This window comes from Deinococcus aetherius (assembly GCF_025997855.1).
Taxonomy (GTDB): Bacteria; Deinococcota; Deinococci; order Deinococcales; family Deinococcaceae; genus Deinococcus; species Deinococcus aetherius.
The window spans coordinates 297,501-350,250 of sequence record NZ_AP026560.1 but is presented as its reverse complement, the minus strand read 5'-3'; the positions used below and the strand labels follow the sequence as shown (position 1 = coordinate 350,250).

At 70.5% G+C, this 52,750-nt stretch carries 62 protein-coding genes and 1 tRNA gene (2 of these 63 only partly in view); 24 read left to right on the top strand and 39 right to left on the bottom strand.

Annotated elements, in window-relative coordinates; genetic code table 11:
* On the top strand, window positions 1–114 hold the 3' end of the coding sequence (locus DAETH_RS01770) for a hypothetical protein (RefSeq protein ID WP_264776237.1). The gene continues 243 nt to the left of window position 1, outside the view; the window shows 114 of its 357 coding nt (coding positions 244–357); its start codon lies off the left edge, out of view; its stop codon occupies window positions 112–114.
* Entirely contained in the window at window positions 105–656 is a 552-nt protein-coding gene (locus DAETH_RS01765; RefSeq protein WP_264776236.1) for a GNAT family N-acetyltransferase, read from the top strand. The genes DAETH_RS01770 and DAETH_RS01765 overlap by 10 nt, the downstream gene beginning before the upstream one ends.
* 28 nt (window positions 657–684) lie before the next feature.
* Here DAETH_RS01765 and DAETH_RS01760 read toward each other — a convergent pair whose 3' ends face one another.
* Window positions 685–1,041, bottom strand: coding sequence for a type II toxin-antitoxin system PemK/MazF family toxin (locus tag DAETH_RS01760; protein ID WP_264776235.1), 357 nt, complete (start codon window positions 1,039–1,041; stop codon window positions 685–687).
* A complete protein-coding gene (locus DAETH_RS01755; RefSeq protein WP_264776234.1) occupies window positions 1,038–1,253 on the bottom strand; it encodes a ribbon-helix-helix domain-containing protein in 216 nt (71 codons plus the stop codon). Before DAETH_RS01755 ends, DAETH_RS01760 begins: the two co-directional genes overlap by 4 nt.
* A 104-nt stretch (window positions 1,254–1,357) precedes the next feature.
* Between DAETH_RS01755 and DAETH_RS01750 the strand changes: the two genes are divergently transcribed.
* A complete protein-coding gene (locus tag DAETH_RS01750) occupies window positions 1,358–1,888 on the top strand; it encodes an AAA family ATPase (protein WP_264776233.1) in 531 nt (176 codons plus the stop codon).
* 57 nt (window positions 1,889–1,945) lie between these two features.
* Here the strand turns inward: DAETH_RS01750 and DAETH_RS01745 are convergent, their stop codons facing one another.
* The 4 genes from DAETH_RS01745 to trmH form a co-directional block, all read right to left on the bottom strand.
* On the bottom strand, window positions 1,946–3,190 hold the full coding sequence (locus DAETH_RS01745) for a 2,3-bisphosphoglycerate-independent phosphoglycerate mutase (RefSeq protein WP_264776232.1): 1,245 nt from the start codon (window positions 3,188–3,190) through the stop codon (window positions 1,946–1,948).
* A 97-nt stretch (window positions 3,191–3,287) separates the two neighbouring features.
* A complete protein-coding gene (locus tag DAETH_RS01740) occupies window positions 3,288–4,106 on the bottom strand; it encodes a TerC family protein (protein WP_264776231.1) in 819 nt (272 codons plus the stop codon).
* Between the two features lie 114 nt (window positions 4,107–4,220).
* A complete protein-coding gene (locus tag DAETH_RS01735; RefSeq protein ID WP_264776230.1) occupies window positions 4,221–5,015 on the bottom strand; it encodes a TerC family protein in 795 nt (264 codons plus the stop codon).
* 168 nt (window positions 5,016–5,183) lie between these two features.
* Window positions 5,184–5,834: a tRNA (guanosine(18)-2'-O)-methyltransferase TrmH gene (trmH, locus tag DAETH_RS01730; protein WP_264776229.1), complete on the bottom strand. Its 651-nt coding sequence runs from the start codon at window positions 5,832–5,834 to the stop codon at window positions 5,184–5,186.
* 87 nt (window positions 5,835–5,921) lie between these two features.
* Between trmH and DAETH_RS01725 the strand changes: the two genes are divergently transcribed.
* Window positions 5,922–6,809 (top strand): peptidoglycan-binding domain-containing protein, encoded by an 888-nt coding sequence (locus DAETH_RS01725; protein ID WP_264776228.1) that lies wholly within the window; start codon window positions 5,922–5,924, stop codon window positions 6,807–6,809.
* Between the two features lie 56 nt (window positions 6,810–6,865).
* Window positions 6,866–7,105, top strand: a complete 240-nt coding sequence (locus DAETH_RS01720; RefSeq protein ID WP_264776227.1) for a hypothetical protein — start codon at window positions 6,866–6,868, stop codon at window positions 7,103–7,105.
* A 62-nt stretch (window positions 7,106–7,167) separates the two neighbouring features.
* Here the strand turns inward: DAETH_RS01720 and DAETH_RS01715 are convergent, their stop codons facing one another.
* Entirely contained in the window at window positions 7,168–7,398 is a 231-nt protein-coding gene (locus tag DAETH_RS01715; RefSeq protein ID WP_264776226.1) for a hypothetical protein, read from the bottom strand.
* A 57-nt stretch (window positions 7,399–7,455) separates the two neighbouring features.
* Window positions 7,456–7,626 (bottom strand): hypothetical protein, encoded by a 171-nt coding sequence (locus tag DAETH_RS01710; protein ID WP_264776225.1) that lies wholly within the window; start codon window positions 7,624–7,626, stop codon window positions 7,456–7,458.
* A 165-nt stretch (window positions 7,627–7,791) separates the two neighbouring features.
* Here DAETH_RS01710 and DAETH_RS01705 point away from each other — a divergent pair, with 165 nt between their 5' ends.
* On the top strand, window positions 7,792–8,169 hold the full coding sequence (locus DAETH_RS01705) for a hypothetical protein (RefSeq protein WP_264776224.1): 378 nt from the start codon (window positions 7,792–7,794) through the stop codon (window positions 8,167–8,169).
* A gap of 86 nt (window positions 8,170–8,255) precedes the next feature.
* On the opposite strand, the gene DAETH_RS01700 is transcribed toward DAETH_RS01705, so the two are convergent.
* The 4 genes from DAETH_RS01700 to DAETH_RS01685 form a co-directional block, all read right to left on the bottom strand.
* Window positions 8,256–8,332: transfer RNA gene (locus tag DAETH_RS01700), tRNA-Arg, on the bottom strand.
* A gap of 84 nt (window positions 8,333–8,416) precedes the next feature.
* Window positions 8,417–9,820: a dihydrolipoyl dehydrogenase gene (gene lpdA, locus DAETH_RS01695; protein WP_264776223.1), complete on the bottom strand. Its 1,404-nt coding sequence runs from the start codon at window positions 9,818–9,820 to the stop codon at window positions 8,417–8,419.
* A gap of 62 nt (window positions 9,821–9,882) precedes the next feature.
* Window positions 9,883–11,043 (bottom strand): radical SAM family heme chaperone HemW, encoded by a 1,161-nt coding sequence (gene hemW, locus DAETH_RS01690; RefSeq protein ID WP_264776222.1) that lies wholly within the window; start codon window positions 11,041–11,043, stop codon window positions 9,883–9,885.
* 62 nt (window positions 11,044–11,105) lie between these two features.
* Window positions 11,106–11,594, bottom strand: a complete 489-nt coding sequence (locus tag DAETH_RS01685; RefSeq protein ID WP_264776221.1) for a hypothetical protein — start codon at window positions 11,592–11,594, stop codon at window positions 11,106–11,108.
* 40 nt (window positions 11,595–11,634) lie between these two features.
* Here DAETH_RS01685 and DAETH_RS01680 point away from each other — a divergent pair, with 40 nt between their 5' ends.
* Together DAETH_RS01680 and DAETH_RS01675 are read left to right on the top strand one after the other, a co-directional pair.
* Window positions 11,635–11,796 (top strand): hypothetical protein, encoded by a 162-nt coding sequence (locus DAETH_RS01680; RefSeq protein WP_264776220.1) that lies wholly within the window; start codon window positions 11,635–11,637, stop codon window positions 11,794–11,796.
* Window positions 11,793–12,107, top strand: coding sequence for a hypothetical protein (locus DAETH_RS01675; RefSeq protein WP_264776219.1), 315 nt, complete (start codon window positions 11,793–11,795; stop codon window positions 12,105–12,107). Before DAETH_RS01680 ends, DAETH_RS01675 begins: the two co-directional genes overlap by 4 nt.
* A gap of 84 nt (window positions 12,108–12,191) precedes the next feature.
* Here the strand turns inward: DAETH_RS01675 and DAETH_RS01670 are convergent, their stop codons facing one another.
* The 5 genes from DAETH_RS01670 to DAETH_RS01650 form a co-directional block, all read right to left on the bottom strand.
* On the bottom strand, window positions 12,192–12,989 hold the full coding sequence (locus tag DAETH_RS01670) for an AIM24 family protein (protein ID WP_264776218.1): 798 nt from the start codon (window positions 12,987–12,989) through the stop codon (window positions 12,192–12,194).
* 33 nt (window positions 12,990–13,022) lie between these two features.
* The gene (locus tag DAETH_RS01665) at window positions 13,023–14,183 is read right to left on the bottom strand and encodes a DUF418 domain-containing protein (RefSeq protein ID WP_264776217.1); all 1,161 of its coding nucleotides are present in this window, start codon (window positions 14,181–14,183) and stop codon (window positions 13,023–13,025) included.
* A 51-nt stretch (window positions 14,184–14,234) separates the two neighbouring features.
* Window positions 14,235–15,733 (bottom strand): ISNCY family transposase gene (locus DAETH_RS01660; protein ID WP_406585092.1). Its coding sequence is split into 2 segments (ribosomal slippage): window positions 14,235–14,876 and window positions 14,879–15,733, totalling 1,497 coding nucleotides; the frame shifts between segments, so codons are not numbered across the junction.
* Between the two features lie 508 nt (window positions 15,734–16,241).
* Window positions 16,242–16,601, bottom strand: coding sequence for an MliC family protein (locus DAETH_RS01655; protein ID WP_264776216.1), 360 nt, complete (start codon window positions 16,599–16,601; stop codon window positions 16,242–16,244).
* Between the two features lie 104 nt (window positions 16,602–16,705).
* Window positions 16,706–17,062, bottom strand: a complete 357-nt coding sequence (locus DAETH_RS01650; protein WP_264776215.1) for an MliC family protein — start codon at window positions 17,060–17,062, stop codon at window positions 16,706–16,708.
* Window positions 17,063–17,133: 71 nt separating this feature from the next.
* Here DAETH_RS01650 and DAETH_RS01645 point away from each other — a divergent pair, with 71 nt between their 5' ends.
* Together DAETH_RS01645 and DAETH_RS01640 are read left to right on the top strand one after the other, a co-directional pair.
* Complete coding sequence (locus tag DAETH_RS01645) at window positions 17,134–17,874, top strand: GNAT family N-acetyltransferase (protein WP_264776214.1); 741 nt, start codon at window positions 17,134–17,136, stop codon at window positions 17,872–17,874.
* A 58-nt stretch (window positions 17,875–17,932) separates the two neighbouring features.
* A complete protein-coding gene (locus DAETH_RS01640; protein ID WP_264776213.1) occupies window positions 17,933–18,820 on the top strand; it encodes a phosphotransferase enzyme family protein in 888 nt (295 codons plus the stop codon).
* Window positions 18,821–18,823: 3 nt separating this feature from the next.
* On the opposite strand, the gene DAETH_RS01635 is transcribed toward DAETH_RS01640, so the two are convergent.
* Complete coding sequence (locus DAETH_RS01635) at window positions 18,824–19,729, bottom strand: P1 family peptidase (RefSeq protein ID WP_264776212.1); 906 nt, start codon at window positions 19,727–19,729, stop codon at window positions 18,824–18,826.
* 115 nt (window positions 19,730–19,844) lie between these two features.
* A complete protein-coding gene (locus DAETH_RS01630; protein WP_102127617.1) occupies window positions 19,845–20,513 on the bottom strand; it encodes a response regulator transcription factor in 669 nt (222 codons plus the stop codon).
* 238 nt (window positions 20,514–20,751) lie between these two features.
* On the opposite strand from DAETH_RS01630, the gene DAETH_RS01625 reads away from it, so the two are divergent.
* Window positions 20,752–21,123, top strand: coding sequence for an MmcQ/YjbR family DNA-binding protein (locus DAETH_RS01625; RefSeq protein WP_264776211.1), 372 nt, complete (start codon window positions 20,752–20,754; stop codon window positions 21,121–21,123).
* A 120-nt stretch (window positions 21,124–21,243) separates the two neighbouring features.
* Here DAETH_RS01625 and alaS read toward each other — a convergent pair whose 3' ends face one another.
* The 3 genes from alaS to DAETH_RS01610 form a co-directional block, all read right to left on the bottom strand.
* Window positions 21,244–24,204 carry an alanine--tRNA ligase gene (gene alaS / locus DAETH_RS01620; RefSeq protein WP_264776210.1) on the bottom strand — a complete coding sequence of 987 codons (2,961 nt, stop codon included), beginning with the start codon at window positions 24,202–24,204 and terminating at the stop codon, window positions 21,244–21,246.
* A gap of 150 nt (window positions 24,205–24,354) precedes the next feature.
* Window positions 24,355–24,906 carry a hypothetical protein gene (locus DAETH_RS01615; protein WP_264776209.1) on the bottom strand — a complete coding sequence of 184 codons (552 nt, stop codon included), beginning with the start codon at window positions 24,904–24,906 and terminating at the stop codon, window positions 24,355–24,357.
* A 126-nt stretch (window positions 24,907–25,032) separates the two neighbouring features.
* Window positions 25,033–26,067: a response regulator gene (locus DAETH_RS01610; protein ID WP_264776208.1), complete on the bottom strand. Its 1,035-nt coding sequence runs from the start codon at window positions 26,065–26,067 to the stop codon at window positions 25,033–25,035.
* 98 nt (window positions 26,068–26,165) lie between these two features.
* Here DAETH_RS01610 and DAETH_RS01605 point away from each other — a divergent pair, with 98 nt between their 5' ends.
* Both DAETH_RS01605 and DAETH_RS01600 read left to right on the top strand, forming a co-directional pair.
* Window positions 26,166–27,692 (top strand): amidohydrolase, encoded by a 1,527-nt coding sequence (locus DAETH_RS01605; RefSeq protein WP_264776207.1) that lies wholly within the window; start codon window positions 26,166–26,168, stop codon window positions 27,690–27,692.
* The gene (locus DAETH_RS01600; protein WP_264776206.1) at window positions 27,689–28,207 is read left to right on the top strand and encodes a hypothetical protein; all 519 of its coding nucleotides are present in this window, start codon (window positions 27,689–27,691) and stop codon (window positions 28,205–28,207) included. Before DAETH_RS01605 ends, DAETH_RS01600 begins: the two co-directional genes overlap by 4 nt.
* Window positions 28,208–28,276: 69 nt before the next feature.
* Here the strand turns inward: DAETH_RS01600 and DAETH_RS01595 are convergent, their stop codons facing one another.
* From DAETH_RS01595 to DAETH_RS01585, 3 genes are all read right to left on the bottom strand, one after another.
* The gene (locus DAETH_RS01595; RefSeq protein WP_264776205.1) at window positions 28,277–29,011 is read right to left on the bottom strand and encodes a YebC/PmpR family DNA-binding transcriptional regulator; all 735 of its coding nucleotides are present in this window, start codon (window positions 29,009–29,011) and stop codon (window positions 28,277–28,279) included.
* A gap of 489 nt (window positions 29,012–29,500) precedes the next feature.
* Complete coding sequence (locus DAETH_RS01590) at window positions 29,501–29,692, bottom strand: hypothetical protein (RefSeq protein WP_264776204.1); 192 nt, start codon at window positions 29,690–29,692, stop codon at window positions 29,501–29,503.
* A gap of 71 nt (window positions 29,693–29,763) precedes the next feature.
* Window positions 29,764–30,681: an alpha/beta fold hydrolase gene (locus DAETH_RS01585; RefSeq protein ID WP_264776203.1), complete on the bottom strand. Its 918-nt coding sequence runs from the start codon at window positions 30,679–30,681 to the stop codon at window positions 29,764–29,766.
* 86 nt (window positions 30,682–30,767) lie between these two features.
* On the opposite strand from DAETH_RS01585, the gene DAETH_RS01580 reads away from it, so the two are divergent.
* Entirely contained in the window at window positions 30,768–31,046 is a 279-nt protein-coding gene (locus DAETH_RS01580) for a hypothetical protein (protein ID WP_264776202.1), read from the top strand.
* A gap of 8 nt (window positions 31,047–31,054) precedes the next feature.
* Here the strand turns inward: DAETH_RS01580 and DAETH_RS01575 are convergent, their stop codons facing one another.
* Window positions 31,055–31,324 (bottom strand): hypothetical protein, encoded by a 270-nt coding sequence (locus tag DAETH_RS01575; protein ID WP_264776201.1) that lies wholly within the window; start codon window positions 31,322–31,324, stop codon window positions 31,055–31,057.
* Between the two features lie 71 nt (window positions 31,325–31,395).
* Here DAETH_RS01575 and DAETH_RS01570 point away from each other — a divergent pair, with 71 nt between their 5' ends.
* Window positions 31,396–32,343 (top strand): metallophosphoesterase family protein, encoded by a 948-nt coding sequence (locus tag DAETH_RS01570; RefSeq protein ID WP_264776200.1) that lies wholly within the window; start codon window positions 31,396–31,398, stop codon window positions 32,341–32,343.
* A 56-nt stretch (window positions 32,344–32,399) separates the two neighbouring features.
* Here DAETH_RS01570 and DAETH_RS01565 read toward each other — a convergent pair whose 3' ends face one another.
* Complete coding sequence (locus DAETH_RS01565) at window positions 32,400–33,260, bottom strand: sulfurtransferase (protein ID WP_264776199.1); 861 nt, start codon at window positions 33,258–33,260, stop codon at window positions 32,400–32,402.
* A gap of 118 nt (window positions 33,261–33,378) precedes the next feature.
* Here DAETH_RS01565 and DAETH_RS01560 point away from each other — a divergent pair, with 118 nt between their 5' ends.
* Window positions 33,379–33,825, top strand: a complete 447-nt coding sequence (locus tag DAETH_RS01560) for a SufE family protein (protein ID WP_264776198.1) — start codon at window positions 33,379–33,381, stop codon at window positions 33,823–33,825.
* A 276-nt stretch (window positions 33,826–34,101) separates the two neighbouring features.
* On the opposite strand, the gene rdgB is transcribed toward DAETH_RS01560, so the two are convergent.
* The 9 genes from rdgB to DAETH_RS01515 form a co-directional block, all read right to left on the bottom strand.
* Window positions 34,102–34,680 (bottom strand): RdgB/HAM1 family non-canonical purine NTP pyrophosphatase, encoded by a 579-nt coding sequence (gene rdgB, locus DAETH_RS01555; RefSeq protein ID WP_264777365.1) that lies wholly within the window; start codon window positions 34,678–34,680, stop codon window positions 34,102–34,104.
* Window positions 34,681–34,720: 40 nt separating this feature from the next.
* On the bottom strand, window positions 34,721–35,422 hold the full coding sequence (locus DAETH_RS01550) for a hypothetical protein (protein ID WP_264776197.1): 702 nt from the start codon (window positions 35,420–35,422) through the stop codon (window positions 34,721–34,723).
* 54 nt (window positions 35,423–35,476) lie between these two features.
* On the bottom strand, window positions 35,477–36,409 hold the full coding sequence (locus tag DAETH_RS01545) for a magnesium transporter CorA family protein (protein ID WP_264776196.1): 933 nt from the start codon (window positions 36,407–36,409) through the stop codon (window positions 35,477–35,479).
* A 356-nt stretch (window positions 36,410–36,765) separates the two neighbouring features.
* A complete protein-coding gene (locus tag DAETH_RS01540) occupies window positions 36,766–37,002 on the bottom strand; it encodes a ferredoxin (RefSeq protein WP_264776195.1) in 237 nt (78 codons plus the stop codon).
* A 103-nt stretch (window positions 37,003–37,105) separates the two neighbouring features.
* Window positions 37,106–37,969, bottom strand: a complete 864-nt coding sequence (mobA, locus tag DAETH_RS01535) for a molybdenum cofactor guanylyltransferase (RefSeq protein WP_264776194.1) — start codon at window positions 37,967–37,969, stop codon at window positions 37,106–37,108.
* On the bottom strand, window positions 37,966–39,414 hold the full coding sequence (locus DAETH_RS01530) for a sensor histidine kinase (RefSeq protein WP_264776193.1): 1,449 nt from the start codon (window positions 39,412–39,414) through the stop codon (window positions 37,966–37,968). Before DAETH_RS01530 ends, mobA begins: the two co-directional genes overlap by 4 nt.
* The gene (locus tag DAETH_RS01525) at window positions 39,404–39,973 is read right to left on the bottom strand and encodes a GNAT family N-acetyltransferase (protein ID WP_264776192.1); all 570 of its coding nucleotides are present in this window, start codon (window positions 39,971–39,973) and stop codon (window positions 39,404–39,406) included. The genes DAETH_RS01530 and DAETH_RS01525 overlap by 11 nt, the downstream gene beginning before the upstream one ends.
* 1 nt (window position 39,974) lies before the next feature.
* Window positions 39,975–40,637: a response regulator transcription factor gene (locus DAETH_RS01520; protein ID WP_264776191.1), complete on the bottom strand. Its 663-nt coding sequence runs from the start codon at window positions 40,635–40,637 to the stop codon at window positions 39,975–39,977.
* A 34-nt stretch (window positions 40,638–40,671) separates the two neighbouring features.
* On the bottom strand, window positions 40,672–41,034 hold the full coding sequence (locus DAETH_RS01515; RefSeq protein ID WP_264776190.1) for a YkvA family protein: 363 nt from the start codon (window positions 41,032–41,034) through the stop codon (window positions 40,672–40,674).
* 522 nt (window positions 41,035–41,556) lie between these two features.
* Here DAETH_RS01515 and rplU point away from each other — a divergent pair.
* From rplU to obgE, 3 genes are all read left to right on the top strand, one after another.
* Window positions 41,557–41,859 carry a 50S ribosomal protein L21 gene (gene rplU / locus DAETH_RS01510; RefSeq protein ID WP_264776189.1) on the top strand — a complete coding sequence of 101 codons (303 nt, stop codon included), beginning with the start codon at window positions 41,557–41,559 and terminating at the stop codon, window positions 41,857–41,859.
* Between the two features lie 27 nt (window positions 41,860–41,886).
* Window positions 41,887–42,162: a 50S ribosomal protein L27 gene (gene rpmA / locus DAETH_RS01505; RefSeq protein WP_264776188.1), complete on the top strand. Its 276-nt coding sequence runs from the start codon at window positions 41,887–41,889 to the stop codon at window positions 42,160–42,162.
* 100 nt (window positions 42,163–42,262) lie between these two features.
* Complete coding sequence (obgE, locus tag DAETH_RS01500; protein WP_264776187.1) at window positions 42,263–43,561, top strand: GTPase ObgE; 1,299 nt, start codon at window positions 42,263–42,265, stop codon at window positions 43,559–43,561.
* 57 nt (window positions 43,562–43,618) lie between these two features.
* Here obgE and DAETH_RS01495 read toward each other — a convergent pair whose 3' ends face one another.
* The 3 genes from DAETH_RS01495 to DAETH_RS01485 all read right to left on the bottom strand — a co-directional run bounded on the left by DAETH_RS01495 (window position 43,619) and on the right by DAETH_RS01485 (window position 48,252).
* A complete protein-coding gene (locus DAETH_RS01495) occupies window positions 43,619–45,313 on the bottom strand; it encodes a copper amine oxidase N-terminal domain-containing protein (protein WP_264777364.1) in 1,695 nt (564 codons plus the stop codon).
* A gap of 270 nt (window positions 45,314–45,583) precedes the next feature.
* The gene (locus DAETH_RS01490) at window positions 45,584–47,686 is read right to left on the bottom strand and encodes a hypothetical protein (RefSeq protein ID WP_264776186.1); all 2,103 of its coding nucleotides are present in this window, start codon (window positions 47,684–47,686) and stop codon (window positions 45,584–45,586) included.
* Complete coding sequence (locus DAETH_RS01485; protein ID WP_264776185.1) at window positions 47,683–48,252, bottom strand: glycerol-3-phosphate acyltransferase; 570 nt, start codon at window positions 48,250–48,252, stop codon at window positions 47,683–47,685. The genes DAETH_RS01490 and DAETH_RS01485 overlap by 4 nt, the downstream gene beginning before the upstream one ends.
* 93 nt (window positions 48,253–48,345) lie before the next feature.
* Here DAETH_RS01485 and DAETH_RS01480 point away from each other — a divergent pair, with 93 nt between their 5' ends.
* The 5 genes from DAETH_RS01480 to DAETH_RS01460 all read left to right on the top strand — a co-directional run.
* Window positions 48,346–49,092, top strand: coding sequence for a HesA/MoeB/ThiF family protein (locus DAETH_RS01480; RefSeq protein WP_264776184.1), 747 nt, complete (start codon window positions 48,346–48,348; stop codon window positions 49,090–49,092).
* A gap of 375 nt (window positions 49,093–49,467) precedes the next feature.
* Complete coding sequence (locus tag DAETH_RS01475; protein WP_264776183.1) at window positions 49,468–49,821, top strand: HU family DNA-binding protein; 354 nt, start codon at window positions 49,468–49,470, stop codon at window positions 49,819–49,821.
* Between the two features lie 127 nt (window positions 49,822–49,948).
* Entirely contained in the window at window positions 49,949–50,851 is a 903-nt protein-coding gene (locus tag DAETH_RS01470) for an ABC transporter substrate-binding protein (RefSeq protein ID WP_264776182.1), read from the top strand.
* 186 nt (window positions 50,852–51,037) lie between these two features.
* Complete coding sequence (locus tag DAETH_RS01465) at window positions 51,038–52,252, top strand: ABC transporter permease (protein ID WP_319993726.1); 1,215 nt, start codon at window positions 51,038–51,040, stop codon at window positions 52,250–52,252.
* Window positions 52,249–52,750: the 5' portion of an ABC transporter ATP-binding protein gene (locus DAETH_RS01460; RefSeq protein WP_264776181.1), read on the top strand. It continues 428 nt past the right edge of the window; the window shows 502 of its 930 coding nt (coding positions 1–502); its start codon is at window positions 52,249–52,251; its stop codon lies beyond the right edge, outside the window. The genes DAETH_RS01465 and DAETH_RS01460 overlap by 4 nt, the downstream gene beginning before the upstream one ends.

Here is a 52,750-nt window from a genome sequence, read left to right as displayed (position 1 = left end):
CGGCTCGGCCGCGCGGCTCCGGGCATCCAGTGGCCGCTCGCTCCCATGCTGGTCGCCCTGATCGCGGCGGGTGTGTGCTTCGGGTTGGCTTGGGTGGGGAGGCTGTGGAGTTAACTGACGACTCTTCCAGGGATGGGCGGCCCATCGTCCTGAGCACTCCCCGGCTGACCGTGACCGCCTGGGAAGACGCCGACCTGGGCGACTTCTACCGCCTGCACGCGGACCCGCTCACCATGCGCTTCTTCGTGGGCGGGCCGTACACGCGCGAGCGGGCGCGGGAGCGGCTGGGGGACTTCCTGCGCGAACAGGCGGGGCGCGGCTGGACCAAGTGGCGGGTGCAGGACCACGAGGGGCGGACCGTCGGACGCGGCGGCTTCGGCCTCACCGACGAGGGCACGCACCGCGAATTGGGCTACCTCCTCGCTCCCGAGTGCTGGGGGCGGGGGCTGGCGACCGAACTCGCCCACGCCCTGGTGGAGTGGCACTTCGCCCACCCCGACCCGGGCCTGAGTCCCGACCTGATCGCCTTCGCGCATGTCGAGAACACGGCCAGTCGCCGGGTGCTGGAGAAGCTGGGCTTTGTACAGACGGGGGAGCGGGAGTGGAGGGGCCTCCCCCACGCCTTCTCCCGTCTGGCGGCGCGGGAGTGGCGTTGAAGCGACCGCTCACCCTCCCTCCCTGCTGTTACTCCAGGGTGAGGTGGAGCCTGAGGGCGGCGTCGAGTTGGTCCAGGCGTTCGGAAGGCAGGGCGCCGAGGTGCCGCCGGACCCGGCGACGGTCGAGACTTCTGACCTGCTCGGCCTGGGCCTTGCTGTCGTGGTCCAGCCCGCTCTCCTCCCGCGCGAGGTACACCTGAAAGGAGTAGACGTGCGCGGTGTTGCTGGTCACGGGAACGACCGTCACCACCGGCGAGGTGCGGTTGGCCCGGTCGTTACTCACCACGACGGCGGGCCGGGTCTTGTTCGCCTCGCTGCTCACCGCCGGATCGAGATCGACAAGGACGAGATCGCCCCGCCGCAAGGGCTCCTCGCCCGAACTCACAGGCCGTCCCCACTCACACGGTCCCACAGCACGGCGTCCTCGCTGCCCTGCCATTCCTCGCCCGCCGCGCGGTACTCCTCCTCCAGGGCACGCTCCTGAAGCAGCTTCAAGGCCATCTGCACCACCTCGCTGCGGCTGCCGAGACGGTGGCGGCGCTGATAGTGGTCCAGAAAATCGATCTGAGGCTCGGGGAGACTCACGCTCAGCTTCACGCTTCAAAGGTAGCATCGAAAAGTAGGAAGTCGAGGTGAGCAGATTTCAGGTGCCCTCCAAAAGTGCGACGCACTGAGGGCCCATCCGGCTCTAGCTTTCGACCATGACTTCTCCCATCCTCCTCGTCGTTTCTGGCCTGCCCGCCTCCGGCAAGACGTACCTCGGCTCACGGCTGGCGCGGGAACTCGGTTGGCCGTTTGTCAGCAAGGACGAGTACAAGCAAATCCTGCACGACCACTTGCCCGACCTGACGCGCGCCCAGGCAGGGCCGCTCAGTTTCGGGATCATGTACCACATCGCGGGCGTGATCCTGGCGGCGGGCGGGAACGTGGTGCTGGAGACGCACTTCTACCGGGGACTAAGCGAGCCCAAGATCGAGACTGTAGCTCAGACGCACGGTGCGCGGATCGTCCAACTCTTCTGCGAGGCTCCCCTCCCAGAGTTGAAGCGGCGACACGCCGAACGGGTGGCGACGGGCGCCCGGCCCCACATCGATCAGCCCTTCGATCACGCCGAGCTGCCCGAAAACGCCTGCTGGTCCCCTCTGGCCCTGGACGCCCCACTGCTCCGGGTGGACACGACCACGCCCCTCGCCCTCCCCAACCTCGCCCGCTGGGTCCGGGAACAGGCGTGAGGGGGAAGGTCCCACCCGGACCCCTCCCCCTCTTTTGCTGACCGCTGAGAGCTTCCCCTACGCCCCGTACTTCTGCAACTTCAGCGCGTTCGCCATCAGGAGCGGCATGATGTCGGTGCCGCGCCGCAGGCCCAGGCTCCCCCGCCCCGCCTCCTCCTCGGTGTAGCGCGCGGCGAGGTCCTTGCGCCCGTAGTCGCTGCGGATCAGGAGGGGGACGGGGTGCCAGGAGTGGCTTTTCAGCTTGCTCGGCGTGGAGTGGTCGCCCACGATGCACAGCACGTCGGGCTTGAGCGCCAGGAGACCCGGCAGCAGTTCGTCGAACAGCTCGATCTTGTGGACCTTCTCGGCGAAGTCGCCGTCCTCGCCGGTCGAGTCGGTCTTCTTGACGTGCCAGTAGAAGAAGTCGTACTTCGCCCAGTTCTCAGTGAGGGCCGCGACCTTGCCCTCCAGCGCGTCCTCCTCGCCCTCGACGGGAACTACATCCATGCCGACGAGGCTGGCGAGGCCCCGGTACATCGGGTAGGAGGCGATGCAGGCGGCGCGCAGGCCGTAGATGTTGGCGAAGCTGGGGAAGTGCGGCACGTCGCTGTAGCCCCGGAAGAGCACCCCGTTGACCTGCGGCTCATCGCTCAAAGCCGCCTCCGCCCGCTGAACGAAGGTGTTCACGAGTTCGGCGGTCAGGCCGCTCGTCGTGTCCTGGGCGACGGCCAGCATGGGCTGCACGCCGGTCACCTGGGGGTCCACGTCGCTGATGTTCGCCCCCAGCCCCTGCCCCGCCTCGTCGAGCCCGGGCGAGCGGAAGACCACGACGAAGCGGTGCTCGCTCTCGGTGTAGATCTCGACCCGGATGCCGCCTATCTCCGGGATGGCCTCGCGCAGCTTTGAGACGACCTCGGCGTTCTTCTCGTTGCTGGGGCGCCCCGCGCGGCGGTCCTCGATCACCCGGTTGGCGCCCAGCGTGGCAAAGTTGCCGCGCACGGCCACGTCCCCGGCGCCCAGCCTCACCCCGATGCCGACCGCCGACAGCGCGCCGCGCCCCACGACGTACTTCAGCGGATCGTACCCGAAGAGGCTGAGGTGCCCGGGGCCGCTCCCCGGCGTGATCCCCGCCCCCACGAGTTCGACGAGGCCGAGTTGCGCCTCCGCCGCAAGGGCGTCGAGGTTGGGGGTCCGCGCGGAGGCGAGTTCGGTCTCGCCGCCCGGGGTCAGGGGCAGGCCGCCCACGCCGTCGAGGACGACCATCAGGATTTTGCTGTCGGTCTTTTTCGCCAGGGGACGGATGGTGTCGATCAGGTCGCTCATGGGGCCTACTGTAACCCGGACCCTAAAGACGGGTCCGGGGTGGCATAGGGAGCGAGCAAAAAGCCACCCCCGGCGGAGGTGGCCCGGGAGGCGGCGGTCAGCGGCCGTCGATGCGCCCGTCGGCGGCGTCAGTGACCATCTCGTCCATGTTGTGCACGACCCGCTCGGCCTCGACCTCGGCCTGGGTCCCCGTCATGGCGGGGCGGCGGGTGGCGAGGAAGGAGCCGATCACGGCGATGGCGGCCATGACCCCCCAGAAGAGGGGGGTGGGGAGATGCAGGGCGGGCACCGCCGGGTAGATCTCGTGGGCGGCCTCCAGCGTCTCGACGCCGAGCTTGACGGCGATCCAGCCCACCAGGGCGTAGGCCACGTTGTCGAAGGCGGGGTAACGGTTGAGGACCCGCAGGAAGATCGTGGCCGCGAAGCGCATCAGGATGAGTCCCACGATGCCGCCGATCACCACGATGGTCAGGCCCTGCTCGCGGGGCATCCCCGCCGGGATCAGCGCCACGCCCGCCAGGATCGAGTCCACCGAGAAGGCGAGGTCGGTGAGGTTGAGCAGCACGACGGTCGGCCAGAAGCCGCGCCCCCGGGCCTTCTGCTCGCCGTCCTCCCCCGAAGTTCTGTGCTTCAGGAAGTGGCTCACCGCCAGGTAGGCGAGGTACAGGGCCCCGAAGGCCCGCAGCCACCAGTATTCGAGGATGAAGGCGGCGAGGAGCACCCCCAGGATGCGCAGCACGACCGCGCCGCCGATGCCGTAGGCGAGCGCCTTGCGCTGGACGCCCACCGCGAGGTGGCGCACCATCACCGCGAGGACGAGGGCGTTGTCCGCCGACAGGAGGCCCTCCAGCAGGACGAGGGTGCCGAGAATCGCCCAGGTCTCGGCGGTCAGGGGGGGCATTTCGAGTCCGAACATCAGTATGTCAGTGTAGCCGTCCGGGCCGGGACCGGATGACCCCCGGGGGCCGCAGGTCAGGACCGGGGGAAGGGGCTCCCTCTCGCCGGAGGTGTGCCGGGACGCCAAGTAACCTCAACGTCCGTCCAGCTTGCCATCGAGGGGGTCGTTGGCCGCCCGGTCGAGTTCGCGCCGGACGGCCCGCGCGTCCGCCTCGGCGACAGCCTCGCTCACCGCCGGGCGGCGCAGCGCGAAGAGGCCGCCGAAGAGGGCGATCAGGCCCATTCCAGCCCAGAAGAGCCACGAGGGCATTGCGGCGTGCCAGGACAGGTGATACACCTCGCTCACCTGCTCGACCGTCTCGACCCCCAGCTTGAGGGCGATCCAGCCGATCAGCACGTACGCCACGTCGTCGAGCGCCGGGAAGCGGTCGAGCAGCCGCAAGAAGATGGTGCTGGCGAAGCGCACGAGCACCAGCCCCATGATCCCGCCCGCCACCACGATCCAGAAGCCGGTCGCCGTGTCGCGCATCTCGGGCTTGAGGAGCGCCACTCCCGCCAGGATGGAATCCACGGAAAAAGCCAGGTTCACGAGGTTGAGGCTGACCACCACGTTCCAGAAGCTGCCGGTGAGTTCCCTGGGGTCTCCCCCGTCGTCCGCGCCCTTCTTGAGGAAGTGGCTGACCACGAGGTAGGCGAGGTAGATGGCCCCGAACGCGCGCAGGAACCAGTATTTGATGATCAGGCTCGCCAGCAGCACGCCGAGGAGGCGCAGGACCATCGCGCCCCACATGACGTAGGTCAGGGCCTTCTGTTGAAGCGCGGCGGGCAGGGGCCGGACCATCACGGCCATCACGAGCGCGTTGTCGGCCGACAGCAGCCCCTCCAGCAGGGCGAGCGTCAGCAGGATGACCAGAATCTCCGTGTTCAAGGCAGAGCACCCCTTCGGTGGCGAGGCTCCCCGAACCCGAACGTGGAATGGAGCAGGACCGGGGGCAAACGCCCCGCAGTCTAGCCACCCGGCCCCGGAAGAATGAGACGCACGCAATGCACGCAAGGCACCCCGGTCACCCGCCGGGGAACACGGCCCTCCCCACCCTCAGCGGACGATCTGCCCCGCCTCGTCGAGCGCCGGGTAGGGCTCGCCGCGCTCGCGGTAGCCGGGGGCGAGGTCGGGGTACGCCCACTCGAAGGCGAGACGGCCCAGCTCGTCGGGCGCGAGCTGCGGCGCGTCGTACATCCCCGCCGCGAGTCGCTGCCGCTGGGCCTCGAAGAGGATGGTGGCGGCGGCCACCGAGACGTTGAGGCTCTGGACCATGCCGAACATCGGGATCACGATGTTGGCGTCGGCGAGCGTGGCGGCCTCGTCCGAGACGCCCCACTTCTCGGCCCCGAGGAGGAGACAGGTCGGCCGGGTGTAGTCGGGCTCGCGGTAGTCGAGGCTGCGCTGCGAGAGGTGGGTGGCGAGCACCTGCACGCCCCCGGCCTGCAACTCCCGCGTGGCGCTCATCGCGTCCGGGTGCCGCCGCACCTCCACCCATTTGTGCGCGCTCCCGCTCGTGGCGTCGAAGGTGGGCAGCGCCCCGCCCCCCGGGGGAACGGCGTGGGCGGTCAGCACGCCCACCGCGTCGCAGGTGCGCAGGATCGCGCTGAAGTTGTGGGGCTTGTGCACCTCGTCCATCAGGACGCTCAGCGTGGGCTGGCGTCTGCTCAGGACACGGCGAATCTTCTCGTACCGCTCGGGGGTCACCCTTGGCAGGGTAGCAGGCGAGGCACCCTGAACTCCGCCCGGGGCGGGCCTCAGCATCCGTCAGGTTGGGCGTGCTAGCACTACCCCATGAGGCTCGCCGTTCCCCTCCTCGCCGCCCTGCTGCTCTGCCCCGCCCTCGCCGCCCCGGGCGCGGGGGACGTGGAGCGGGCCACCACGCGCGTCGCTCAGGCGCTCGACGGGGTCTTGCGGGACTGCCCGGCGAGCTTCGCCGGGATCGGCACCTCCGACAAGAAGTGCGTGGGGGCGGGCGGCACCGTCGAGGCGGTGCGGGTGAAACTCGGCTCGGCCCTGGGCGCCGACCTCTACGGCGTGTGGCGCAGCCGCGACGAGCAGCGCAGCGTCTACAACTGGTTGCGCACTCCCGGCGGGTACGTCTACGTGCGCGTCCAGCCCGACCCCGACGGCCGCGCGCAGACCCTGGTGTACCTCGACCTGCCCCCGAGCAGCGGCCCCGGCACGGGGGGCGGCGCCACGGGCTCGGCCACGCCCTCCACCGCTCCCCAGGGTGGCGTCAGCGTTCGTCGTCCCACCCCGACGCCCGCCCCCGCGCCCACCACCCCGGCGAGGCCCGCGCCCCAGGCGACCCCGCAGCCCGCCACGCCCGCCGCCCCGGCCCGCACCACCCCACAGCCGGAGTCCCGGGCGGCCACCCCGGCCCCCGCTTCGTCCGCCTCGGGCAATCTCGCGCCCGTGCCCTTCCGGCGAACGCTGCAACTCCAGGCCCAGCGGCAGAGCGGCGCCGACGTGGAGGCCGTGCAAAACCGCCTGATCGCCCTCACGCGTCCCAGCGGCGGCGGGCGCGGCGACGGCTGGTACGGCCCGGTCACCGCCGCCACCGTCCGCGCCTTCCAGGGGGCCAACGGGCTGCCCGTCACGGGCCGGGTGGACGAGGCCACCTGGAAGCTCCTCTTCAGCGAGGACGCCCGGACCTTCCCCGCGAGCGCGATCCGCTGACGGTGGGGCCTCGCTCCACATTCGTCAGGTGGGGCCGCAGGGGTTACCCTGGAGGCATGGAAGAACTGCGGGGCAGGATCGTGGTGGGGGACGTGAGACACGAGGAGCAGCACTTCGTCGTGGTCGGCGGGAGCGTGACGGAGGAGGACCTGGCGGCCCTGCGCCGCGCCGCTTCCGGGGACGGGCAGGTGCTCCTGAACACCGAGTACGGCCCTTGGCCCTTCCGCATCACCCGGGCGGACCCGGCGGCGGGCTCCTTCCACCTCACCAGCCTGCCGCCGGGCTCCGTTCGGTAGCTCATGAAATAAGGAGCGACGGGCCCCGCCTGGAATGACGGGGCCCGTGCTCCTGCGGCGCCTTACTCCTGCCGGGTCTCGGTAGGGTACTTGGGTCCCTGCGCGTCATCGCCCTCGACGTGCTCGAACACGAAGTCGTCGGAGGGGTCGGCCCCCTCGACCTGGCGGGCCCCACGGCCGGGACGGGCGTTCAACTCCGCGATCTCCTGCTGGCTCAGGTCGGTGGTGTCGGAGGCAGGCACGTCCCCGCCGTCCGCGTGCTGCTTTTGCTCGTTCTGTCCTTTGCTCGTCATCGCCAACCTCCGGTGAGGGTGAAGTTCAGGCCCCGTCGTCTGGGTCAAGGGGCGTGCTCAGCCCTTGCTGCCCTTGTCTCCGCCGCTGTTCTTGCCGCCGCCGCCGGTGCCGCTCTCGCTGCCGTTGCGCCGCCCGTCGCCGCTCTTCTCGTCGGCGCTTCCCTTGTTGGCCCCGGGGTTGCGGCTGTGGTCACGGTCGCCCTGATTGTAATTGTCCTTGTGGCTCATGTCGGCATGCTGCGCTCCCGCGACGTGCGGCGGGTGAGCGGGGCATCAAGGTCGGGACCGGGAGAGGCGGGAGATACGCACTGGCCCGGCCCGGTACCCTGACCAGGGAGGTGCGGTATGGAGAAAGAAACACCCGCGAGACGGTTTTCACCGCCCGGCGGAAGGATGAAGAGCCTGCTCCTTCTCCCGGCGCTGCTCCTGGCGTCGTGCGCGCCCCGGTTCCAGACCCCGGTGACCTACCTCGCCTCGCAGACGGAGGTGCTGTCGGCGGTGGCCCAGACCCTGGAGACGGACACGGATACGAGGGCGCCGGGCGGTTGGAACATCGTGCAGCGCGACGAGGGGTACCTGAAGGCAGAGGCCCGCCGGGCACGGGTGTCCCCGTCGGGCCCGAACGCGGGCATCCGGGAGAGCATCACGGTCATGGTGGCCGTCGCCGGGGACAACTCCATCGCCACCGTGGCGATCAGCACGAGCCCGGCGGCGGAGTACATGCGGCGAAAACTCACGGGGGCCCTGGACGCAAGGTTCAAACGGCATTGACGCCGCGCCCGCCCGATCTGCCACAGGTCTGCCGGATGGAGCCCAAAAAGAAACGGACGCGGTGGCGAAAACCGCGTCCCCTCGGGTGGTGCACTCGACTGGAATCGAACCAGTGGCCTAGGGCTTAGGAGTCCCCCGCTCTATCCTACTGAGCTACGAGTGCGGGGCACCCGGGAGTATAGCAGGGAGGGGGGGTTCGGGGACAGACGAGGACGCCCCGGGAAGACGTGCGGACAGATACGGCCCCTCAGCGGTTCATGATGTGGATGGCCTGCTTGTGGACCGCCTCGGCAGCCTCCAGCACCGTCTCGCCCAGGGTGGGGTGGGCGTGGATCGTGAGGGCGACGTCGGTGGCGGTCGCCCCCATCTCCAGCGCGAGACTCGCCTCCCCGAGCATGTCGCTGCCGTGCGCGGCGACGATGTGGACGCCGAGGAGCAGGTCGGTGTCGTGGTCCACGACCATCTTCACGAAACCGTCGGTCTGCTGGAGGGTCATCGCGCGGCCCGAGGCGCTCAGGGGAAAGACACCCGTGCGGACGTCGTAGCCCTTGTCGCGGGCCTCCTGCTCGGTCAGGCCCACCCAGGCGAGTTCGGGGCTGGTGTACACGACGCCGGGGATGGCGACGGCGTCCTGCGCGGCGGGCTTTCCGGCGATCACCTCGGCGGCCACCACGCCCTCCTTCATCGCCTTGTGGGCGAGCATGGGGTTTCCCGCCACGTCCCCGATGGCGAAGATGTGGGGCACGTTCGTGCGCTGCTGCTCGTCGGCGGGGATGAAGCCGCGCTCGTTTTGCGCCACATCCGTGACCTCCAGGTTCAGCCCGTCGAGGCGCGGGCGGCGGCCCACGGCGACGAGCACCCGGTCGAAGACCTCGGTGCGCTTCTCGCCCGTCTTCACGTTCTCGATCTCGACGTGGACGCCGTCGTCCTTTTTCACGGCGCTGTTCGCCTTCGTCTCGGTCTCGAACTCGATGCCCTGTTTTTTCATCGACTTGCCGAACTCCTTCACCGCGTCGGCGTCCGCGCCGGGGATGATCGTCGGCAGGAACTCGATGATCTTCACCTTCGAGCCGAGATTGTTGTAGATGTGCGAGAACTCGAAGGAGATCACACCGCCGCCCACGCACAACATCCGGGCGGGGATGGGGTCGGGAACGTTCAGCGCTCCCGTCGAGTCCACGATGTACTGCTGGTCCACGTCCAGGCCGCGAATCTTGGCGGGCTCGCTCCCCGTGGCGATGATGACGTTCGCCGCCGTGTAGGTCTTGTCGCCGACCTTGACGGTATGCGCGTCCACGAAGCTCGCCTGCCCGACGAGGTGGGTCACCTTGTTCGCCCGGAAGAGGCCCGCCACGCCGCCCGTGAGCTTCTTGACGATGCCGTCCTTCCAGCCGTTGAGCTTCGCCACGTCGAGCTTCTGCTCGCCGAAGGTCAGGCCGAAGTCGGAGGCGTGGCGGGCGGCGGCGACCTGCTCGCCCGCGTGGAGCAGCGCCTTGGTGGGGATGCAGCCGATGTTCAGGCACACGCCGCCCACCGCCTCGCGCTCGGCACACGCCGCCCTGAGGCCGAGCTGCGCGGCCCGGATCGCCGCGTGGTAGCCGCCGGGGCCCGCGCCGATCACGAGCACGTCGAAATCGTAAGAGTTCGTCATGCGGGCAGTCTAAAGCGAGGACGGGAGGGCGCCAGTAACCTGCGCCTAAAGTCGTGAAGGGTTCATTGACGACTGGAAGTGGTAGATGCGGCGGGCGACTCCTCCAGAAAGTCCGTGATGACGCGATTGAGGCTCCACCACCCCTGCGGCGTCGCGCGCAGCCGCCCGCCCTCCAGGGTCAGCAGGCCCCGTCGCACGTTCGCCGCGATGGGCCCCGCGTAGGCCGCGCGCACGTCGAGCCCCGCGCGGCGCGAGAGGTCGGCGAGGTCCACCCCCTCCCGCAGCCGCAGCCCCATGAAGAGGGCGTCGGTCACGAACTCGGCGGGGTCCACGTCCTGCACTTCAGGTTTCTCGCCCGCCAGCCAGTCGTGGAGGTGGGGATTGGTCCAACGGCGGGAGAGCAGGCCGTCCCCGGTCGCCGGGAAATGGCCCGCTGCCCCCGGCCCGAGGCCCAGGTACAGGCGGTTGTGCCAGTAGGCGAGGTTGTGCCGCGACTCCTCGCCGGGGCGCGCGTAGTTGCTGACCTCGTAGCGGGTGAAGCCAAGGGCAGTCAGCAGGGCCTCCGTGCGCTCAAAGCCCTCACGCTCGTCGTCCTCCTCGACCGTCACGCCCCGGCGGGCGAACTCGGTGCCGGGCTCAATGGTCAGGGTATAGGCGCTCACATGCCCCACGCCGAGGTCCACCAGGCCGCGAACGTCCGCTTCCAGGGGCTGCCCCGGCACGGCGGTGATCAGATCGCCGCTGACCCGGAAGCCCGCCCCGAGCAGGGTGGTTACGGCCTCGCGCGCCTGGGCGGCGTCGTGCTGGCGGCCCAGGAAGAGCAGCGTTGCGTCGTCGAGGCTCTGCACGCCGACCGAGGCGCGGCCCAGGCCGAGGCCGCGCCAGTGGGCCGCGCGCTCCCGCGACACCGTGCCCGGGTTCACCTCCAGCGTGTTCTCGACCCGGCCCCAGCCGAGGTGACGGTGGATGCTGCCCACCAGCGCCTCCAGCTCCGCGTCCCGCAGGAAGCTCGGCGTGCCGCCGCCCAGGTACACCGTGTCGAGGTCCACCGGGTACTCGCCCGACAGCCGCGCCGCCTCCGCCTCGATGCCCTCCAGGTAACGCTCGACCAGCCCGGCCCGCCGGGTGAGGACATGGAAGTCGCAGTACGGGCAGATGCTCGGGCAGAAGGGCACGTGCACGTACAGATGGCGCACGGTGGAGTCGGGAAGGGGGGCGGTCACGCGGGAAGTGTAGGGGGAGGCGGGAGGAAACGTGCGGTACACGGTCGCTTTTGGGCCCTCCCCTATCGCCCGTGCGGGGTGGCGTCCATCCAGGCTTCCAGGGCGGCACACACCCCGTCCGGCGCGGTGACGACGACGGGGACCCCGGCCCCGGCGACGGCACTTGCGGCCTCGGACTCGCCCGCCCCGTCCGCGAGGGGCAGGGCGGAGTGCCAGGCCGGGTACTCGCCCCCCTCCTGGTACGGGGCGCCGTCCAGGTCGTCTACCACGCGCTCCGGGACGGACACGGCGGGGCCGGAGGCGAGGGGGCGCCCCGCGACGACGAGCACCCCACGCGGCTCCAGTTCGCGCAGGGCGGCGAGGAGGGGGGTCAGGCCGTCGTGGACGAGGAAGTCGGCGCGGCCCTTGCCGTCGAGGGCCGTGAGCCCGGCGGGCACCCCGGCGGCGAGCCCCGGCGGTGCGGCCACCAGCCAGCGGTGCCCCCCGACCCGCCCCTCGAAGCTCGCGCGGACCGAGCCGTAGATGTCTGTCCAGGTGCCCGTATGCCTCATCGGGGTCAGGATAACGGGGCGGGGTGAAATACTGCTCGCCATGACGGGCGACCCCCACCCCCTGGAGGCCCTGCGCGCCCAGGCCGCCGTGACTCCACCCGCCCGGGTGCGTGCCGAGCTGGAGGGGCAGGGGCCGCCTACCGGGCCCTCCTCGCCCCCGGAGGCTGGGGAGCCGGGGCCGAGGACACGCTGCGGCGCGTGATCGGCATGGAGCGCAAGATGGGCATGGAGATGCGGATCGGGCTCGGCGACCACGCGGCCCATCTGCCCTACCGCCGCACCGCTCCGCTGGCAGAACTGGGGCTGCCCGAACTCCTGGAGGAGACCCGCGCCACCCGCGCCGGGACGCTGGACCTGCTGGGCCGTGTGCTGGCCGCCCCGCCGAGCGTGCGCGTCTGGACCTTCGGGGAGGAGGCCGAACCGGCGGTGTACCTCCTCGCGCTGCGCGGACGGCTGGAGCGTCTGGCGACGGTGGTGCGGGAGGCCCGGCTGGGGACGGACACCCCAGGCTGACCAGATCTGGAGGAGCAACAAAAAAAGCGCCCGAACCGGACGCTGATGGGAAAAGGATAGCGTGGGATCCACCCGGCGTCAACTCTATGCATCCAGCGTCGGCGTGAGGGCGGATGGAAGGCGCAGCGGCAGGGTGGGGGCGAACCACACGCGGCCGCTGCCCCGGTACACCTGCACGAAGCCCTCCCCGGTTCGCCCGCTGCCGAGCAGGCCCCGGCTACTTTTCTCGACACTGAAGGTCAGGCCGCCCGTGTACGCCACGACGAGGTTGCCGTCCACCTTCAGGGTCTCGTTCCGCAGGTCGAGCACCTGGAATTCGTCAGGGTGGACGGGGCTTTGCAGGGCGAAGACGCCCGTGCCCGAGAGCTTGGGCTGCACCCGCCCCTCCCCGCTCCCGAGGGCGGCGGCGAGGCCCCGGTTGACGTGCCGCCCGACCGTCACGTCCCCGGCGCAGGCAACGAAGGCGCCGTCGTCCACGATGACCTCCTCACCGCGCAGTTCGCCGAGCAGGAGGTGCAGCCGCGTGAGCTCGGTGTGGATCACGCCCGTGCCCCGGTAGACCGTCTTGTACAGACCCTCCCCCGTCGCCGCCGCCGTGACCGCGCCGCGCAGGAAGCCGCCCAGCCCGCCTCCGCCCCCGCCCGTCAGGCTCGCGCCGAGTTCGATCTCCCCGCGCAGCGACTGGAGGGCACCGGGTTCGAGCACCGCCGTGCCGCCCCCCAGGTGCAGGGTGAGTTGCCGCCAGGGCGCGGGGCGGGTCAGGGGTTGGAGGTACCCCTCCAGCGGGGCCTCGGTGGGGTGGGCAAGGTGCTCGACGACCTCCAGCCGCGCGCCCTCGCCACCGGTTTCCCGCACCGCCTTGGCCTTCCAGATGAATTCCATGCCGGGAGTACGCGCCCGGCGGGCACCGGGTTCCTAGCGCCGGGCGCGGCCGTACACCAGGGCCCGGGTGAGGGCCTCCAGCGGTCCCGTCCCGAAGCGGCGCAGCACCCACGCGCTCAGGGGCACCTGGGCGAGGCCGACGGCGAGGGCGAGGAGCAGGGCAGCGGCGGCGCCCCAGCGCCCGTACTGCGCGCCCGCGTAGGGGTAGAACACCGTCGTCATGATCAGGCTCTGGGCGATGTAGTTGCTCATGGCGAGCCGCCCGCTCGCCGCGAAGGCCCTCAGGGGTCCCAGCCGCCCCCGCGCCGCGAGGAGCCCCAGCACCCCGGCGTACCCCAGCGCCGTCGTGAGCCCACCCCCCATGCGGACGGGGATGGCGAGGAGCCCGGCGGTCTGGGTGCCCCAGGTGTTCAGCCACGCGAGGAGCACGCCCAGCGGCAGGCCCACCATCAGGCCGTACACGGCGAGGCGGCGCAATAGGGGAAGGTGGTCCCCCGGGCGCGTGAGCAGCCCGACCCGGGAGGCGGCGGCCCCCAGACAGAAGAGGGCGACCAGCCACAGGCCGTTGTACACGCTGCCGCCGATCAGGTTGGATTGGAATTCCGCCGCCCGCTCGGCCACCACCTGCGCGTACGTCATGCCCGGCGCGAGGTCGGGCAGCCCGTCGAACCGGGGCCTGACCGGACCCGCCAGGGTGCCGAAGCCCGCCAGGAGCCCCAGCAACAGCCACCAGCCCCCCAGCGCCCCCGCGACGGCGACGAGTTCGCGCGCCGTCATCCGCACGATGAGCAGCAGCGCGACCGCCAGCAGCGCGTAGTTGGAGATGATGTCGCCGTGCCACACGAACACGAAATGCGCCGTGCCGATCACCAGAAGCACGGCCAGGCGCCGCAGCAGCGTCCCCGCCCCGTGCCGCGCGAGCAGCCCCGCCGCCCCCCACCCGAACAGCATGGCGAAGAGGCTGATCGCCCGCCCGTTCACGAAGATGTCCGTCAACGTCTGCACGATCCCGTCCAGGCCCCGTTGCTGCCACTCGCGGAAGCCCGCGAAGGTCTGCACGTTCACGATCAGGATGCCCAGCAGCGCGACCCCCCGCAGCACGTCGGGAAGGGCCGCCCGCTCGTTCACCCCCACCGGACGCGGCGGACCGGTCTCGGGGGCGGGGGCCTGGTCCGGGAGCGAGGGGAGGCTCATGGGCGCAGGCTAGCGCGCGGGCCGCCCGCCCGGTGCGGGCAATAAAAAAACCTATGACGGCAAAGGGGGCTTGAGGAGGCGGGCTTCCAGGGCAGCAAGGTACTGGTCAGGAGAACGGCGGAAGCGGAGTTGCTGTCGTCGTGCCTCATGTCGGGCTTCCAGCCCAGCCCGGAGATGACGCCAGGCCGTGAGGCAGCGAGGCCGGAGATCAGGTCCGACGGGCGGTTGGAGTCGGGTGCCGAAGGCCGCGACCAGACGAACTTGCCCACGGATCACGGTGCTGGGCGAGGCCACCTTGCGTCCGGCGATACGCCGCTCGTGGTACCGAGCGGCGCCGAAGAACTGCTCCAGATCGTTGTTGGTGCGTGGCAGGCCAGGCAGGCTGTAGGTGTGGAACAGGTGCGAACGATAGCTGGCAGTCACCTTCAGAAAGTGCCGCAGGGCGTCGTGAAGCGAACCGTTCCGGTTCGCTTCACGTTCGATCCGCTGCAAGACGGTCTCGAAGCGCCCCTCCACCTGCTGGGCCGTGCCCTCCTCCGCGTTCTGAAGTACCTGAGCTGCTTGGGACACCAGGCGGTAGGCCCGGTCGATTTCCGGCCACCCCGCATCGCTGCGCTCCAAAGCCCGCTGGAGATGAACGTGCAGCCGTCGCAGCTCGGGGTCTACGGGTTCTTGCGCCCCTTTTTCGCCGTGATCACACGCGCCAAGGACCCCTCGACTTCCTGGATGCGGCGTCGGAGTTTGAGGCCGCTCGCCGCCAGCGGCGGGCGGCCATCATCGGTCAAGGCACCCCGAACCGCCAGGCAATAGTCCAGCAGCACCCGGGCGGGCAAGTCCGTGCGGACCTCCAAACTGCGTTCCAGCTTGCGAACGCCCCGCAACTCCCGTTTCAGTTGCACCTTGGCGTGTCGGTCAGCTTCGAAGACCGGACGGGCCGCCTCACGTAGATAGTGAAACTGGCAAAGTTGGTGCGGGACGCCAGGGAGCACCTGAGCGATGGTATGGCGAATGGCGTGTTGACCATCGCTGATCACACCAATGATCGGGAGGCCCTCCCCGAGGGCCTCCTTCACTTCCTGAATCAGCGGCGTCAGTTCCGCTTCACCGCCCCCCAGCAGGGCACGTGCCAGCAAGACTTCCCCCGACAGCACATCCCGCAGCACCCATAACACTTCATGGCCCACGTCGGGCTGGAGACCATCCAGAGCGAGGATGACTTGCCCCTGGGCACGCAGCTTCTCCCGTAGTCGGGTGGCGTCGGTCAGGCGCAGCGCCAGCAGTTCTTCGTACCGATGCAGCAGATGGGTGACGTTCCGCTCGCTGACCTCCACCTCGCGGTCCAACAGGACCGCGTGAATCTCCGGCACCGAACGATGCTCGCTGTACCGCAGCGCCCCGATCAACGCCAGAACGTCCAGCCCGTATTCGGAACGGGGTAACGCCAGGGCCCCTTCGGCTTCGGGCCGAAGGGGCTGTCGGTACCTCGCACACTCCGGATGACGGCACTGCCGAATTTTGAGGATGTACTGCACCGCCCCATGAAGCGTCATCAGGCGTCGGCTGTTGTGGTACGCCAGTGTCGTGGACTGCCCACAGGTCGGACAGGTCTCCGTTTCACACCGCAGGACTTCGGTTCGTGGGGCAGGCTCACGGGCATCTCGACGCGCCAACCGGCACCTCCGCCTCCCCAGCTTACCCTCTCAAGCCCCCTTTGCCGTCGTAGAAAAAAACCCGCCTCTCAGGCGGTGATGAGGAAAGAATAGCGTGGGATGCAGTGGCTGTCAAACTTATGCATCGGAATCGGGCGAAGGTCCGGAAAGCCAGGGCCAGGACGCCGTTTTCCAACCCCGGTTCAGGCTCCGGCCGGAAGTAGCCCCCGCGCAATCCGCGTCGGGAACGGCGAGCGCTTTCAAGACGAGTGCTTTCAAGAAAAGCGGCCGCCGTGCCTGTTCCCCAACGAGAGCGTCCAGCGCAGACGGCCTCCTTTCGCCCGGTTGGAGCCTGTCCAGCGAAGGCACTTGGGTTTTCGACCAGGGTCTCCCACAATCGGTCGCAGGTTCAGTTGACCTGCACACAACCTCTCAGGGCGAGCCTGCCGCTGCGGGTCTCCTTCATGGAGGCGACCCCGCCGTTGCTGACCCAGGCGAAGCCGCCGCCCTGGTACAGCACGCCCCCCGCTCCGTCCGCTTGACTCAGGACCCGCGTCTGACCGGCGAACTCCACCCGGGCCCGGTCGGGCAGCAGCGTCACCTGCACGCGAATGCCCCCCTGGCAGCGGAAGGTGGCCCGCCCGAGCACCTGGTCTCCGCCCGCCGAGGAGGCGACGGCGGGGCCACCGTCGGCGAGGGCCGTCCCGCCGACTGAAAGCAGGGCCACCGGCAGCAAGCCAACACGGAGGAACGCGGCGAAAGAAGTCATAAGCCGAGTATTTCACACCGGATGAGCGCCGCTCAACAGGGGAAGTTGCGGGCAGGCTCATGGAGGCGACCTGCCCGCGACGGGGACGCGCGGTCCCCTGCGCCTTAGTTGACGCGCACGCAGCCGCTGACGGGCAGTTCGCCGCTGCGGGTGTTCTTCATGTAGGCGACCTTCCCATTGTTGACCCAGGCGAAGCCGCCGCTGCGGTAGCGCACGCCGCCCACGCCGTCCGCCTGGTTCAGCACCCGCGTCTGCCCGGCGAACTGCACCAGGGCACGGTTCGGCATCCGGGTGACCTGCACGCGAATGCCGCCCTGGCAGCGGAAGACGACCCGCTCGATCACCCGGTCGCCGCCCGCCGAGGCGAGGCCGGGCGCACCGTCGGCGAACGCCGGGCCGCCCACCGGGAGCAGGGCCATCAGACAGAAGCCAATACGCGAGGCCGCAGCGTGAAGGTTCACACGGGGAGTATCCCACATCGGGGCGCATCGGTCACGGGCCCCGGCGGGGACGCGCCGGGTACGCTGGGGCCATGTCTGCCCCGCCCCCCGACCTCCTGCCCCGCCTCGCCCGCGCGGAGGCGGCGGGGCACGCCCGCTACGGCCGGGAGGGCGCCGTGGCCCGCTTCGGCCCCCTCGTCGCCGTCCACGCCGGGCCGGACCTGCCCGTGGACACCGCCTGGCACGACGGCACGGAGGGGCTGACGGAAGCCGATCTGGACGCCTTCGAGGCCTTCAGCGCCGAGCACAGGCAGCCTGCGACGCTGCACGTCCTCTCGCACGCCGCCCCGCCCCTGCTCCCGCTGCTGAGGGCGAGGGGGTACGCGCTGGACCACGTTCTGCACGTCTACACGCGCGATCTGACCGCCCTGCCGCCCGCTCCTGCCCCCACCGTCCGCGAGGAACCTGACCCGGAGCTTTGGGCCGACCTCTCCGCACGCGGGTTCGGGCCGGGCACGGGGGCGATCATGCACTGCGTGGCCCATGCCGCTGGAACCCGGCGGCTGGTGGCCGAGGTAGACGGGCAGCCCGCCGGGACCGCCGCCCTGAGTGTGACCGAAGGCGTGGCCGCGCTCTACGGGACCTCCACCCTGCCTGAGTTCCGGGGCCGGGGGGTGCAGACGGCCCTCCTCGCCGCAAGGCTCTATCTGGCCGCCCGCCTGGGGGCCGACCTCGCCAGCGTGTTCGTGACGCCGGGGAGCGGCAGCGAACGCAACGTGCGACGCGCCGGGTTTGCGGTGGTGGGGGCGCGGCTGACGTTCGTGTGGGATTGAAGCTCTCCTCCGCCATCACGCGGAGGCGTAGGTGACGCTCGGCGGCGAGACTGCGGTCATGGAACCTGCCGACCTGATTCGCCTCGCCCTCCCGTTGTACAGCCTCAGCAATTCAGCCTTCACGGTTCTCCGTAGGCTGGGAGACGTCGTGGCACGGGTGGACACACCGGCTGGCCCAGTAAGCCTGCGCGTCTGCACGGCGGGGACAGTGGCAACACGGCTTACGGAGGTGAGCGCTTTCCAAAATGCCGCTGCTGGGGCAGGCTTGACCGTTCCTCGCCGTGAGGCGGCCCGCGCCCTGATCCTGCCCGACGAAACGCCGCGCTGGACTGTCCTCTCGACCTGGGTGGATGGGGAGGCTCCTCGTCCGGTGACCGCCGACCTCGTGCGAAAGTTGGGGCGGGAAACGGCCCGCCTCCACGCGCTCGACTTCCGTCCTCCCCAGAACTGGGGCGGCCCTGTGTATGACACGACTTGGCTGCGTACGTGGTGGAGAGATGAGGCCCCACGTTATCTCAGCGAGGCTGACCAAAGGCGGTGCGCGCTCGCGGTGGAGCGGACCGCTGCGTTCATGGAAGCACACGCGCCAGCAGCGCGGGTCATCCACTCGGACCTGCACTTCGGCAATGTGCTACTGACCCCGGACGGCCAAGTCGCCGTGCTCGACTTCGACGGGTGTGCCGTGGCTCATCCCGCCTTCGACCTCGCGCTCACCGAGAGGGAATTGCTCGACTACCCGGACGCCCCAGCGTTGACGGCGGCCTACCGGGAGGGCTATGCGGCGGAATCGGGGCGGCCCTTCCCAGGGGAAGCGGCAGAGGTGTTCGGCGTCGCCACGGGAACGGCCTTTCTGGAGTGGGTGTACGGGAGCGTTAACCCGGAGGTCCGCGCCCAGAAGGAGCGGTGGGTGCCCTCGCTGCTGGATGACCTCGCGCTCAACGGGTGAAGATCAGCCTCCTGCGTTTGCCCTCCGCACCGCGTCGCGCACTGAGGCGCAGACGGCCTCCTGCACGAGGGCGCCGAGCAGCATGGGGTCGGCGGGCGGCAGGACGCACGAACTCAGCACGAAGGCGCTGTCCCCGTCCCAGAAGGTGTGGCTGGGGTGGATGACCCGGCCCAACGCGGTCTGAGCGGCGTCGGCGAGGCGGCGGGCGTCGTTCTTGGTGAGCGTGTGCTCGGTGGCGACGGCGACGAGGGTTGTGCTCTCCACGTCCCCGGGAGTGAAGGCGACCGCCCCCGGCCCCACACCCGGCCCGGCGAGCACGCCGCCCCGCTCGTCGAGCACGTCCCCGATGGGGTTGACGACCGCCAGCGCCCCCACCCGGACCCCGTGCCGCTCCACACACACGCTGCCCAGTCCCCCCGGCACGGTGAACTCCTGCCCCAGGTACTTGCCCGCCGTCGCGCCCGTGCCCGCGCCCACCCGCCCGCGCTCGACCGGGGCGTTCGACGCCGACCGGGCCGCCGCCTCGCCCTCCTGCTCGCCGGGGCGGGCCCTGGGATCGCCCACCCCCAGGTCGTAGACCACCGCCGTCGGGACGAGGGGCACGCGGGCCCAGGGGGTCTGATGGCCGACCCCGCGTTCTTCGAGCACCCGCACCACGCCCGTCGCCGCCGCGAGGCCGAAGGCGCTGCCGCCCGTCAGGAGCAGGGCGTGGACCCGCTCCACCTTCTTCTCGGGGGACAGCAGCACCCCCTCGCGGGTGCCCGGGCTGGGCCCCAGGAAGCTCGCCGAGGCGACGGCGCCCGCGTCGGGGCAGAGGATCACCGTGCAGCCCGTGCAGCCCACGGGGTCGGTCCAGTGACCCACGCGAAAGCCGGGAATGGCGGTGAGGGTGGAGTTGGGCAGGGTCATTCCCGCATTGCGGCACGCCGGGCACATGGCCGGGGAGATTCCGAAACGACGGCGCCCCGAGGACTCCCCCGGGGCACTCCTGCTGACCACTGACGGCTGAGAGCCGACCGCTTCCCTACGGCGTCTTGAGCGCGTACCCGATGCCCCGCACGGTGCGGATGATCCCGTACCCGTCGAGGTCGCGCAGCTTGGCGCGCATGTTCGCCATATGCACGTCCACCACGTTGGAGTTGCTGGGCAGTTCACCGTTCCACACCTCGCGCTCGATCTCGGCGCGCGAGTACACCCGGCCCGGCTGGCGGGCGAGGAAGGTCAGGAGGTCGAACTCCTTGGGCGAGAGGCGGACCTCGTGGCCGTTGTAGTGGCACAGCCTCTTCTGCGGGTGGATTTCGAGCGCCCCGATAGAGATGACCTCCCCGTGCTGCTGGTGGCGAAGCTGCACCTTGACCCGGGCGACGAGTTCCTCCGGGTGGAAGGGCTTGGTCATGTAGTCGTCGGCGCCCGCCTCCAGCAGGTTCACCTTGCGGTCCACGGCGTCCATCGCGGTCAGGATGATGATGGGCACGCTGCTCGTCTTGCGCAGCCGCCGGGCGATCTCGGCCCCGTCGAAGTCGGGCAGGCCGAGGTCGAGGATGACGAGTTCAGGGCTGTTCTCGCGGGCGCTCGTGAGGCCCGTCACCCCGTCGGGGGCAGTCAGCACCTTGTACCCGGCCTGCTCCAGCTCGTACTGGACGACACGGGTGATGTCGGGGTTGTCTTCAATCAGCAGAATGCGTTGGTCCATGAGGTGTGCTTCTCCCGGCAGCGAGCCTGTTTCCCGTCATCGTAGGGGCCGGGGAGAGGCGCGCGGGACCTGTCCCGGTTTATGCTCCCTTAATGGCGGAGCCCAAAAATAGCGATTGGGAGGGGGTTTTCGGTTTTTATGAGTGCTACTTTTCCCTATTCCCAACCTTGAGCCGGGGCTCCCGCCCGGCCCCCTCCACGCCCACCGGCCACTTCCCGGAACTGGCTATGCTACCCCCATGCGTTCTATCGGCGAGCTGCGAGCGGCGGCGGCGGCCCTTCCCCACTCGCGGGAGACCTTTCCCTTCGACGAGACCACGCTGGTCTTCAAGGTGGGCGGGTCCGGCAGTGGCAAGATGTACGCCCTCACCGACATCCTCGCCGACCCGCCGAGCCTGTCCGTCAAGGTGAAGCCCAAACGCGGCGAGGAACTGCGCGCCGAGTACACTGCCATTGCCACCGGGTATCACCTCAACAAGCGCCATTGGGTGACGGTCACTCTCGACGGCACGGTGCCGGACGCGTTGCTGCGGGAGCTGCTGGCGGGCAGCCATGCTCTCGTCGTGCACGGCCTGACGCGGGCCGAACGCGCGGAGTTGGGGCTGTCGTAAGAGGGGTGGTATCGGAGAACGTGCGCGTCCCTCTCTCCCGGGCCGCACGACAAAGGAAAGGAGCCGGAGCACCGGCCCCAGCTTCCTCCCCCTCCCTGCCCGTTCTCGGTTTCCAGCGGGCTAGAACGCCGTCTCCAGGGCCCCCAACGCCGCTTCCGGGTTCTGAATGCCCGCCTGCGCCATGTCCGGTCTGCCCCCACCCTTGCCCCCGGCGGCGGCGGCGAGCTTACCCACGAGTTGCCCAGCGTGCGCCCCCCGGCCCACCGCGTCCTTCGTCGCCTTGATCACGAGACCCTTGTCGCTGGCAATCACGGCGAGGTCGGCTCCGCTTCCGTCCAGGAGCTTGTCGGCGGCCCCGCGCAGCTCGTTCCCCTCGATGCCGGAAAGCCGCAGCGCCGCGACCTTGAAGCCGCCCAGTTCGCGCACCTGGGAGCCCGCGCCGCTTCCCCCGCCCATCTGCGCCTCGGCGAGTTGGCGGCGGACCTGGGCCGCCTCCTGCTGGGCGGTCCTCAGCGCGGCCTGCAAGCCCGACACGCGCGCCTCCAGACCGTCCAGGTTGGTGTTCAGCAGTCCGGCCACGCGCCCCGCCGTGTTCAGCCGCTCGCGGACCCAGGTGCTCGCCGCCTCGCCCGCCAGCGCCTCGACCCGGCGCACGCCCGCCGCCACGTTCTCGTCGGACACGACCACGAAGGCGCCGATGTCCCCGGTGCGGCGAACGTGCGCGCCGCCGCACAGCTCCTTGCTCGTCACCGTCCGCCCCTCGAAGGGCACGCCGCCCTCCACCGTCACCACCCTCACGGTATCGCCGTACTTCTCGCCGAAGAGGGCCGTGGCACCCGCCGCCCTTGCCTCCTCGATGGGCATCTCCCGCCACGTCACCGGGAAGTTCGCCGTCACCCAGCGGTTCACCAGCCGCTCGACCGCCGCCACTTCGTCCGCGCTCAGGGCCGCGCCGTGCGTGAAGTCGAAGCGCAATCGGTCCGGGGCGACGAGCGATCCCGCCTGCCGCACGCCCGAGCCCAGCACCGCGCGCAGGGCCGCGTGCAGGAGGTGGGTGGCGGTGTGGTGCCGCTGGATGGCCTGCCGCTCCGGGGCGACGAGGGCGCGCACGGTCAGGCCGGGCGTCAGGGTCCCCTCCTCCACCAGCACGTCATGGAGGAACACCCCGCCCGGCGTCTTGCGGGTGTCGCGGACCGCGCCCCGGCCTCCCTCCCACTCCAGCACGCCCGTGTCGCCCACCTCGCCGCCGCCCTCCGCGTAGAAGGGCGTGCGCGAGAGCACGACGGTCGCCTCGCTGCCCCCCGTCAGGTGATCGAGACGTTCCCCAGCGCCGACGACGGCCAGCACCTCGCCCTGCGTGTCGAGGTCGTCATAACCGACGAACTGTGTCGGGGGCAGCCCCTCCAGCGCCTCCTGCCCGCCGCCGAAGAGTTCGGACTTGCCGTACTTGCTCCCGGCCCGCGCGAGTTCCTGCGCTTTCTCCAGGCTCTCGGCGTACCCGGCCTCGTCCACGCTGACGCCGTACTCCTCGGCGATCTCTTTGGTGAGGTCGAGGGGAAAGCCGTAGGTGTCGTAGAGGGTGAAGGTCTCTAGTCCAGAAAGTGTAACTTCTGAAGGGTTAATGCTTGCACCGGTAGAAAAAATAACGCTTACACCGGAAAACCTATTTCCAGTTTTATAAGGAGCAAATAGATCGTCCTCTACATCCTTAAGAAGCACTCGGGCGACATACTCACGCTCATCTCCAGGTTGGCCTTTGAAGGAGGGACGATAGCTCTCAATGAGCCACTGAGGAAGATGGTCACGTACCCAAACGAAGGCTTCTTGGCTAGTCACAATGCTCGCATCTTCGAACGGCGTGACTCCACCCTTGGAGACGTTGCTATAGCGCTTCAAAATATTCGTCAGTAGGGTACGTTCTAGCCTCTGGATACCACCTTCCAGCGTCCTGAGGAACCGCTCCTCCTCCGCCCGGATCGCCGCCGTGACGCGCGCCTCCTCCTGCACGAGTTCGGGGTAGGCGCCGCCCATCCCCTGCACGACGAGGGGCACGAGCTTGTAGAGCGTCGGCTCGCGCAGGCCGAGGAGGTAGGCGTGGCGGGAGGCGCGGCGCAGAATCTTGCGGATCACGTAGCCGCGCCCGGTGTTGCTCAGCGCTACCCCGTCCGCCACCGTCATGCTCACGCTGCGGACGTGCTCGGCGACGACGCGGTGGGAGAGGTTCTGGGGCCCCTCGTAGGGCTTGCCGCTCAACTCCACGATGCGCGCGATGATGGGCGCGAATACGTCGTTGCTGTAGAAGTCGTACACGTCCTGCACGACCGTGGCGATGCGCTCCAGCCCCATTCCGGTGTCGATGTTCTTGAACGGCAGGTCGGCGAGGACGGGGGTACCGTCGGGCTGGGGGTCCTGGCGGTCGTACTGGGGGAAAACGCAGTTCCAGATTTCGAGGAAGCGTGCAGACTCACGTGTCTGGGCATAGTCCGCCCAGGTGTCCTCACCGTACCTCGGGCCCCGGTCGTAGAAGATTTCGGAGCACGGACCACAGGGACCGTTGGGCCCCTTGGCTGGCGCGTCGGCGGGCCAGAAGTTCTCATCGGCGCCGAAACGCAGGATGTGCCCCTCGGGCAGCCCGATCTCCTGCGTCCAGATTTGGAAAGCCTCTTCGTCGTCCTCGTAGATCGTCGCGTACAGCTTTGCAGGGTCCAAGCCCATCCACTCCGGGCTCGTCAGAAACTCCCAGGCCCAGGTCAGCGCCTCGCGCTTGAAGTAGTCCCCGAAGCTGAAGTTCCCGAGCATCTCCAGCAGCGAGCAGTGCCGCAGTGTGCGGCCCACGTTCTCGATGTCGCCCACACGGAGGCACTTCTGCGCGGTCGTGACCCGCTTGCTCTCGCCGTAGCCCGGAAACTTTGCCGGAGCGCCCATGAACTGCGGCTTGAAGGGCTGCATCCCCGCCACGGTAAAGAGGGTGGTGGGGTCGGGGGCGATCAAGGAGTGGCTGGGCAGGCGCAGATGCCCTTTGCTCTGGAAAAATTGAAGGTACTTCTCCCGAATCTGGGAGGTGGTGAGGGGCGCGGTCATGGCGGAGAGTATATCGGCGGGGGTGGGCGGCAAATCCGCCACCAACACGCTTGGGCGTGCGCCGGATGGCTGAGGTTCCTTCCCCTCTCCCGTCCAAAGCACGACAAAAAGAGGCGAAGCCGCGAGCCTCGCCCCTGAAGAAACTCCGTCCTAAACGAACTGGCCCCCGTGCCGGGCTGCTGCCGCCGCCACCGCGTCCGCCGGAACCGAATCCTCGACGGCGACGGCGCGGCCACCGCCCGCCATGCCGCTGCTGAGACGGTCGTGCTGCTCACCGGTCACGTCGTGGGAGCCGGTCGTGTCGCCGACTCCCCCGGTGCCCTCTGCCGTCCCCGTGCTCGCCACGGCCCCCGCCACCGCGCCGAAGCCGCCGCCGACCGCCGCCATCCCCAGGATGACGGGCAAGGCCAGGCCGCCCGTCGCCACCGTCGCCACGGACCCGATCACGCCGATCACCGCCCCGGCCGCCGCACCCACACCCGCGCCCGCGACGAGTCCCACCCCGGCCTCGTTGGCACTTCCCACGTCGTCCGCGCCCGCCGGGGCAGGGGGCGCGGGGGTCGTCTCCGGCTGCCGGATGGCGCCGGCGCCCCGGCGGCCCACCGTGACCTGGCCGACCTGGGGCTGGATGAGGCCCTGCGCGCGGAGGTCGGCGATGAAGGCGTCGGCCGCCTCCTTGCTGGGGAAAAGAAGGTGCTTCACAACCGGCAGTCTGCGGCCGGGCCTCCGGGGAGGGGTGAGAGGGTTGTCAAGTCCGGTTGGGGATCGGGAGACCCACGCGGGCGGGCGGGTCCTACCACTCCGCCCGCCCGCTGCCTGCCCGGAACGTCAGTCCAGGTCCACCGCCCACCACGCTTCCCTCTGCGCGGCGAGGCGCGAGCGGGGATCGCCGATGGTGCTCAGCGCCTGGGTCAGGCCCTGCCAGTCACCCTCGCTCATGGGGTCGATGGCCAGGGCGCGTTGGTGGAACTGCGCGGCGTCCTTGGCGCGTCCGGCGGCGGCGGCGGCCTTGGCGGCGAGGCCGAGCACGCTGAACTGCTTTTGCTCCAGCCGGGCGCGCACGTCGTCCACCCAGGGGCTGTCGGCGCCGGGGAGGAAGTTGCCGTACATGCCGACGAGTTCACGCAGTTCCTCCAATCCCAGCGCACCCTGCTCGGCCTGCGCGGCGAGGAGCTCAAAACGCGACACGTCGTAGGTGGGGTTGAGGTCGGCGGCGAGGGCATAGCGGCGGTTGGTGCTCACGACGGCCTCGTTGCTCAGGCTGCGGCGCAGGCGGTGGAGGGTGGTATGGAAGAGGCTGCTCGCCCGCGCCTCGTCCTTTTCGGGCCACAGCGCCTCGGCGGCCTCCCAGGAGGTCACCTCCTTGTGTTCCAGCAGGTAGAAGAACAGTTCGAGCGCCTTGCGCGACACCCACGAGACGGCCGCCCCCTGCCACACGACCTGCGCGGTGCCGAGCGCCCTCGCCTCCATCGCGTTCTCGCTTTGCAGCGACAGGCCCGCGCGGCGCAACCGGGCGTCCACGGCGGTCGTCAGGTCCTGGGGGGTGAAGGGCTTGGGCAGGTAGTCGTCGGCGCCGAGGTTCATGCCCCGACGAACGTCGCTGCGCTCGGCGTGGCTGGAGAGCAGCACGAAGGGCAGGGCGTTCAGTTGCGCGTGCGTGCGAACCTGCTCCAGAAACTCCAGGCCGGTCATGTACGGCATCACCACGTCGCTGATCACGAGTTCGGGGGTGAACACCTTCAGGAGGTCGAGGGCCTCGACGGGATGGCGGCTGGTGCGGACTTCGTGCCCCGCACGGGTCAGGATTACGCTGATGAGTTTGAGGATGGCGGCGTCGTCATCCACCACGAGGATGCGCGGCATGGAAGACAGTCTAACCAGTCCGTGAGAATTATGGATGGAAAACCCGTCATTTTTCATCGGACCTTTGCCCGACCACTCGACTCGTCTAGGCTGGAGGCATGACCGGACGCCCAGCCTCCGAACTGACGATCCTCCACGCCCGGACACTGACGCTCGACAGCACGCAGCCGGAAGCCCAGGCCGTCCTCGTCGGCGGCGGCCGGGTGCTCGCGGCCGGGACACGGGAGGAGGTCTCAGCCCTCGCCCCGCGCGCCCGGGTGCTCGACCACCGCGACCTGATCCTGACGCCGGGGCTGGCGGACGCGCACATCCACCTCGTTTCGTACGGCTTCTCGCTCTCCGAACTCGGCCTGCATGGGGCAAGGAGTGTGTCGGAGGTGCAGGCGCGGGTGTTGCAACGGGCGATCAACACTCCTGCCGGAACGTGGATTCGCGGCGGCGGTTTCCTGCTGAGCGAACTGGGGCTGGGCGAGTACCCCACGGTCCGGGCCCTCGACGAGGTGAGTCCCCACCACCCCGTCCTGCTGTACTCGCGCGACCTGCACCTCGCCTGGGCGAATTCGCTCGCGCTGCGGCTGGCGGGCATCTCCGAAACGACCCCGGACCCGGAGGGCGGGGTGATCGTCCGGCCCCTGGGCACCCTGCTGGAGAACGCGACCGAACTCGTGGCGAACGCGATGCCCGTCCCCAGCGAGGCCGAATACCTGCGGGCGGCGAAGGCGGGGGTGGACGACCTCGCCTCACGCGGGTACGTCAGCGCGCACACGATGGCCTTCGAGTCCCCGGAGGCGCCGCGCGCCCTGCAAACGCTCGCCACGCGGGGAGAATTGCCGTTGCGGGTGTGGGCCAGCCTCCCCCACGAGCGGCTGGGGCACGCGCGGGACCTGGGTGTCGGACACAGTGTTCCCAGGGGGGGGCCAGGCGCCCTCTTCCAGTGGGGCGGGGTCAAGTTCTTCGCGGACGGGGCGCTCGGCAGCCGCACCGCCTGGCTGCACGCCCCCGGCTTCGCGGACGGCAGCGGCACGGGCATTCCACTCGACTCGCCCGAACTCATCCGCGACCTGGGCATGGAGGCGCTGCGGCTGGGCCTTTCGCCCGTCACCCACGCCATCGGCGACCGGGCGAATACCGAGGTGCTGGACGCGTACGACGATCTGCGTGACCTTGCCGCCCAGAAGAACGTCCCCCTGCGGATCGAGCACGCCCAGCACCTTCGGCCGGACGACATCCCCCGCTTCCAGGGCATCGCGGCGGGAGTGCAGCCCATCCACCTGCACGCGGATGGGGCTCTCATCCGCTCCCTGCTGCCGCACCTCGCCGGCACGAGCTACCCCTTCCGCAGCCTGCGGGACGCCGGGGCGATCCTGGCCTTCGGGTCGGACGCGCCGGTCGCCCCGCCCGAGTACCGCGCCAACTTCGCCGCCGCGATCACCCGCCGCGACGACGAGGGCCACCCCCTCGCCCAGCACGAGGCGCTGACCGAGATGGACGTGCTGTGGGCCCACACGCGCGGCCCCGCCCTCGCCGCCGGGTGGGACGACGAGGGAATCATCCGGCCCGGGGCGCGGGCGGCCTTCACCCTCTGGGATAGGCTGGGGGGGAACGCGCGGGCGCTGGTGCTGTGAAGTACGAACTGCGCTGGCCGCCGAACGGACGTGAGGTTGATGTTTGGCTGGACGAACTGCCTACCGAGAGGCTTACAACGGTGGACCCCGAGCCAATAACGTTCCCAGCAAATGTACTCTGTTCGGAACGAACGGCGGCGCTGAGTCAATGGTTCCCGCTTAACGTGAACCGTTACGGACTGCTGGGCGGCACCTTTGTCCCGCATCGGGAGGCAGTATTCCTCCTGCACCTGCCTGTACCCGTCGTCGACGCCCTTTCACCATACCAGGAGCCTTACCGCCGCCCCGGCCTACCTCAAAAATTTCAGGCTGCTGTCGTGGACGGAATCACCCACGACTTAACCACCTTGCCCTGCGGCTCGCTTTATCTACGTGCTGCGGCTCATGACGTGGTCGGTTCAAGTCAAGTGGGATTCAAGATGCTCAGCATGTCGCTTATGGACTTACGGTCGTTACCAGGATGGGATGGGGCAGTGGTGGCCTCCGGCGATTGGTTCGTTCCACCACTTCGTTGAAATTCGGGAACTTACAAAAAGCGCGGCTGGGCGACAACTCGTGCCCAGCCGCGACTTTTCAACTTGCGCCTACGCCTCCACGCCCTCCGGCAATTCCGCGTTCGAGTACACGTTCTGCACGTCGTCGAGGTCTTCCAGCGAGTCGATCAGGGTCATCAGCTTACGCACGTCGCCCTCGCTCACCGCGACCGTGTTCGTGGGGATCATGGTGATCTGCCCGCTCTCGGCCTTGAAGCCCGCTGCCGCCAATGCGTCCTGCACGGCGTAGAGGTCATTCGGCGCGGTGCTGATCTCCAGCCCGTCCTCGGACTCCTGAATGTCCTCGGCGCCGTTCTCGATGGCGGCCTCCTGGGCAGCCTCGGAGGCGTCGGGGAGGAGGATCACGCCCTTTTTCTCGAACTGCCAGGCGACCGAGCCGCTGGTGCCGAGGGAGCCGCCGCGCTTGTTGAAGACCGAGCGGATGTCGGCGACGGTGCGGTTCACGTTGTCGGTCAGCGTCTCGATGAAGATCGCCGTGCCGCCGGGGCCGTAGCCCTCGTAGGTGACCTCCTTGTACTCGGCTGCGCCCTCGGCCGCGCCCGCCGCGCGCTTGATCGCGTTCTCGATGTTGTCGGCGGGCACGGTGTCGGCCTTCGCCGCCGCGATGGCGTTCTTGAGGCTGAGGTTGGCCGCCGGGTCGCCGCTGCCGCCGCTCCTCACCGCCGCCTGAATAGCGCGGATGTGCTTGGAGTAGATCGCACTCCGCTTCTTGTCGTTCGCGCCCTTCTTGCGCTTGATCTGTGCCCACTTGCTGTGACCGGCCATGTTCAGTGTCTCCTTGCTGTGTTCCGCATGGGAAGCGCGCTCACCCAGGAACGGGGGCGCGTTGCATAAGCCATTGTATCGCGGCCCGTCCGGTACACTCCGGGAGTCCGGTGACGGGCGGGAAGCATGACAAGCGGGGAAACGACCGGGGCGCACGTCAGCCCACGACCTCACCTTTCAAAAGGGAAAGGAAGTGGCCGGACGCCCTGGATCAGAGGGTGTCCGGCCCGGTGAACTTATGCCGCAACGTAAGTCTACCAGAACGCACGCCCAGAAGAAACGCAAGGCCAAGAAACGACAGAAGCGCCCCCAGGCGTGGAAGGAGTGGATCGGCCTGGTGTCCCTCCTCCGGAGTGTCTTCCGGTTCTTATGGGAGCAGGTCCACAGGGGTCAATAACAACCTCTGACTGGGTGAAAGCCCCTCGTTCACCCCGCTGAAGTGCCCACCGCCCCCGCCGGGCGGTTTTTTCTTGCCGCTGCCTCTGACCCTCAGCCGTCCTCGTTGTCGGGTTCCAGAGCGGGATGAGCGACCGGCTGGAAGCGGGCGTGGTCCTCCGTCGGCGTCAGGTTCTGGCGCTCGTCACCCTCCGGTCCGGTGTCCACGCCGCTGATGACGACCTCACCCCGGCCCCGCTCGCCCTGCGTTTCCTCGCCGTGCGCGCCGCCTGGAATCTGGGTCATGCGCCAGGGTACGGCACAGACGGGCCGGTGTGGTGTGGGCGGCGCAGGAAAAGGCCCCGCCCGCACCCGCCTCAGCGTGTCAGGGCCTCCTCCAGCGCCTCGGCGAAGGCGTCCTCGTCGTCGAGCCAGGGGTAGTGCCCGGCGTCGAGAACGGTCACGTCGGCATCCGCGAGGTCGGCGAGCCACTGGACCTGCTCGGGGTAGCTCGTGCGGTCGTGGACCCCGGCGATCACGAAGACGGGGCGGCGCAGTTCGGCCAGGAAGGGCGGGTACTCGAACTCCCACAGGCCCTGGTTCACAAGGGCTTCTTGCACCTCACCGCCGCCCACGAGTTGCCCCTCGGCGTCGGCGAACTCCTGGCGCATCCGGCTCGCGGCGTCGCGGAATTGCAGGGTGTTCAGCAGGTCGCGGGCGTTGAGGAGCCCAAAGGCCGCCTCCACCCGTGCCTCCCCCACCGGGGCGTACTCGCCTTCCGGCGTCCGGGCACGCACCTCAGCCGCCGGGTCGTCGAGGGGCACGCCCCGCCGGGCGCTCGCCTCCGCGAGCAGGGTCAGGGCCAGCTCCGGGAAGTGAAGCCAGGGGTTGACGACGACCACGCGCGCCGTGCGGGTCGGCCAGCGCCGGGCGTACTCCAGCGCGACGAGGGCGCCGAAGCCGTGCCCCAGCGGCACGATGCTTTCGGCCCCCAGATATTCCCGCACGGCCTCCACGTCAGCGACCAGGGTGTCGAGATCGAGGGTGTCGCCGCCTTGATCGGTGTCGGCGAGGGCTCCGCTGCGCCCCGAGCCGCGCTGGTCGAGGTACACGACGCGGCGGTCTTCGAGCCGCTCGCCGAAGAGAGTGCGGAAGGCGTAGGAGTTGTAACCGGGGCCGCCGTGCAGGAAGACGACGGTCGGCTCGCCCGGCGGCGGGTCTTCCGGGCCGGTCACCTCGAAATACAGGTCCGCGCCGTTGAGGCGCTCTAAGGTGGGCTCGTCCTGCCAGGTCATGCGGGCATTGTAGGAGGGGAGGATGACGGCAGAGCAAAGAGGCACCGTCGCGGCGTGAGCCCCGGGCCCTGGGTTACCCTGCCGCCATGACCGACGCCACACCGCAGGGCATCGCCTTCACGCTCGACGGGGTGGACGACCTGACGTTTACCCGCATCCTGCGTGACGTGATGCAGGACAACGCTTTCCGCCGCCCCCTCCAGATTCAGGCCCAGGAACCGCGCCCCGGCAGCCCCGCCCGCCTGACGCTGGTCTTCCGCCCCGCTGACCGGACGCGCGCCATCGAGGCGATGCAGCGCCTCAAGACCGTCCTGCTGCGTCACGGCGTGCAGGTGGACTCGGTGCGGGTGCCGGGCGGGGACTGACTCCGGGGTCAGCTCTCGGTGTCCGGGTTCAGGCCCTCGGCACGTTTGAGGGTGTGGGTAGTCTCGACCTCGTCCTCTCCGCCTCCACCCAGCAGGGCCGTCACCTCGGCGGCGTTCAGGTGGTCACCGGAGGGAGTGGGCACCCCGGAGGCCGGGCGTGTGGCGAAACCGGCGGGGGCGTCGCCCTGCTCGGCGGTCTGGTCGTCCGTCTGCGGCTCGCTGCGGACGGCCAGGGTGGGGTTGACGGGCAGGGCGTCGCGGTCGTCGTCGGAGGTCATGCCCCAGCGTGGGCCGCCCCTGTCAGGGGAAGCTGCCGGTTCGCTCAAGGTTTCGTGATGAAGTGAGGGGGATGCGCCGAGTCCTGCCCCTCCTCCTCGCCCCCCTGCTTGTCGCCGCCGCGCCGACTCGGACGACCCCACTCCGGCTCGTCATCCTCAGCGACTTCAACGGTTCTTACGGCAGCACGACCTACCCGGCGGCCTTGACCCGCAGTGTCGCCCGCATCGTGCGCGAGTGGAAGCCGGACCTCGTGCTCTCGGCGGGGGACCTGATCGCCGGGCAGAAGGTTTCGCTGACCGACGCGCGGGTACGGGCGATGTGGGCGGCCTTCGAGCGAGACGTGCGTGCGCCGCTCAGTCGGGCGGGCATTCCCTTCGCCTTCACCCTGGGAAACCACGATGCCTCTCTCGCACGGGACCGGAGGCTGGCCGCCGAATACTGGCGGGGGCACGCGCCGGGACTGGACTACGTGAACCGGGCCGACTTCCCCTTCCGGTACGCCTTCACCTTCGGCGGGCACAGGCTGTTCGTGGCCGTCCTCGACGCCAGCGGACCGAACGTGGGGGCGAATCAGCGCGCGTGGCTCGCCCGGCAACTCGCCACCCCCGAGGCGCGGAAGGCAGGTATCCGGCTTGTGGTGGGCCACCTCCCCCTCGCGGGCGTGAGCGGGGGGAAGAACAAACCCGGCGAGGTCATCCGCGACCCCCTCCCGCTGCGAAAGGTCATGGAGGAGGGCCGAGTCCTCGCCTACGTCAGCGGTCACCACGCGGCCTTCTACCCGGGACGGCTGGGTGGGCTGAACGTCCTCGCCAGCGGGGGCATCGGCGGTCGGGATTACGTGGGATACCCGGGGACGGCGCGCAGCACGGTCACGCTGCTCAGCCTCGACACAACGGAGGGCTCGGCCACCTTCAAGACCTTCGCCGCGGACACGGGGGCGGAGATGAAGACGGCCTCGCTTCCCACACGGCTGAACGGACTCGGCGGGCCGCTCGTGCGGGTGGAGGAGTTGAAATAGAGGGAGGCCGGGAACGCCACCCACTCGCGCCCCCGGCCCTCTGCCCTTCCCTCGGCTTACGCCTCCTGGTACGTCTTCTCGATGGGCATTCCGACCGCGTTGCCCCACTCGGTCCACGAGCCGTCGTAGTTGCGGACCCTGGGGTAACCCAGCAACTCGCGCAGCACGAACCACGAGTGGCTGCTCCGCTCGGCGATGCGGCAGTAGGCGATCACGTCCTTGTCGGGGGTGACGCCCTCACCCTCGTAGAGCGCCTTCAGCTCGTCGGCGGTCTTGAAGGTACCGTCCTCGTTCGTGGCGCGGGCCCAGGGGATATTCGCCGCGCCGGGGATGTGGCCGCCGCGCAGCACGCCCTCCTGCGGGTAGTTGGGCATGTGGGTGACCTTGCCCGAGAACTCGTCGGGGCTGCGGACATCCACCATCGCGCCCCCCCCGGACCGGACAGTCTCGATGTGCGCCTTCACCTCGTCGCGGTAGGCGCGCAGGCTCTCGTCGCGTTTCAGGGCCGGGTACTGGGTGGCTTCAAAGCTCGGCGCGTCGGTCGTCAGCTCTCGGCCCTCGGCGACCCACTTCTGGCGCCCGCCGTTCATGAGCTTCAGGTTCTGCACGCCGTTGTAGCTCAGGAACCAGTAGGCGTAGGCGGCCCACCAGTTGCTCTTGTCGCCGTAGAGGACGATCTGGTCACCTTCCTTGAGGCCCAGACGACCCAGCAGGGTCTGAAGCTCCTCCGGCCCGATAAATTCGCGCATGACCGGGTCCCAGAAGTCCTGCTGCCAGTCCACCTTCACGGCGCCCTGGATGTGGCCGGTGTCGTAGAGCAGGATGTCCTCGTCCACCTCGATCAGGCGGACGCCTTCCTGGTTCAGGTTCTGGGCCACCCAGTCGGTGCTCACGAGCACGTCTTTCACGTAGTCCATCGTTTTGTGCCTCCTTTGACCTCGGGAATTCTAACGGGCCGGATAAGTCGTTGACCTTTTCGGTCAACTGGACAGGGCTCACCATACCGTCTGCGGGGGCGGGGGTACAGTTGGCGGTATGACCCAGCCCGCTCCCCTGCCCGAACGGCTCCAGAGCATCGTGAGCCTGTTCAAGTCCGCACCCAAGCCGCTGCGGCTCCAGGCTCTCCTCGAATACAGCCGCAAGCTGCCGCCCCTCCCCGAGAAGTACGTCGAGCACCCCGAGTTTCTGCAAGCGGTCCCCGAGTGCGCCAGCCCCTTCTTCCTGGTGACGGAGCAGGCGGAGAACGGGGGCGTCAACATGTACTTCAAGGTGCCCGAGGAGGCCCCCACCGTGCGCGGCTACGCGGGCATCCTGCACGAGGCGCTGCAAGGCGAGTCGCCCGAGACGATTCTGAACATCCCGGATCAGTTCTACATGGACATGGGCCTGTCCGAACTCATCACGCCGATGCGGCTGCGCGGCATGGGCGCCATCCTGATGCGCCTGAAAAATGACGTGCGGGAACACGCGGCGCAGGGGTGAGGGAAGACAGGAAGGGGGGCCGAGGCACCCAACCGCCCCGGCCCCTTTCTTGATGTGGAGGAGGGAAGGTCTTTCTCCCTCTCCCCTCGTGGGTGACTCGTAGAGCTGCAAAGCAGAGGGCCGGGGTGAGGGGGCGTGTGACCGGCTTTAACGCTACTTAGAAACCTTGCCCCATTTCTGGCCGCGCCACAGGTCGCCTGCGGTCACCCCCTCCCAACCTCTCGCGGTGCGAGCTGTCCCAGTCCCCCCTCAAGGGGGAGGAGCTAAAAGCACTCCCTACGACCGCACCCTCGCCCCGTGCGCCGCCACCAACGCCGCCAGCGCCAGGCCCCGGTGGCTGATCGCCTGCTTCTCCTCCAGGGTCATCTCGGCCAGGGTGCGGGTCTCGCCGTCGGGGACGAAGAGGGGGTCGTAGCCGAAGCCGCTCTCGCCGCGCGGGCCTTCGAGGAGGGTGCCCGTCATCTCGCCCCGGTACGTCTCCACCTGACCGTCGGGGGAGGCGAGGATGACCACCGAGACGAACTTCGCGCGGCGGTCCTTCACCCCGCGCAGCTTTTCGAGGAGGTAGAGGTTGCGCTCGTTGTCGTTGTCCCGGTTGCCGAAGCGGGCGCTGTAGACGCCGGGCTGGCCGTTCAGCGCCACGACCTCCAGCCCCGAGTCGTCGGCGAGGGCTGGCACGCCGCGCATGAGGGCCGCCGCACACGCCTTCAGGGCGGCGTTCTCCTCGTAGGTCGTGCCCGTCTCCTCGGGGAGGGGGAGGCCGCTTAGGCCCTCCAACTGCCAGTCCAGGCCGCCCAGCGCCTGCGCGATCTCGCGCACTTTCCCGGCGTTCCCCGTCGCCACCACCACCCGCATTCCGTCACTCGTCACGCCCCCGAGTGTAGGCCCTGAGCCATCACGCTTCCCTTTCACCCGTCAGGGGGAGGTCGGCTCTCACCCGCCACCGCTCCTCACCGTCGCGCTTCTCGAAGAGGGCGACGGAGCGGTAGGTCTGGGCGTGGTGGGGCGCGGTCAACGCCTCCAGCCGCTCCCGCAACCCCGCCGGGTCCTCGCCCCCGTAGGGCTGGACCAGGGTGAAGTGGGGCTGCCAGGAGTCCAGGCCGCGCGGCGTGTGCAGGAGCTGCATCCGCGCCCGCTCGAAGGGCCGGGCGTACTTGCCCTGTGCCACCTGCTCGTCGAAGGGCGAGGCGGTCACGAAGCGGGCCAGCCGCGCGAGGAGCAGGGTGTGGAGCACGACGAGCGGGACGTTCGCGTCGAAACGGTGGACCCAGGTCTCCCCGTCGTCCCAGACCTCGACCCGGCCCCCGGTGAGGGTGAGCACCGTGCCGGGCGAGAGGCAGGCGGCGCACGCCCGCGCCTCGGCCTCGATTCCCGGCCACCAGGCAGGATCGGTAAAAAAGCCCTCCACCACGGTCAGGTGAAAGCCGTAGGGTCCGGCGTCGGTTTGGTCCTGAGGGGTCAGGAAATCCGGCAGCGACACCTCCCGCCCCGCCCGCACGTCGAACCCCAGCAACGCGCTACCCGCCTGGTAGTACGGATCAGCCGCCGGGGGGCAGAGGTAGACGGCGAAACGGGTGCCGGAACGGGGATCAGTCATGTCGGGGCCTGTGGATGATGGCGAGGGGCTGATGGCTGAAAGCTGACCGTTCCTTCAAAACACCCGCCAACGGTAGAAGAGGAAGGCCAGCGTCGCCGCCAGCATCGAGGCGATGCCCAGCACGATCCAGAGGGCCTCGGGGCTCTGGGAGAAGGGCAGGGGCACGTTCATTCCGAAGATGCTGGTCACGAGGGTGGGGATCGCCACCAGAATCGTGGTCACCGTGAGCACCTTCACGACCTGGTTGACGTTGTTGCTGATGACCGAGGCGAAGGCGCCCGCCATGCTCGTCAGGATGTTGCTGGCGATGCTTGCCATCTCGATGGCCTGGAGGTTCTCGATGAGCACGTCGTCGAGGAGGTCCGAATCCTCCTCGTACATCTCGAAGATGCGGTCGCGCTTGACCCGCTCCATCATCGCCTCGTTCGCCTTGAGGCCGGTGATGAAGTACACGAGGCTCTTTTCGAGCTTCAGGAGGTCCATGAGTTCGCGGTTGCGGGTGGCCGTCTCCATCCGGTCCTCGATGGTATCCACCCGCTTGTTGATCTGCCGCACGTCGATCAGGAACCGCTGGGCGTTGCGCAGGAAGAGTTGCAGGGTCAGGCGGTTTTTCTTGGCGGTGCTCACGCGGCGCACCAGGCCGCCCACCACGTCCTTGACGACCGGGTTTTCCAGCGCGCAGACGGTCACGAGGCAGTGATCGGTGTGCAGGATGCCCAGCGGCACGGTGTCGTAGGGGATATCGCTGTCCTCGCCCAGGCGGTAGCTCGTCTGCATGATGATGAGGAGCTGGCCGTCCTCACGCTCGAAGCGGCTGCGCTCGTCGGGGTCGAGGGGATAGCTGAGGTAGTCGAGGGGCAGGCCGGTCTCGCGGCTCACCCGGGCGAGTTCCTCGGCGGAGGGGGCGGTGGCGTTGATCCAGCAGCCGTCGATATAGCCGTCGATGGTCTGGAGCTTGCCGCCGACGCTGCGGTAGTACGTCAGCACGGGCGCCCCTCACGAGATTCGGTGTGGTGCATGGCGCGTCCTCCGGTGAGGATGGGATGGCGTGGGGGGCGTACTGGGGGGCTCGTGCTCGGTCTGTTCGGCGGGATTCACGTCATCACCTCCTCTCCTTACGGGCGCGTCCTCGCGCGGCAGACCATGCTAGCGGGGCGGGCGCGGGCGAGGCAAGCGGAGAATGCCCCAGGTCGGGGGTGCCGTTCCCCGGGCGGGGAGGGGTCGCCAGTCGCCGGTCACCAGTTGCCAGTCGCCGGTGAACAGCAGGGGCCACCCTCTTTCCAGGGCGGGGTCCCAACGAAAAACCCCGGCGCGGAAGGCCGGGGCAGCGGAGACGGGCGGATTTACAGGCCGAAGAAGGCCCGGTTCTTGACGATGAACTCGGTCTCGCCGCCGGGCACGTCCTCCTCGGGGAAGATGGCGCTGACGGGGCAGGCGGGGACGCAGGCTCCACAGTCGATGCACTCGTCGGGGTGGATCAGGAACTGGTCGCCGCCGTCGTAGATACACTCGACCGGGCACACTTCCGTGCAGGCCTGGTCCTTGACGCCGATGCAGGGGCTGACGATCACGTGAGGCATGGCGGACAGTATGCACAACCCCCGGGGGGCTGACAAGGACACTCCCCCACCGGGCTAGTCAGGGTTTTTGTGCGCCGGGACGCAAAAAAGCCGAGTTTGGAAGTCAGGATTGCGGCGGCGGGGCAGGGCGAGAGCCGTCCTGCACGGCCCGCAGGTGCGCCTCGGCCAGCCCCAGGTCGGCCTCCTGGTCCACATCGTTGCCGATGGCGGCGTGCGGGGTGATCAGGGCGCGGGCGGGCACGCCGAGGATGGCGCTCACGCGGGCCTCCAACTCGCGGACGGTGAGGCGTCCGAGCAGGAGCCGCACCAGCACGCCGGGACCGATCAGCCGGGCGAGTTTGAAGGGGGCCTTGCGGGCAGCGAGGACTTCGCGCAGCCGGGGGAGGAACTGGCCGATCAGGCGTGGGTCGAGCAGGAAGACGTTGCCGCCCGTGAAGGTGCCGTCGCGCAGCCGGGCGTAGGTGCGGCGCATCCCGGGGAAGGCCCGCTCGCAGTCCTCGCGGCGGACGACCGGGTAGACGAGGGCGGCACCTTCCGGCGCGGCGGCGAGCACCTGCGCGAGTTGTTCCGAGGTGAGGAGGGGAATGTCGGCGGTGGCGACGAGGACGCGCTCGCCGGGCGAGAGACCCATTCCCGCCAGGGCCTCCACCCCTGCCTCCAGGTTGCTGAGCAGGGTGCCGTGGTCGGTCACGCGCTCGTCGATCCAGGGGTCGAGTTCGGGGGTGGTCGGGCCCACGTAAGCGACGCGCGAGACCCGCCCGCTCCCCCGCAGGGCGCGCAGCACGTGCAGGGCCATCGGCTCGCCCCCCACCGGGATGAGCGCCTTGACCGGGACCCCGTGGGCCGACGCGAAGGGGTCGCCGGGGTCGCCGCCGCCAAGGACCACGGCGCTCCAGCGCGGGCCCGGCGGCGGAAAGGGGGCGGTGACCGGGGAAGTGACGTCTGGCCCGGCGTGACGGGAACTCATGCCCGTGAGCGTAGCACCCGTTCCTCGGCACCCGCGCTCCCTGCCGGGGGCAACGCGGGGGGAGAGGCGGGCAGGCGCAGGGTGGCCGTGAAGCCCTTCCCCGGCGCGCTCTCCAGCGTCAGGGAGCCGCCGTGCAACCCCGCCGCGCGCCGCACGAGCGCGAGGCCCAGGCCGTGCCCACTCTGCCCTCCCGCCGCGCTGCGGCTCGCGTCCGGGCGGTAGAAGGGTTCGCCCAGCCGGGCAAGCACATCGGGGGGAACGCCGGGGCCGTCGTCGCGCACCTCGACCGTGGCCCCGCCGGAGCCGTCCCCCACCGTCACCGTGACCGTCGCCCCCGGCGCGTGCCGCACGGCGTTGACGGTCAGGTTCCAGATCGCCTGCCCCAGGAGCACCCGGTCACCCGCCACCGTCACCGCCTGCGGGGCCACGAGGTCCACATCTGCCTCGGGGTCGAGTTCGCGGGCGCGGTCCACGGCGTCGGCGGCGAGGTCGCGCAGCGGCACGCTCTCCCGCGTCATGGCCGAGGCGTCGCGGGCGAGGAGCAGGAGGTGGTCGGCGAGGGTGGCGAGGCGGGCGATGTCGGTGCCGATCTCACGCAACTCCGCCCGGTAGCGCCCGGCCTCCCGGTCGCGGGCGAGGGTCGCGTCCACCCGGGCCGTCAGGGCGGCGAGGGGACTGCGCAGGTCGTGGGCGGCGGCCCGCACGAAGTCCTGCTCGCGTTCTCGGGCCTCGGCGAGGCGGGCGAACGTTCCCTGGAGGGTGAGCGCCAGCCGCGAGAGTTCGTCTCCCGGCCCCGCCCCGGGCACGGGTCGCCGCAAGTCGCCGCCCACCCCGATCTCGCGCGCCGCGCCCTCCAGCGCCCGCACCGGGGCGAGGAGCCGCCCGGCGACCGTCCAGCCCACGAGCAGGGACAGCCCCAGCGCGAGCGGCACGAGCACCCACAGCGCCCGCGCGAAGGCCGTTCTGGCCTCCCCCAGCGCCCGCGCGTCGCTCACCACGGTGAGGGCGGCCCGGCCCCCCGAGACGATCCGCACGGCGACCAGACGATCTCCCGCCCGGTAGGTGCCGGGGCGCAACCCGCGTGGAACACCCTCCGGGAAGCGCCGGGTGCTGACCGCCCGCACCTCTCCCCCACCCACGGTGATGAGCCGCACGTCGAGGCTCCGGGTCTGGGGGTCGGCGTCGAGGATGCCCTCCAGGTCCGCCGGGCCCAGCGTGTCGCCGAGCAGCGCCCCGAAGAGGTCCTCCCCCCGCCCCAGCGCCGATTCCACCCGCGCCTGCACGGCACCCACCGCCCCGGTCAGCCGGTCGCGCTGCGCCGCGAAGAGGAACGAGTTCACCGCGAAAAAAAGCCCCGCCGCCACGAGCGCCACCGCCAGCCCCGTCGCCAGCGCCGCCCACAGCGCGAGCCGGGCGCGCAGGGTGAGGTGGGGTTTAGAGGACACGACCGCCCGGCGCCCCTTGCCACTCTGCCCGCGTGAGGGCGTACTCCACGTCTCCCGCCTCCGAACCCTCGATCACCTCGGGCCAGTCCTGGAAGAAGGTCCGCACGAGCCTCAGCCCGGCCTTCTCCATCACCCGCCGGGAAGCCACGTTGACGGTCATGGTGGAGGCGACGACGCGCTCCACCCCAGGTTGGGCGAAGGCCAGGCGCACTAGGGCGCGTGCCCCCTCCGCCCCATAGCCCTGGCCCCAGGCTGACCGTTTCAGCCGGTAGCCGAGTTCCAGGCTGCCGGGGTCCTCCTCGACGGGCCGCAGGGCGAACCAGCCCAGGAACTCCCCGGTCTCCCGCTCCTCGGCAGCCCAGCGGCCATATGCCTCCCAACGCCCGTACTCGGCCAGAATGCCGGGCAGCACCTTCTCCCGGACGACCTCGCGCGGGGTAGGCCGTCCGCCGTTGAGGAAACGCATGACGGCGGGATCGCGGTCGAGGTCCCACAGCAGGTCCCCGTCGGCCTCCGTGAAGCGCCGCAGGGTCAGGCGGTCGGTTTGCAGCACGGTCACCTTACCGCTCCACCCGGTAGCCCCGCCCGCGCTCGCTCGTCACCGCCTCAGGCGCGAGTTTGCGGCGCAGGTAGCGCACGTACACGTCCACGATGCGCGCCTCGCCGCCGAACTCGGGGCCCCACACCCGGTCGAGGAGTTCCTCGCGGGTGAACCAGCGCTCGGGCGAGAGGGCCAGCGTCTCGATCAGGGCGTACTCGCGGCCCGTCACGGCGACCTCTTCCCCGTCCCAGGTTACCGTGCGCGCCACCGTGTCGAGGGTGCCGCGCCCGCCCGCAAAGGACACGCGCGGCGCCCCCTGCCCCCGCTCCCGGCGGGAAAGGGCCCGCAGGGTAGCGAGGAGTTCGGGCACCGCGAAGGGCTTGACGAGGTAGGCGTCCCCGCCGAGGTCGAGGCCCTGCACCCGGTCGGCGAGTTCACCCCGCGCCGTCAGGAAGAGGATGGGCGCGTCCACCCCCGCCCCGCGCAACTCCCGCGCCACCGCGAAGCCGTCCATCCCCGGCAGCATCACGTCGAGCACGATCAGCGGAAAGTCGCCGAGCAGGGCGGCCTCCAGGCCCTCGGTTCCGCTCCGGGCCCAGGTGGCCGTGTACCCCGCCTCGCGCAGGGCGCCCAGGGTCGGTTCGGCGATGCGGGGGTCGTCCTCGACGAACAGCAGACGCATGGGCGTCAGTCTAGGCGGCGAGGTCAAACGGGTGTTAACCGCTCAGACCGCGCAGGAGCGCCCAGCCGAGCAGGCCCATGCCGACAAGGACACTCCCCCCCAACACCGGCAGCACCCAGGGCAGGCGCCGCTGGAGGCCTAGACTCCGCGCCCGCGCGTCCGCCAGTACCGGGGCAGGCAGCCCGCGCGCCGCCAGCGCCAGGATCGTCGGCACCACGATCAGGTCGTCTCCCACCCCCAGCACCGGCGTCAGGTCGGGCAGGAGGTCCACCGGGCTCAGCGCGTAGGCGAGGGCGAGCAGGGCCGCCAGCCGCACCCGTCCCGGCGTGCGACGGTCCCCCACCGCGAACAGCAGCGCCAGCGCGTCCCGCCAGAACAGCCGAAGTCGAGAGGTCACGGGGATAGATACGGTATGGGGCGGGTGAGGGTTCCTTGGCTCATGCAACCTTCCGCCAGCAGATGACCAACTCAAGGGGTCGTCTTTTTATTTTCTCCTCCCCCTTGAGGGGGGAGGCCGGGTGGGGGTGACCGCCCCAGCCATCCCAACAACCCCAGCCCTTCACCTCCCCCCGCCCATCCTCTACACTCTCCCCTGGTTCGGGGCACCTCGCCCCGCCTGGAGGTCAACCGGGAAGAGGCTCACCCCACCAGGTGAGCGGGCGTGTACCGCGAGGACACGCGGGGAGACAACGGACGGCACATCACCGAGAAAAACGCCCCCTCGTGGGGTGGGTGGTGCTCTGCTCGTTCCGGTGTTCCCTTTCCGGTTCGGGCGCCGTCCGCGTTTGGCCTGCCCGCTGGCCGTGTGCTAGGATTTTCCACTGGTGACTCGCCCCCGTGGTGGGGCTGACTCGGTTCACAGGAACCATGAGCGCGTGTCCGAAGCAGCGTTTTTCGGGCGGGCGCGGCAGGAGGAAAGATGTTTGCGATCATTCAGAGCGGCGGCAAGCAGTACCGCGTGCAGGAAGGCGACGTGGTGCGCGTCGAGAATCTCCAGGGCGCGGCGGGCGACCAGCTCAGCCTGACCCCCCTCTTCGTGGGCGGCGAGCAGGCCGTGTTCGGGCAGGACGCGGGCCGCTTCACGGTGCAGGCCGAGGTCGTGGAGCATGGCCTGGGCAAGAAGATCTACATCCGCAAGTACAAGAGCGGCATCCAGTACCGCCGCCGCAACGGGCACCGCCAGGGCTTCACGGCGATCCGGATTCTGGGCATTCAGAGCTGACACAGCCAGGGGTAAGGAGAGACTGACATGGCACACAAGAAAGGCGTAGGTTCGTCCAAGAACGGGCGCGACAGCAATCCCAAGTACCTGGGCGTGAAGAAGTTCGGCGGCGAGCAGGTCGTCGCGGGCAACATCCTCGTGCGCCAGCGCGGCACGAAGTTCAAGGCGGGCCCGAATGTGGGAATGGGCCGCGACCACACCCTGTTCGCGCTGACGGACGGGCAGGTCGTGTTCACCAACCGGGGAGAGAAGGGCCGCTTCATCGGCGTCCAGGCCGCCAGCGCGACGGTCGCCGCCGACTGAGCACGGCGCTTCCCGGAAACGGCGCTTTCAGGCACGCCCTGCCCACGACGCGGCGGGGCGTGTTCTTTTGCAGTTTGATGTCTGAAGTGAGGTGAAGGCTATGGCATTTCGAGACGTGCTGGACATCGAGGTCCAGGCCGGGAAGGGCGGCGACGGGAGCATGAGCTTCCACCGCGCCAAGTACCTGGAAAAGGGCGGCCCCGACGGCGGCCACGGCGGTCGCGGCGGCGGCGTGATCCTGCGCGCCATCGAGGGCGTCGAGAGCCTGGAGCGGCTCGTCGGGCGCCGCAAGTTCAAGGCCGAGAACGGCGCCTACGGGGAAGGCCGACTGCGCCAGGGCTCCGACGGGCAGGACGTGGTGATCGAGGTCCCGGTGGGCACGACCGCCTTCGACAGCGACACGGGCAAGGTCATCGCCGACCTCGTGCGGGTGGGACAGGAGAAGGTGATCGCCAGGGGCGGCTTCGGCGGGCGCGGCAACTCCACCTTCGTGTCGAGCACCCGGCAGGCTCCGCGCTTCGCCGAACTCGGCACGCCGGGCGAGAAGCGGCGGGTGCGGCTGGAACTGCGACTCATCGCGGACGTGGGCCTGGTGGGCTACCCCAACGCGGGCAAGAGCAGCCTGCTCGCGGCCCTCTCCCGGGCGAACCCGGCCATCGCGGATTACCCCTTCACCACCCTCTCCCCCATTCTGGGCGTCGTGGAGCGCCCAGGCGGGGAGGAACGGCTGACGATGGCGGACATCCCCGGCATCATCGAGGGGGCGTCGGAGGGCAAGGGGCTGGGGCTGGAGTTTCTACGGCACATCAGCCGCACCCGGCTTCTCGTGTACGTCCTCGACGTGACCCGCGACCCGGTGAATGAGATGCGCCAGCTTCAGGCCGAGCTCCAGGCGTACGACCCCAGCCTGCTGGAGAACGTGGCCTGCGTAGCGCTGAACAAGGTCGAACTCGTGGACGCCGACCTCGCCGCCTTCGCGGAGGACGAGTTGGCGGGCTTCGGCCTGCCCATCTTCCGGGTGAGCGCGAAGGAGGGGACCGGCCTGGGCGAGCTGAGGGACGCCCTCTTCCAGCTTCTCCCCGACCGCGAGCTGTGGGCGCAGACACACGCGCTGGAGGTCGAGACGGAGGAGGTGCGCGAAGAACCCCTCAGCGTCACCTTCCGCGAGGACGCCCCGGAGAAGCCGGGCGAGGCACCCGAGCGCGTGTGGGAAGTGCACGGCGGGGGCTTCGAGGAGCGCATCGTGCGCTTCGCCCGCCACCTGGAGGACGCCGCCGAGTACCTCTCGCTGTTCAAGCGGCAGGGGCTCTACAACGCCCTCAAGCGGGCCGGGGCGCGTGAGGGCGACACGGTGGAGATCGGGACCTTCCGCTTCGAGTATTTCGAGGAAAAGGATTAAAGGCGGTCGAAGAGGGCGGAGGAGTTCAGGCATCCCCCGCCCCGCCCCTTTCGACGTTCAGGGCTGGTACGTCTTGAGCCCCACGTCCACCCCTGGCCCGGTCCGGGCGCGGTAGAAGATCAGGCTGACGGGCAGGTTGCTCCCGCTGGCGGGCACGAAGTCGATGTTGAGGCGGTCGGTCTGCGAGCGCCACAGCAAGACGGGCTGGTCGGGGGTCAGGGCGTTGCCGCTCCGGGGCAGCTTGATCGTCTGGCTCAGGGGGCCGTCCTGCACGTTCATCGCGCCCCGGTACAGGCCCCCGCGCGGGCTGAGGGCCACGGCGGTGCCCGCCGCGCCGCTCACCTCCAGGTCGTACAGCACCCCGTAGTTGCCGAGCAGGCGCTGGGGCTGCCCGGTGAGCACGTCGGTCCCGGTGACGGCGGGGTCGACCTGTCCGTCCCCGATCACGATGCGCGCGGGCAGGGTGGTGAGGTTCACCCGTAGCGAGCGGACGGCGTTCGGAAAGGTGCCGCGCTGGTGGCGGCCGTCGGGCTGGAGGTACGGGAGCTGCTGGGCGACCTGCGCGGTGGGGGGCAGGCTTTCCTCCAGCATCAGGAAGGTGAGTTCCACCCGCCCCGACGTGGTGAGGTCTTGCAGGACGTTCACCCCCGTGCCCGGCCCGAGGGTGGGGCTGGCGTACACGGGAACGCTCCCCCCGGCCGGAACGGTGAGGGTGTGGGCCCCCGCCCCCGCGAAGTAGTCGAGCAGGGTGACCTGCCCGAGGAGGCCCTCGATGCGGGTGGGGGCCGTCTCGCCCAGCCGCTCGGTGCGCACCTCGACCGTGCGGGGCTCCAGGTTGCGCGCGAGCACGTACAGCCGCGCGGGCCGCCCCAGCGAGTTGAGGTGGTAGGCGAGGAGCCGCGCCCGACCCGCCACCGTGTCCTGGTACAGGATGCCGCTCTGGGTGGGGGCCTCGGGGCTGTCGCTGAACAGCAGCGGGGAACCGGGTCCCGCGACCGTCTGAACGGGGGCGGAGGGGTAACTCAGCACCTGGGGGTCGGGGAAGCGGTCGCCGGGCTCGGCGTACTTCAGGGCGTACGAGAGCGGGGAGTCCACCGGCGTGCCCTCCACCCGGATCATGCGGGAAAAGGGCGTGCTCTGGAGGCCCCGGCTGTTCGTGACCTGGAGGGTGACGGTGTACGTACCGGGCTGGAAGTACACCTCCTGCCGCCCGGCCCAACGGCGGCTCACGATGTCGGCCCCGTCGGGGTCGAAGGGGTAGTCGGTGAAGATCACCCGTTCGCCGGGGGCGTACACGCCCTTGTCGGTCGAGAAGCGGGCCTGCGGGGCGAGGGGATTGCCGCCCTCGCGCAGCGCCGTCAGTGTCAGGGTCCGGCCATTGTCCTCGACGCTCAGGTTCGCGTTCAGGGCGTCGGCGAGGAGCCGGGCGCTGACGTACAGGGTGGTGCCCACGGTGGCGACGCTGCCCTCGGGCTGGAGGGCGCCGGCGAGGAAGGCGGCGCCCCGGGCGGGGTCTACCGTCAGCCGACCGAGCTGCACCTGCCCGGCGCCGGTGCCCAGCGTCTGCCCCAGCAGGGCCGCCGTCTCGCGCAGCGGCAGCATCACGCGCCCCCCGATCAGGCGCGGCGGGGCGGCGAAGGTGGCGGCCTCCCCGTTTAGGAAGGCGGCGGGCTGGTCGGTCGTGACCGTGAGTTGCACGGCCCCCAGGGCGGCGGCGGAAGCGGGCAGGCCCAGCGCGAGTGCGGCGAGCAGGGCGCGGGCCGGGGAGAGGAAGCGCCTTGTCAAGGTGCGGGGGGTGGACGTGGAGGGGAAGAAGCGCACAGGCACCCGCGAAGTATGCGGGGCGAAGCTGACCCGCGTCTGGGCATTTCCGTCCCTTTCCTGCCGGGGTTCGGCACGGGTGGGAAGGGTCGGAGACATCGTGCCTGAGCGCGAGATCTCCCTTTTCCACCCACCGGGGAACCAACTCTTCCCGAGGATGAAGGAAAGGTGGGCATCCTCCGAAGGAGGTGAGGGCCAGGGTCAGTCCTCTCCCCTCCGCCGCGCGTGCCTCACCTCTGCCGCGACGAGGGCGGCCAGGTTGACCCCGTAGGTGCCCGCCAGCAGCGCGAGCAGCACGGTGCGGACGCCGGGCTGGGCGGGGTCGAGGAAGGCGGGGGGGCGGGTGAGACCCGCCAGGGGCGCGAGGGCCGCCAGCGCCGCCCCCCACGCGAGCAGGAGCACGCCGCCCCAGGCGCCTTCCAGCAGGCCCGAGCCGGGGAGGAGGAGCGCGGCGAGGCGGTAGAGGGCGGGGCGGCCCAGCCGTGCGGCCCCCGGCGGGCGGGGCACGAGCAGGAGCAGGGTCAGGCCCAGCAGCCCCGCGAGGGCGGCGAGCAGCGCCCAACCCAGGCGCACGCTCCCGCCCGCCCCGGGAGTCAGGACGGAGAGGGGCCGCCGCAGGTCGCGCGCCAGGGTCACGCTCAGGTCGCCGTTCACCGCCCGGGCGAGGCTGCGGTCGTCGGGGTAGCACAGCCGGGGCTCGCCCGGGCGGTAGGTGCGCTGGAAGACGGTGCCCGGCGTGGTCGGCGGCAACCCCAGGTTGTACGCGGCGGCGGCGAGGTCGGGGCGGGCGGCGAAGGCGGCGCGCCAATTCTCGCGCGCCCCCGGCAGGTCGCCCCGCCCCTGCGCGATCACCCCGAGGTTGTTCAGGGCGCAGGCGTTGCCCGGCGCGCGGGCGTAGCGGGCGCGGGCCGTGGCAGCGTCGCCGTCGAGCTGCGCCGCGAGGCCAGAAAGGAGCGCCGTGTCGGGTGCCGCGCGCAGGTCGAGGTCCTGGAGCCGGGCGGCGAACCAGCCCCCGCCGTACGTGCCGATGTTCAGGGCGGGGGCGCGCAGCCGGGCGGCGGTCGTGTTCGCCCACTGCCACCCGGCGAGGGCGGTCAGCAGCCCGGCGGCGAGCGCCACCAGCCCCAGCCGCTCGCCGAACGCGGCGTAGGTGACGACCGCCCGCCGCGCCCGCGAGAGGGGATGGCGCCCCCACGACGCCCAGCGGCCCCCGAGCGGGCGGGTGTCCTCGCCCTGGGCCCGCCACGCCCGCAGGGTGAGGGTGAGCAGGGCCGCCCCGAGCGAGACGAGCAGCGCGAGCGTCACGAGCCGCAGGGCGTCGCGCACCACCCGGGGACCCTCCGCCCCGAGGTTATAGAGGGTGCCCGCCCGCAGCGAGCGCGTGAACTGCCGCCACTCCTCGGCCTCGCCGCCCCGGCCCTGCGCGTCGAGGAGCGAGGCGTAGCGGGTGTACAGGGCGGGCCCGCCCTCGAAGCGGGGGTGCAGCTCGCGCAGGTAACGCATCCACGCCTCGGCCCGGCCCAGCCGCCCCTGCCCCAGCAGGGTGCCCACGTACCCGCTGGGGTTCCCGTAGGCGAAGAGCGCCGCGCGGCTCACGCTGACCTCGGGGTCGAGGCCGCGCGCGGCGGCGTCCCGGCGGGCGCGGTCGAGCGCGAGGTCGGCAGCGGCGGGAAACCCGGCGGCGTCCAGCCCGGCGGCCAGCTCCACCCAGGCGGGAAAGGGCAGGTCACCCCCCAGGCTGCGGCGCACCGCGTTCAGGCTGGCGAAGTTGTCCCCCCGCCCAGCCGCCAGCCGCGCCTCGCGCAGCGCCAGGAAGGGGTTGGTGGGGTCCTCGGCCGCCGCCCGCGCGAGGTTCCCCTCCGGCACGAGGGCCGCCGCCCGGGCCAGCCAGCCGGTGACCCCGGGGTCGGGCGGAAAGACCACCCGTTCCTGCACCCGGCCGCCCTCCCGGGGGTCTCCCAGGGTGAAGCGTTCGGTGTAGTCCTCACCCCGGGTACTCACCCGCAGGGTGCCGCCGCCCGCGTCGAGGGCCGTCACCTCCCCGGGCAGGTCGTAGCGGGCCCGGACCTGTCCCCGCCCCCCCAGCGCGTACACCACCGGGCCCACGCCCAGGTAGGTGCTCTCCCCCAGCGTCACGGGTCCGGTCAACTCGCCCAGTTCGTCCGGGTACGTGCGCGACCACAGCAGCCGCGCCCCGTCCTCGAAGCGCAAGGTGCGGCCCTCCAGCACGGCGTCGGCCCCCGCCGCGCCCGCCGTCAGGGCGAGCAGGGACAAGGCCGTCAGCGCCCGGGACCCGCGCGTCACGCCGGGCGCCGCTCCGAAAAGGCGAGGAGGTGCACGGCGCGCACGGCCATCGCCGCCCCCCCGGCGAGCAGGTCGGGCAGGCCCCCGAAGCGCGCGGCCAGGAGCAGACCGACCGGCACCGCGAGGGCGGTGGCGAAGGGCACGGCGTTCAGCCCCAGCCGCTTTTGCAGGGTGGCCTTGTACGGCACCATGACCGCCAGCCCGAACGCCAGCATCCCGAAGAGGGTGAGCGGCCCGGTCACGAGGAGCGCCCCCATCAGCGGCGCGATCCCCCCACCCCCCCGGAAGCGGAAGAAGGCCGGGTAGCAGTGGCCGAGCACCACGCCCAGGGTCGCCACCCAGGTGAAGTCCGGGGTCAGCGCGCGGGCGAGGAGCACGGCGGCGGCGCCCTTCGCCATGTCGAAAGCGGTCACCCCCAGCGCCGCCGCCAGGCCGTGCTGGCGGTACGTGCCGCTCGCGCCGGGCAGGTCGCGCTCGCGGATGTCGGTCCCGAGCGCGCGGGAGTACAGCACGCCCGCCACGAGCGAGCCGAGCAGGAAAGACGCCAGGGCGACCAGGAGCAGCATGTCAGCGCGCATTCTAGGACGCGTGGGGGAGGCCCCGCCCCGAAGGTTCCCCGCGCGGCGGTGGGGAGTGGGCCCTTCCCCTAGACTTCCCCCATGACCGAGCCCGGCCTCCCCCGCCTCTCCCGCCCTGAACTGCGGCGGTACTCGCGCCAGCTCATCGTGCCCGAGTGGCAGGGCGCGGGCGCCCAGGAGCGGCTGCGCTCGGCCTCGGTCCTCGTGGTGGGGGCGGGGGGACTGGGTGGGCCGGTCGTCGCGCAGCTCGCCGGAGCGGGCGTCGGGCGGCTCGTGATCGCCGACGGGGACACGGTGGACGCCAGCAACCTGCACCGCCAGACCCTCTACACGGCGGCGGACGTGGGGCGGCCCAAGGCCGAGGTCGCGGCGGCGCGGGCGCAGGCGATCAACCCTTTCGTGCGGGTGGAGACGGCCCCCTTCCTGACGGGAGAGAACGTGGGCGGGCTGGTCGCGCCATCAAACCTCGTCGTGGACGCCACCGACAACTTCGGGGCGCGCTACACCCTCGCGGACGCCTGCACGCGGGCCGGGCGCGAGTGGGTGTGGGGCGCGGCGAGCGGCACGAGCGGCATGGTGAGCCTGTTCGGCCCCGGGCTCGGCCTGCGCGACGTGTTCCCCGACCCCGGCGAGGCCGAGTCGTGCGAGGAGGCGGGCGTGCTGGGCCCCGTGCCCAACGTGGTCGGGAGCATGATGGCCCTGGAAGCCCTCAAGGTGCTCGGTGGCGTCGGCGAGCCCCTGCGCGGACGGCTGTGGACCTTCGACGCGCTTTCCGGCGCGGTGCGGGTGATCGGGCTGCGGGCCGAAAGAGAAGCTCTTCCCCTCTGAGAGTGTTTGAAAAGGGCGGCAGCGTTTCTCCTCGACAAGATCGGGACTGTCTTTTTGCCCCTCTCCGCTTGTGGGGGACTGGGACGGCTCCGCAGGAGACGGGGGGAACCCAAACGCTCTCCCAGCGCGCTCCACTCCCCATCAGGAGGCTGTTCAGACACGTTCTGAGGTCGGGTGGTTCTCCTCACGATGCTGTGAACAACTCCGTCCCCTCACGCGACTCTGCGACCAGGCGCCGACGCTCCTTTGTCCTCGCGGGAACATCGACTTGACCCGGTAAAACGGCATCTGGCGCGCGTTTTTGGACTTGCACATCCTCAAATGTGTGTTACTGTGCATTCGAGCCGCTCAAATCCACTGTCTTGGAGGATGTCGATGGCAAGGAACAGCAGCAAGAAGGCCGCCGAGGGTGAGGCCGCCGGAGCCGAGGGCGGGACGGGCAGCAACGGGGGCGGTAAGGTCGCCAAGACGCAGATTATCGAGATGGTGGCCGACCAGACCAGCCTGAGCAAGAAGCAGGCGGGCCAGGCAGTCGCGTCCCTGCTGGGCGTGGTCGTGGACGCCCTGCGCGAGGGCAAGAGCGTCGGGCTGCCGGGGCTGGGCACCCTCAGCGTGACCCGGACCGCCGAGCGCCAGGGGGTGCGCCCCGGCACAAGCGAGCGCATCACGATTCCGGCGGGCCGCAAGATCCGCTTCAAGATCGCCACGACCCTCAAGGGCTCGTTCTAGGCGCCTCCTCCCCAGGCGGGCCCCCCGGACAGGTCGGGGACCCGCCTCCCTACTGCCGCGCTTTGTAAGCCGACTCACGTGCCTCACCCCGGGGGGCGTCTACGGTAGGCCGCATCGGAGGCTCACCATGAAGACTGTCCTCTCGCTGACCCTGGCCGCGCTGATCGGGAGCGCCGCCGCCCGGCCCATCGTCGTGGGAAGCAAACTCGACCCCGAGGCGCAGATTCTCGGGCAGATGATCGTGCTCACCCTGAAGAATGCGGGGCTGGAGGTGACTGACCGCACCAACCTCGGTGACACGGGCGTGAACCGCAAGGCGATCCTGGCGGGCGAGATCGACGTGTACCCCGAGTACACCGGCAACGCGGTGTACCTCTTCCCGGAGGCGAAGATCGGGGCCAAGCAGGCGGGCGACCCGGGCGTGATCTACGCGCTGGCCCGGCGGCTCGACGCGGGGAACGGCATCACCTGGCTCCGGCCCGCGAACGTGAACAACACCTGGGTGATCGCCGTGCCGGGGTCGCTTGCGGCGGCGCAGAAGCTGAGCAGCGTGGCCGACCTCGCCCGTTATCTGAAGGGCGGCGGGCGGTTCAAGATTGCGGGCAGCCCGGAGTTTTTCAACCGCCCCGACACCATGCCCGCCTTCGAGGCCGCATACGGCTTCAAGCTCAGGAACGACCAGAAGCTCGTGCTCGCGGGCGCGACGCCTCCCCAGACGCAGCAGGCGGCGGCGAGCGGCACGAGCGGCGTCAACGCGGCGATGGCCTACGGCACCGACGGCAGCCTCGCGGCGTTGAAGTTGGTGGCCCTCAAAGACCCCCGGGGCGCCCAGGCCGTCTACCAGCCCGCGCCGCTCATCCGCACCGCCACCCTGAAGGCGTACCCGCAGGTCGAGGCCCTCCTGAACAAGACCTTCGCCACCCTGACCCAGGCGACCCTCCAGCGCCTCAACGCCCAGGTGGCCCTCGAAGGCCGCACGGCCCAGGAGGTCGCGCGGACTTACCTTCAGGGCCAGGGGCTGATCAAGTGACATGCTCGCCCTTTTGAGCAGGGAGGCTTCGCGCGCCCAACGGGGAAGCACCAGAGCGGAAGGGGACGCGGTGCTGCTGGCTCAACTTTACGCGCCCGTTCTGCCCGAACGGAACCCTTCTGGAAACAGTCCCCTCTGCTTTTTCCCCGGCTTCTTTCCCCGGTGGGACAAGCCCGGGGTGAGGGCGTGATCTCCCCGGGAAGGAAGGGGGCGGGGGCCAGCGCGGCTTCCGCCCCCTCCTCCTGGAGCGGCGTGCCGGGGGACGTGCGCGCGGTGTTCGTCCTCGCGGCCCTCCCGATGGTGGTAGGGGCGCTGCTTCCGTGGGTGCTCCTGCGCCCGAACCGCCTCGCGCCCGGGGAGTACCTGCGGCTGCCCCCCGCGCTCACCCTGGCGCTGCTGGGCCTCGCCGCGTTGCCCCTGCTCGGCGCCCTGCTGCGCCCCCGCCTGACTCCGCCGCTCGCCGCGCTCGCCCCCGTGGCCGCCGTCTGGGTGCTGGGCGAGCAGACCCGCGCGGCCATCGCCGGTCAGGCCGACTTCGCGCGGGCGAGCGCGGCGAGCGGGATGTGGCTCTTCCTGCTGGGAGCGGGGATCGCCGTGTACGGGGCGCGGCTGGTCGCCCCTGCCCCCGGCGCGCGGCTCCTCACGTGGGCGTGGCTGCCCGCCGTCCTCGCCCTGGGGCTGGGCGGGCACCTCTCGGCCTGGTCGGTGATCGTCGAGGGGCGGGGGGAGGGCCCGCGCTGGGGGCAGGAACTCGCGGCGCACCTGCGGCTGGTGGGGGGCGCGCTCGGCCTCGCCGTGGGGCTGGGGGCGCCGCTGGCCGTGTGGGCCAGCGGGCGTGAGCGGGTGGCGGCCGTGCTGCTCGGCCTGACGGGCGCGGTACAGACCATTCCCAGCCTCGCTCTGCTGGGGCTGCTGATCGCCCCGCTCTCGGCCCTCTCGAACGCCCTGCCCGCCCTGCGCGACCTGGGGGTGCGGGGCATCGGGGTGGCCCCCGCCCTGAGCGCGATGACCCTGTACGCGCTGCTGCCTGTGCTGCGCGGCGGGGTGGTGGGGCTGCACGGGGTCCCGCCCGACGTGGTGGACGCCGCGCGCGGGATGGGCATGACCACCTCCCAGGTCTTCTGGCGGGTGAGGCTGCCGCTCGCGCTCCCCGTGTGGCTCAGCGGCGTGCGGCAGGCGGCGGTGCTGCTCGTGGGGGTGGCCGCCGTCGCCGCCCTGATCGGCGCGGGTGGGCTGGGCACCTATATCTTCAAGGGACTTCAGAGCGGGGCCGCCGACCTGATCCTGCTCGGCGCGGTGCCCGCCGCGCTCCTCGCGGTGGCCGTGGACGCAGCCCTGCGCGGGCTGGAGGCCCTGCTGGGTCGCGGGCTGAGGCGGGTCACCCCGGGGGACCGCGCGTGATCGAGCTGCACGGGCTGGAGAAACGGTACGGCGCCACGTACGCCGTGCGCGACCTCACCCTCACCTTCGCGGAGGGAGAGGTCACGGCGCTCCTCGGCCCCTCGGGCTGCGGAAAGACCACCACCCTGCGGATGATCAACCGCCTCACCGAGCCGGACGGGGGGCGGATTCTGCTCGGCGGACGTGACACGCGGAGCCTGCCCCCGGATCAGTTACGCCGGGGCATCGGGTACGTGATCCAGCAGGTCGGCCTCTTTCCGCACCTGAGCGTCGCGGGGAACGTGGCGACCGTGCCCGAGCTGCTGGGCTGGGACCGGCGGCGGGTGAGGGAACGGGTGGACGAACTGCTCGCGCTCGTCGGGCTCGACCCCGCCGCGTACCGCGACAAGCGGCCCGGGGAACTCTCCGGCGGCCAGGCGCAGCGGGTGGGCGTGGCGCGGGCGCTCGCCGCCGACCCCCCCGTCCTGCTGATGGACGAGCCCTTCGGCGCGCTCGACC

What these genes read in the sequence shown, in the direction of transcription:
- DAETH_RS01750 (WP_264776233.1), top strand. Translation starts at nt 1,358, where the DNA reads ATGACTTCTCCCATCCTCCTCGTCGTTTCTGGCCTGCCCGCCTCCGGC.
- DAETH_RS01745 (WP_264776232.1), bottom strand. Translation starts at nt 3,190, where the DNA reads ATGAGCGACCTGATCGACACCATCCGTCCCCTGGCGAAAAAGACCGAC.
- DAETH_RS01740 (WP_264776231.1), bottom strand. Translation starts at nt 4,106, where the DNA reads ATGTTCGGACTCGAAATGCCCCCCCTGACCGCCGAGACCTGGGCGATT.
- DAETH_RS01725 (WP_264776228.1), top strand. Translation starts at nt 5,922, where the DNA reads ATGAGGCTCGCCGTTCCCCTCCTCGCCGCCCTGCTGCTCTGCCCCGCC.
- DAETH_RS01720 (WP_264776227.1), top strand. Translation starts at nt 6,866, where the DNA reads ATGGAAGAACTGCGGGGCAGGATCGTGGTGGGGGACGTGAGACACGAG.
- DAETH_RS01715 (WP_264776226.1), bottom strand. Translation starts at nt 7,398, where the DNA reads ATGACGAGCAAAGGACAGAACGAGCAAAAGCAGCACGCGGACGGCGGG.
- DAETH_RS01710 (WP_264776225.1), bottom strand. Translation starts at nt 7,626, where the DNA reads ATGAGCCACAAGGACAATTACAATCAGGGCGACCGTGACCACAGCCGC.
- DAETH_RS01705 (WP_264776224.1), top strand. Translation starts at nt 7,792, where the DNA reads ATGAAGAGCCTGCTCCTTCTCCCGGCGCTGCTCCTGGCGTCGTGCGCG.
- lpdA (WP_264776223.1), bottom strand. Translation starts at nt 9,820, where the DNA reads ATGACGAACTCTTACGATTTCGACGTGCTCGTGATCGGCGCGGGCCCC.
- DAETH_RS01685 (WP_264776221.1), bottom strand. Translation starts at nt 11,594, where the DNA reads ATGAGGCATACGGGCACCTGGACAGACATCTACGGCTCGGTCCGCGCG.
- DAETH_RS01680 (WP_264776220.1), top strand. Translation starts at nt 11,635, where the DNA reads ATGACGGGCGACCCCCACCCCCTGGAGGCCCTGCGCGCCCAGGCCGCC.
- DAETH_RS01670 (WP_264776218.1), bottom strand. Translation starts at nt 12,989, where the DNA reads ATGGAATTCATCTGGAAGGCCAAGGCGGTGCGGGAAACCGGTGGCGAG.
- DAETH_RS01665 (WP_264776217.1), bottom strand. Translation starts at nt 14,183, where the DNA reads ATGAGCCTCCCCTCGCTCCCGGACCAGGCCCCCGCCCCCGAGACCGGT.
- DAETH_RS01655 (WP_264776216.1), bottom strand. Translation starts at nt 16,601, where the DNA reads ATGACTTCTTTCGCCGCGTTCCTCCGTGTTGGCTTGCTGCCGGTGGCC.
- DAETH_RS01645 (WP_264776214.1), top strand. Translation starts at nt 17,134, where the DNA reads ATGTCTGCCCCGCCCCCCGACCTCCTGCCCCGCCTCGCCCGCGCGGAG.
- DAETH_RS01640 (WP_264776213.1), top strand. Translation starts at nt 17,933, where the DNA reads ATGGAACCTGCCGACCTGATTCGCCTCGCCCTCCCGTTGTACAGCCTC.
- DAETH_RS01635 (WP_264776212.1), bottom strand. Translation starts at nt 19,729, where the DNA reads ATGACCCTGCCCAACTCCACCCTCACCGCCATTCCCGGCTTTCGCGTG.
- DAETH_RS01630 (WP_102127617.1), bottom strand. Translation starts at nt 20,513, where the DNA reads ATGGACCAACGCATTCTGCTGATTGAAGACAACCCCGACATCACCCGT.
- DAETH_RS01625 (WP_264776211.1), top strand. Translation starts at nt 20,752, where the DNA reads ATGCGTTCTATCGGCGAGCTGCGAGCGGCGGCGGCGGCCCTTCCCCAC.
- alaS (WP_264776210.1), bottom strand. Translation starts at nt 24,204, where the DNA reads ATGACCGCGCCCCTCACCACCTCCCAGATTCGGGAGAAGTACCTTCAA.
- DAETH_RS01610 (WP_264776208.1), bottom strand. Translation starts at nt 26,067, where the DNA reads ATGCCGCGCATCCTCGTGGTGGATGACGACGCCGCCATCCTCAAACTC.
- DAETH_RS01605 (WP_264776207.1), top strand. Translation starts at nt 26,166, where the DNA reads ATGACCGGACGCCCAGCCTCCGAACTGACGATCCTCCACGCCCGGACA.
- DAETH_RS01595 (WP_264776205.1), bottom strand. Translation starts at nt 29,011, where the DNA reads ATGGCCGGTCACAGCAAGTGGGCACAGATCAAGCGCAAGAAGGGCGCG.
- DAETH_RS01590 (WP_264776204.1), bottom strand. Translation starts at nt 29,692, where the DNA reads ATGACCCAGATTCCAGGCGGCGCGCACGGCGAGGAAACGCAGGGCGAG.
- DAETH_RS01585 (WP_264776203.1), bottom strand. Translation starts at nt 30,681, where the DNA reads ATGACCTGGCAGGACGAGCCCACCTTAGAGCGCCTCAACGGCGCGGAC.
- DAETH_RS01580 (WP_264776202.1), top strand. Translation starts at nt 30,768, where the DNA reads ATGACCGACGCCACACCGCAGGGCATCGCCTTCACGCTCGACGGGGTG.
- DAETH_RS01575 (WP_264776201.1), bottom strand. Translation starts at nt 31,324, where the DNA reads ATGACCTCCGACGACGACCGCGACGCCCTGCCCGTCAACCCCACCCTG.
- DAETH_RS01570 (WP_264776200.1), top strand. Translation starts at nt 31,396, where the DNA reads ATGCGCCGAGTCCTGCCCCTCCTCCTCGCCCCCCTGCTTGTCGCCGCC.
- DAETH_RS01565 (WP_264776199.1), bottom strand. Translation starts at nt 33,260, where the DNA reads ATGGACTACGTGAAAGACGTGCTCGTGAGCACCGACTGGGTGGCCCAG.
- DAETH_RS01560 (WP_264776198.1), top strand. Translation starts at nt 33,379, where the DNA reads ATGACCCAGCCCGCTCCCCTGCCCGAACGGCTCCAGAGCATCGTGAGC.
- rdgB (WP_264777365.1), bottom strand. Translation starts at nt 34,680, where the DNA reads ATGCGGGTGGTGGTGGCGACGGGGAACGCCGGGAAAGTGCGCGAGATC.
- DAETH_RS01550 (WP_264776197.1), bottom strand. Translation starts at nt 35,422, where the DNA reads ATGACTGATCCCCGTTCCGGCACCCGTTTCGCCGTCTACCTCTGCCCC.
- DAETH_RS01540 (WP_264776195.1), bottom strand. Translation starts at nt 37,002, where the DNA reads ATGCCTCACGTGATCGTCAGCCCCTGCATCGGCGTCAAGGACCAGGCC.
- mobA (WP_264776194.1), bottom strand. Translation starts at nt 37,969, where the DNA reads ATGAGTTCCCGTCACGCCGGGCCAGACGTCACTTCCCCGGTCACCGCC.
- DAETH_RS01520 (WP_264776191.1), bottom strand. Translation starts at nt 40,637, where the DNA reads ATGCGTCTGCTGTTCGTCGAGGACGACCCCCGCATCGCCGAACCGACC.
- rplU (WP_264776189.1), top strand. Translation starts at nt 41,557, where the DNA reads ATGTTTGCGATCATTCAGAGCGGCGGCAAGCAGTACCGCGTGCAGGAA.
- rpmA (WP_264776188.1), top strand. Translation starts at nt 41,887, where the DNA reads ATGGCACACAAGAAAGGCGTAGGTTCGTCCAAGAACGGGCGCGACAGC.
- obgE (WP_264776187.1), top strand. Translation starts at nt 42,263, where the DNA reads ATGGCATTTCGAGACGTGCTGGACATCGAGGTCCAGGCCGGGAAGGGC.
- DAETH_RS01485 (WP_264776185.1), bottom strand. Translation starts at nt 48,252, where the DNA reads ATGCTGCTCCTGGTCGCCCTGGCGTCTTTCCTGCTCGGCTCGCTCGTG.
- DAETH_RS01480 (WP_264776184.1), top strand. Translation starts at nt 48,346, where the DNA reads ATGACCGAGCCCGGCCTCCCCCGCCTCTCCCGCCCTGAACTGCGGCGG.
- DAETH_RS01475 (WP_264776183.1), top strand. Translation starts at nt 49,468, where the DNA reads ATGGCAAGGAACAGCAGCAAGAAGGCCGCCGAGGGTGAGGCCGCCGGA.
- DAETH_RS01470 (WP_264776182.1), top strand. Translation starts at nt 49,949, where the DNA reads ATGAAGACTGTCCTCTCGCTGACCCTGGCCGCGCTGATCGGGAGCGCC.